At 58.1% G+C, this 57,183-nt stretch carries 54 protein-coding genes and 1 pseudogene; 8 read left to right on the forward strand and 47 right to left on the reverse strand.

The features are described 5' to 3' along the window. Window positions 1-416: 416 nt before the first annotated feature. From BQ9843_RS04960 to BQ9843_RS04970, 3 genes are all read right to left on the reverse strand, one after another. Entirely contained in the window at window positions 417-1,820 is a 1,404-nt protein-coding gene (locus BQ9843_RS04960; RefSeq protein ID WP_075844149.1) for a phosphohexomutase domain-containing protein, read from the reverse strand. 71 nt (window positions 1,821-1,891) lie between these two features. Beyond that, window positions 1,892-2,833, reverse strand: a complete 942-nt coding sequence (locus BQ9843_RS04965; RefSeq protein WP_075844150.1) for a homocysteine S-methyltransferase family protein — start codon at window positions 2,831-2,833, stop codon at window positions 1,892-1,894. Between the two features lie 23 nt (window positions 2,834-2,856). Beyond that, on the reverse strand, window positions 2,857-3,282 hold the full coding sequence (locus tag BQ9843_RS04970; protein ID WP_075844151.1) for a metal-dependent transcriptional regulator: 426 nt from the start codon (window positions 3,280-3,282) through the stop codon (window positions 2,857-2,859). 113 nt (window positions 3,283-3,395) lie between these two features. Here BQ9843_RS04970 and pepT point away from each other — a divergent pair, with 113 nt between their 5' ends. Continuing rightward, complete coding sequence (gene pepT / locus BQ9843_RS04975) at window positions 3,396-4,643, forward strand: peptidase T (RefSeq protein WP_075844152.1); 1,248 nt, start codon at window positions 3,396-3,398, stop codon at window positions 4,641-4,643. A 91-nt stretch (window positions 4,644-4,734) separates the two neighbouring features. Here the strand turns inward: pepT and BQ9843_RS04980 are convergent, their stop codons facing one another. The 27 genes from BQ9843_RS04980 to prfA form a co-directional block, all read right to left on the reverse strand. Continuing rightward, entirely contained in the window at window positions 4,735-5,901 is a 1,167-nt protein-coding gene (locus BQ9843_RS04980; protein ID WP_230205602.1) for an LCP family protein, read from the reverse strand. A gap of 13 nt (window positions 5,902-5,914) precedes the next feature. Beyond that, window positions 5,915-7,198 (reverse strand): UDP-N-acetylglucosamine 1-carboxyvinyltransferase, encoded by a 1,284-nt coding sequence (gene murA, locus BQ9843_RS04985; RefSeq protein WP_075844154.1) that lies wholly within the window; start codon window positions 7,196-7,198, stop codon window positions 5,915-5,917. Window positions 7,199-7,287: 89 nt separating this feature from the next. Then, complete coding sequence (gene atpC / locus BQ9843_RS04990; RefSeq protein WP_075844155.1) at window positions 7,288-7,680, reverse strand: ATP synthase F1 subunit epsilon; 393 nt, start codon at window positions 7,678-7,680, stop codon at window positions 7,288-7,290. Between the two features lie 3 nt (window positions 7,681-7,683). Further along, complete coding sequence (gene atpD, locus BQ9843_RS04995) at window positions 7,684-9,138, reverse strand: F0F1 ATP synthase subunit beta (RefSeq protein ID WP_022386336.1); 1,455 nt, start codon at window positions 9,136-9,138, stop codon at window positions 7,684-7,686. Continuing rightward, the gene (gene atpG / locus BQ9843_RS05000) at window positions 9,138-10,046 is read right to left on the reverse strand and encodes an ATP synthase F1 subunit gamma (RefSeq protein WP_040219464.1); all 909 of its coding nucleotides are present in this window, start codon (window positions 10,044-10,046) and stop codon (window positions 9,138-9,140) included. Before atpG ends, atpD begins: the two co-directional genes overlap by 1 nt. 5 nt (window positions 10,047-10,051) lie before the next feature. Then, window positions 10,052-11,656: a F0F1 ATP synthase subunit alpha gene (atpA, locus tag BQ9843_RS05005; protein ID WP_075844156.1), complete on the reverse strand. Its 1,605-nt coding sequence runs from the start codon at window positions 11,654-11,656 to the stop codon at window positions 10,052-10,054. Between the two features lie 2 nt (window positions 11,657-11,658). Beyond that, entirely contained in the window at window positions 11,659-12,120 is a 462-nt protein-coding gene (locus tag BQ9843_RS05010) for a F0F1 ATP synthase subunit delta (protein WP_230205604.1), read from the reverse strand. A 7-nt stretch (window positions 12,121-12,127) separates the two neighbouring features. Then, complete coding sequence (gene atpF / locus BQ9843_RS05015; protein WP_075844158.1) at window positions 12,128-12,724, reverse strand: F0F1 ATP synthase subunit B; 597 nt, start codon at window positions 12,722-12,724, stop codon at window positions 12,128-12,130. A 35-nt stretch (window positions 12,725-12,759) separates the two neighbouring features. Continuing rightward, window positions 12,760-12,951 carry an ATP synthase F0 subunit C gene (locus BQ9843_RS05020; RefSeq protein ID WP_019127352.1) on the reverse strand — a complete coding sequence of 64 codons (192 nt, stop codon included), beginning with the start codon at window positions 12,949-12,951 and terminating at the stop codon, window positions 12,760-12,762. 99 nt (window positions 12,952-13,050) lie between these two features. Continuing rightward, complete coding sequence (atpB, locus tag BQ9843_RS05025; protein ID WP_040219470.1) at window positions 13,051-13,848, reverse strand: F0F1 ATP synthase subunit A; 798 nt, start codon at window positions 13,846-13,848, stop codon at window positions 13,051-13,053. Between the two features lie 45 nt (window positions 13,849-13,893). Next, window positions 13,894-14,190 carry a hypothetical protein gene (locus BQ9843_RS05030; RefSeq protein ID WP_022386342.1) on the reverse strand — a complete coding sequence of 99 codons (297 nt, stop codon included), beginning with the start codon at window positions 14,188-14,190 and terminating at the stop codon, window positions 13,894-13,896. 456 nt (window positions 14,191-14,646) lie between these two features. Then, window positions 14,647-15,294, reverse strand: coding sequence for a uracil phosphoribosyltransferase (gene upp, locus BQ9843_RS05035; protein WP_075844159.1), 648 nt, complete (start codon window positions 15,292-15,294; stop codon window positions 14,647-14,649). A gap of 85 nt (window positions 15,295-15,379) precedes the next feature. Next, the gene (rpiB, locus tag BQ9843_RS05040) at window positions 15,380-15,823 is read right to left on the reverse strand and encodes a ribose 5-phosphate isomerase B (protein ID WP_022386344.1); all 444 of its coding nucleotides are present in this window, start codon (window positions 15,821-15,823) and stop codon (window positions 15,380-15,382) included. A 129-nt stretch (window positions 15,824-15,952) separates the two neighbouring features. Next, on the reverse strand, window positions 15,953-17,494 hold the full coding sequence (gene glpK / locus BQ9843_RS05045) for a glycerol kinase GlpK (RefSeq protein ID WP_083647935.1): 1,542 nt from the start codon (window positions 17,492-17,494) through the stop codon (window positions 15,953-15,955). A gap of 2 nt (window positions 17,495-17,496) precedes the next feature. Next, entirely contained in the window at window positions 17,497-18,195 is a 699-nt protein-coding gene (locus BQ9843_RS05050; RefSeq protein WP_075844160.1) for an L-threonylcarbamoyladenylate synthase, read from the reverse strand. A 198-nt stretch (window positions 18,196-18,393) separates the two neighbouring features. Then, window positions 18,394-19,584: a N5-glutamine methyltransferase family protein gene (locus BQ9843_RS05055; protein ID WP_075844161.1), complete on the reverse strand. Its 1,191-nt coding sequence runs from the start codon at window positions 19,582-19,584 to the stop codon at window positions 18,394-18,396. A gap of 232 nt (window positions 19,585-19,816) precedes the next feature. Next, the gene (locus tag BQ9843_RS05060; protein ID WP_040219477.1) at window positions 19,817-20,536 is read right to left on the reverse strand and encodes a GntR family transcriptional regulator; all 720 of its coding nucleotides are present in this window, start codon (window positions 20,534-20,536) and stop codon (window positions 19,817-19,819) included. Between the two features lie 189 nt (window positions 20,537-20,725). Continuing rightward, on the reverse strand, window positions 20,726-21,697 hold the full coding sequence (locus BQ9843_RS05065; RefSeq protein ID WP_075844162.1) for an aldo/keto reductase: 972 nt from the start codon (window positions 21,695-21,697) through the stop codon (window positions 20,726-20,728). Window positions 21,698-21,699: 2 nt separating this feature from the next. Next, a complete protein-coding gene (locus tag BQ9843_RS05070; protein ID WP_040219482.1) occupies window positions 21,700-22,743 on the reverse strand; it encodes a zinc-dependent alcohol dehydrogenase in 1,044 nt (347 codons plus the stop codon). A 46-nt stretch (window positions 22,744-22,789) separates the two neighbouring features. After that, on the reverse strand, window positions 22,790-23,965 hold the full coding sequence (locus tag BQ9843_RS05075; RefSeq protein ID WP_075844163.1) for a mannitol dehydrogenase family protein: 1,176 nt from the start codon (window positions 23,963-23,965) through the stop codon (window positions 22,790-22,792). Window positions 23,966-23,989: 24 nt separating this feature from the next. After that, a complete protein-coding gene (locus tag BQ9843_RS05080; RefSeq protein WP_075844164.1) occupies window positions 23,990-24,829 on the reverse strand; it encodes a PTS system mannose/fructose/sorbose family transporter subunit IID in 840 nt (279 codons plus the stop codon). Next, window positions 24,819-25,589, reverse strand: a complete 771-nt coding sequence (locus tag BQ9843_RS05085; protein WP_040219487.1) for a PTS mannose/fructose/sorbose/N-acetylgalactosamine transporter subunit IIC — start codon at window positions 25,587-25,589, stop codon at window positions 24,819-24,821. Before BQ9843_RS05085 ends, BQ9843_RS05080 begins: the two co-directional genes overlap by 11 nt. Further along, window positions 25,589-26,419: a sugar phosphate isomerase/epimerase family protein gene (locus BQ9843_RS05090; RefSeq protein ID WP_075844165.1), complete on the reverse strand. Its 831-nt coding sequence runs from the start codon at window positions 26,417-26,419 to the stop codon at window positions 25,589-25,591. The genes BQ9843_RS05085 and BQ9843_RS05090 overlap by 1 nt, the downstream gene beginning before the upstream one ends. An 11-nt stretch (window positions 26,420-26,430) precedes the next feature. After that, window positions 26,431-27,291, reverse strand: coding sequence for a class II fructose-bisphosphate aldolase (locus BQ9843_RS05095; RefSeq protein ID WP_171022741.1), 861 nt, complete (start codon window positions 27,289-27,291; stop codon window positions 26,431-26,433). A 77-nt stretch (window positions 27,292-27,368) separates the two neighbouring features. Further along, window positions 27,369-27,830 carry a PTS sugar transporter subunit IIB gene (locus BQ9843_RS05100; protein WP_022386356.1) on the reverse strand — a complete coding sequence of 154 codons (462 nt, stop codon included), beginning with the start codon at window positions 27,828-27,830 and terminating at the stop codon, window positions 27,369-27,371. An 11-nt stretch (window positions 27,831-27,841) separates the two neighbouring features. Further along, the gene (locus tag BQ9843_RS05105) at window positions 27,842-28,288 is read right to left on the reverse strand and encodes a PTS sugar transporter subunit IIA (RefSeq protein ID WP_075844166.1); all 447 of its coding nucleotides are present in this window, start codon (window positions 28,286-28,288) and stop codon (window positions 27,842-27,844) included. A 303-nt stretch (window positions 28,289-28,591) separates the two neighbouring features. Then, window positions 28,592-29,659 carry a peptide chain release factor 1 gene (gene prfA / locus BQ9843_RS05110; RefSeq protein ID WP_022386358.1) on the reverse strand — a complete coding sequence of 356 codons (1,068 nt, stop codon included), beginning with the start codon at window positions 29,657-29,659 and terminating at the stop codon, window positions 28,592-28,594. Window positions 29,660-29,923: 264 nt separating this feature from the next. On the opposite strand from prfA, the gene BQ9843_RS05115 reads away from it, so the two are divergent. After that, on the forward strand, window positions 29,924-31,012 hold the full coding sequence (locus BQ9843_RS05115; protein WP_075844167.1) for a DUF1385 domain-containing protein: 1,089 nt from the start codon (window positions 29,924-29,926) through the stop codon (window positions 31,010-31,012). A gap of 429 nt (window positions 31,013-31,441) precedes the next feature. On the opposite strand, the gene BQ9843_RS05120 is transcribed toward BQ9843_RS05115, so the two are convergent. After that, on the reverse strand, window positions 31,442-32,818 hold the full coding sequence (locus BQ9843_RS05120) for a hypothetical protein (RefSeq protein WP_143327634.1): 1,377 nt from the start codon (window positions 32,816-32,818) through the stop codon (window positions 31,442-31,444). A 270-nt stretch (window positions 32,819-33,088) separates the two neighbouring features. Between BQ9843_RS05120 and BQ9843_RS08985 the strand changes: the two are divergent. Continuing rightward, window positions 33,089-33,154 (forward strand): annotated as a pseudogene (locus BQ9843_RS08985) (zinc-ribbon domain-containing protein); the annotation flags it as partial. Window positions 33,155-33,160: 6 nt separating this feature from the next. Next, entirely contained in the window at window positions 33,161-34,258 is a 1,098-nt protein-coding gene (locus BQ9843_RS05125; RefSeq protein ID WP_075844169.1) for a YARHG domain-containing protein, read from the forward strand. A gap of 114 nt (window positions 34,259-34,372) precedes the next feature. Here BQ9843_RS05125 and BQ9843_RS05130 read toward each other — a convergent pair whose 3' ends face one another. Both BQ9843_RS05130 and BQ9843_RS05135 read right to left on the reverse strand, forming a co-directional pair. After that, window positions 34,373-35,260: an aldose 1-epimerase family protein gene (locus BQ9843_RS05130; RefSeq protein WP_075844170.1), complete on the reverse strand. Its 888-nt coding sequence runs from the start codon at window positions 35,258-35,260 to the stop codon at window positions 34,373-34,375. 21 nt (window positions 35,261-35,281) lie between these two features. Continuing rightward, window positions 35,282-36,979, reverse strand: a complete 1,698-nt coding sequence (locus BQ9843_RS05135; protein WP_075844171.1) for a zinc ribbon domain-containing protein — start codon at window positions 36,977-36,979, stop codon at window positions 35,282-35,284. Window positions 36,980-37,300: 321 nt separating this feature from the next. Here BQ9843_RS05135 and pth point away from each other — a divergent pair, with 321 nt between their 5' ends. The 4 genes from pth (at window position 37,301) to gltA (ending at window position 43,023) form a co-directional block, all read left to right on the forward strand. Next, on the forward strand, window positions 37,301-37,930 hold the full coding sequence (gene pth, locus BQ9843_RS05140; RefSeq protein ID WP_195906619.1) for an aminoacyl-tRNA hydrolase: 630 nt from the start codon (window positions 37,301-37,303) through the stop codon (window positions 37,928-37,930). A gap of 146 nt (window positions 37,931-38,076) precedes the next feature. Then, window positions 38,077-40,464, forward strand: a complete 2,388-nt coding sequence (locus tag BQ9843_RS05145; protein WP_075844172.1) for an autotransporter outer membrane beta-barrel domain-containing protein — start codon at window positions 38,077-38,079, stop codon at window positions 40,462-40,464. 319 nt (window positions 40,465-40,783) lie between these two features. Continuing rightward, on the forward strand, window positions 40,784-41,626 hold the full coding sequence (locus BQ9843_RS05150; RefSeq protein WP_075844173.1) for a sulfide/dihydroorotate dehydrogenase-like FAD/NAD-binding protein: 843 nt from the start codon (window positions 40,784-40,786) through the stop codon (window positions 41,624-41,626). After that, the gene (gene gltA / locus BQ9843_RS05155) at window positions 41,614-43,023 is read left to right on the forward strand and encodes an NADPH-dependent glutamate synthase (RefSeq protein WP_022386249.1); all 1,410 of its coding nucleotides are present in this window, start codon (window positions 41,614-41,616) and stop codon (window positions 43,021-43,023) included. The genes BQ9843_RS05150 and gltA overlap by 13 nt, the downstream gene beginning before the upstream one ends. Window positions 43,024-43,267: 244 nt before the next feature. On the opposite strand, the gene pcp is transcribed toward gltA, so the two are convergent. From pcp to BQ9843_RS05225, 14 genes are all read right to left on the reverse strand, one after another. Then, a complete protein-coding gene (pcp, locus tag BQ9843_RS05160) occupies window positions 43,268-43,882 on the reverse strand; it encodes a pyroglutamyl-peptidase I (RefSeq protein WP_075844174.1) in 615 nt (204 codons plus the stop codon). A 90-nt stretch (window positions 43,883-43,972) separates the two neighbouring features. Beyond that, on the reverse strand, window positions 43,973-44,704 hold the full coding sequence (locus tag BQ9843_RS05165; protein ID WP_075844175.1) for a cytidylate kinase-like family protein: 732 nt from the start codon (window positions 44,702-44,704) through the stop codon (window positions 43,973-43,975). A gap of 73 nt (window positions 44,705-44,777) precedes the next feature. Beyond that, a complete protein-coding gene (locus BQ9843_RS05170) occupies window positions 44,778-45,425 on the reverse strand; it encodes an amino acid ABC transporter permease (RefSeq protein ID WP_075844176.1) in 648 nt (215 codons plus the stop codon). A gap of 3 nt (window positions 45,426-45,428) precedes the next feature. After that, window positions 45,429-46,175: an amino acid ABC transporter permease gene (locus BQ9843_RS05175; RefSeq protein ID WP_075844177.1), complete on the reverse strand. Its 747-nt coding sequence runs from the start codon at window positions 46,173-46,175 to the stop codon at window positions 45,429-45,431. A 109-nt stretch (window positions 46,176-46,284) separates the two neighbouring features. Then, window positions 46,285-47,139: a transporter substrate-binding domain-containing protein gene (locus tag BQ9843_RS05180; protein ID WP_075844178.1), complete on the reverse strand. Its 855-nt coding sequence runs from the start codon at window positions 47,137-47,139 to the stop codon at window positions 46,285-46,287. Between the two features lie 112 nt (window positions 47,140-47,251). Then, window positions 47,252-47,983: an amino acid ABC transporter ATP-binding protein gene (locus BQ9843_RS05185; RefSeq protein WP_040219509.1), complete on the reverse strand. Its 732-nt coding sequence runs from the start codon at window positions 47,981-47,983 to the stop codon at window positions 47,252-47,254. A 279-nt stretch (window positions 47,984-48,262) separates the two neighbouring features. Beyond that, window positions 48,263-48,706, reverse strand: a complete 444-nt coding sequence (locus tag BQ9843_RS05190; protein WP_075844179.1) for a GatB/YqeY domain-containing protein — start codon at window positions 48,704-48,706, stop codon at window positions 48,263-48,265. 74 nt (window positions 48,707-48,780) lie between these two features. Then, window positions 48,781-49,998 (reverse strand): peptidylprolyl isomerase, encoded by a 1,218-nt coding sequence (locus BQ9843_RS05195; protein WP_075844180.1) that lies wholly within the window; start codon window positions 49,996-49,998, stop codon window positions 48,781-48,783. Between the two features lie 211 nt (window positions 49,999-50,209). Next, the gene (locus BQ9843_RS05200) at window positions 50,210-50,680 is read right to left on the reverse strand and encodes a PTS sugar transporter subunit IIA (RefSeq protein ID WP_040219512.1); all 471 of its coding nucleotides are present in this window, start codon (window positions 50,678-50,680) and stop codon (window positions 50,210-50,212) included. Window positions 50,681-50,953: 273 nt separating this feature from the next. Then, window positions 50,954-51,640: a phosphoribosylglycinamide formyltransferase gene (gene purN, locus BQ9843_RS05205; RefSeq protein ID WP_075844181.1), complete on the reverse strand. Its 687-nt coding sequence runs from the start codon at window positions 51,638-51,640 to the stop codon at window positions 50,954-50,956. Next, the gene (gene purM / locus BQ9843_RS05210) at window positions 51,630-52,736 is read right to left on the reverse strand and encodes a phosphoribosylformylglycinamidine cyclo-ligase (protein WP_075844182.1); all 1,107 of its coding nucleotides are present in this window, start codon (window positions 52,734-52,736) and stop codon (window positions 51,630-51,632) included. Before purM ends, purN begins: the two co-directional genes overlap by 11 nt. Window positions 52,737-52,823: 87 nt before the next feature. Further along, window positions 52,824-54,497: an amidophosphoribosyltransferase gene (gene purF, locus BQ9843_RS05215; protein ID WP_075844183.1), complete on the reverse strand. Its 1,674-nt coding sequence runs from the start codon at window positions 54,495-54,497 to the stop codon at window positions 52,824-52,826. A gap of 173 nt (window positions 54,498-54,670) precedes the next feature. Next, window positions 54,671-56,203 (reverse strand): InlB B-repeat-containing protein, encoded by a 1,533-nt coding sequence (locus BQ9843_RS05220; RefSeq protein ID WP_075844184.1) that lies wholly within the window; start codon window positions 56,201-56,203, stop codon window positions 54,671-54,673. 310 nt (window positions 56,204-56,513) lie between these two features. Next, on the reverse strand, window positions 56,514-56,831 hold the full coding sequence (locus tag BQ9843_RS05225) for a helix-turn-helix domain-containing protein (protein ID WP_075844185.1): 318 nt from the start codon (window positions 56,829-56,831) through the stop codon (window positions 56,514-56,516). Window positions 56,832-57,183 lie beyond the last annotated feature (352 nt).

Below are 57,183 nucleotides of genomic sequence, written 5' to 3' on the forward strand. Positions count from 1 at the left end.
AGTTATTCTTCCGTACACATTCGCTCATACTTCGAATTGGTATGATTTAGTGCATCTGTCCCGGATGGAGCCGATATGCCATCGCTCCACCCGCGGTATCCGGTTCTCAAGGTACCCGCGCCGGCCCGCCTGTCGGCTGCCGTCGCGCAGGGATTAATAATGCCAGAGGGGAGGCCCTCCGGGGACGGGAATATCGGTCTCCACATCTCGCACACAATTGGGGGGCTTTCGGGCCCGCCCCGTGGCGCAAGGGGACCGGGCCCGCGGGCGCGGTGTCCTCACATATACGAAGGCCCCGGTATCCGAAACGCGGCGCATGCCCCCTCCAATCGGAGCATGCGCCGCGACTTTCGCGAACTCTCCTATATCTATATATGTACCGGCCCTACATCGGTGTGCCAAATGGCCGGCTTTCGCTAGATGCCGCCGTACTCGCCTTTCACGATGGCGGTGCCGGCCTCGAGCATCTCGTCGCGAAGCTCAATCGTTCCGGCCTCGGCATATATACGCACGACGGGCTCGGTTCCGCTAGGACGAAGCAGCAACCAAGACTCATCATCAAACTCCATGCGCAGGCCATCGCGATGGCTCACATGCACCGGCGCCCTGCCCACGATGTTTTGAGGGTTCAGCCCCGGCATAAGCGTCCGAAGCATTTCCACTTCCTCGTTTTGCAGGCGGATATCGCGACGAGCATAGGCAACGGGGCCATAATGCTCATCAAGCTCGTCGATGAGCTGGCCCAGAGTTTTATGCTCCTTCGCCATCATCTCGCACAGCAAAACATGTGCATACAGACCATCGCGCCCGGGAAAGCGCTCGGGAAAACCAATCCCCCCGGTTTCCTCGCCACCGATGATCACGCCGCCTTTTACCATCTCCTCATATATGTATTTAAAACCGATGGGCTTTATCGCGAGGGGCAAACCGAGCTCACGAGCCATGCGACGCGTCTGAATCGACCCCGTGAGGCCCATGGCAACACGCCCATGGGCGCCGTGGTGCTTAACCAGATGCCCCAGGACAAGCGTAAAGACCCGATGGGCGTCGATGTAGCGTCCGCGCTCGTCGACTGCAGAAATACGGCTGCCGTCTCCGTCACAGATAAGGCCGGCATGAGCCTTGGAAGAGAGAACCATCCGCTCGCAATCGTCCACCCACGGCTCAATGGGCTCGGGGCGCAAGGTCTGTGCATCAGGCTCGTCCGTACCGTGGATCTCAATCGTCTGCACGCCAAGAGGGCCCAGCACAGCGGGAAGATACCCTCGAGCCGAGCCATACATGGGGTCATACACCAATTGCAAACCGGCCTCGGTAATCGCCTGAGTATCGATATTTGAAAAAAGGCTTTCGAGATATGGCGAGACGATATCCTTCTCGATAAGGGGGCCGCGCGCCTCGGTAGCCTCAAGAGGAATGGACTCCTCCAACGCGTCAATCACATCGGCGGTGCCCGTGCCGCCATCGGCCATACGAACCTTAATACCCAGGTAATCGCTTGAATGATTGGAACCCGTAATCATCAGGCCGCCGCATGCGCGCGGATCGTTTGCAATCGCCCAAGACAGCGCCGACGTAGGCGTGTAGCGATCGGAAATCATGGCAACAAGGCCAGCACCCGCAACAACCATGCCCGCAAGACGCGCCGCTTGCTCCGCACCCTCGCGGGTGTCATATCCTATGTAGACGATGGCACCCGAATCGGTGCGAGACCACATCTGCGCCGCCGCATCCGCAAGGCGCACGACGTTTTCTTCCGTAAAGTCGCCGTCACGCCGTGCGTACCAGCCGCCTGTTCCAAAATGAATAATCGTGCTCATCTGCACTCTTTCTTACTCAATAAGGGCCGCACAAGCCGTGCGCCCCACACATGCTTCTGTCACCAGAATAGTCACTCTTCGACAAGCCGATGACATGCGTCAAGCTCCTCGGCGATAGCACATGTCGATGCAGGCGTGGCCCCACAGCACGTGCCGATGATGCGAGCGCCATCGGTCGCCCATCGCACGGAAGCGGTGGCGAGGGCCTCGGCATCTTCGCTCCACCTGAGGCAGCCCTCATCATCGCGCACCGGAAGACTCGCGTAGGGACGCACCATGATATATCCGCGCGAAGAGCTTGCCATGCGCGGCACGCACAACGTCGCCGCAGCGATAGAACAGCAATTAACGCCTACCGCTGTAGCACCGTGCTTCTCGGCCCAAATGCAGGCCGCCTCGACATTCAGACCATCACCCAGCAGATTGCCCTCGTCATCGACAGCAAAGCTGATAAACATAGGCATGCCATCTGCAACATCTGCAACACCAGCGACAGCAGGCTCGAGGTCACGAATTGACGTAAAGGTCTCGAGCATACATGCCTGAACACCCGCGGCGAGCAAGGCGTGCGCTTGCTCATGATAGGCGTCTCGTGCAAGACGATATTCTGGCTCATCCTTGTGAAACCACTCGATGCCACACGGGCCAATCGAACCTACAAGATTTTGGCCACCCGCCGCATGAGCTGCCGCCACGGCCTCCGCGCACACCAGATTGACGCTCGACTCGATATGATCGCGCTTGAGCGCCGGCGCTGTTGCCTGGAATGTATTCGTGAGCAAAATCTGAGCGCCCGCATCGGCATATTGCTGATGAATACGCGTAACCTCCTGAGGCTCCGCCACATTCCAATAGGCAGCGGGAACATCTTGGGCGCCCAGCTCCGATGCGAGCATCGTCCCAACAGGCCCCTGCATGAGCACGGCGCCCGTCGAAAGAAGACCGAGCAAGCGATCAGCGCCCGCCCGGTCATAAGAATCGGTTGAATACAGCTGATTTTGGTCTTGATCCATCGGTCTAATCCTTGCCGAGCCGATTATTCCTCGCCGATGCTTATACCCTGCTTCTCGAGATAATGCAGCCACCGTGTCATCGTATCCTCAGATACTGCATGCTCCATCATGCAGGCCTCTGCATCAGCGCGCTCGGCATCGACACCGAGCTCTTGCGTTAGGAAGGCATTCAAAAGTCGATGGCGATACCACACCGCTCGCCCCAGCTCACGGCCTTTCTCGGTAAGCAGAACCTTGCCGTAGTGAGATTGCTCGACCAAACCACGCTCCTTGAGCGCACTGATGGCCTTATTAACCGATGCCTTTGAGACATCGAGGTGCTGGGCGATATCGACAGAGCGGATGCCTTCGCTAGAGCCGCTCTCTTCCTCGATGCGAACAATGCACTCGAGATAATCTTCATTTGCAACTGTGAGATGCAGCTCACGAGAAGCATCAGTGGTATCCATGGGCACGCGTCCTTCCTAAACCGTACACCTAGTGTAGCGCAACGGCGCCACAAGCCAACGACCCGACCGTGCTAGAGTAACAGTCGTCAGCACATTGAGCATAAGGAGTCACTATGTCTGATACCCCGATGAGCGACGTCGTACAGCGCTTCTTCCGCTACGTTCAGGTTGATACACAATCTGCCGACGAGCACTGCGACCAGGTTCCCTCGACCGCCTGTCAGTTTGATCTTGCCAATCTTTTGGCTGACGAGCTGCGCGCGCTCGGCGCTGAGGACGCCTACGTAACCGAGAGCTGCTACGTTGTTGCGCACGTCCCCGCAAGCAAAGGCGCCGAGGATAAGCCCGCACTTGGCCTTCTCGCCCATATCGACACCACCGAGGCCGCCCCTGGCTTTGGCGTAAAGCCCCATATCGTGCACTACGAGGGCGGAAACTTGGTCGCCGGCGTTGTCGATGGCAACGAGGTCGCAATCGGCCCCGACATGCTTTCCGACCTTGATGGCCTGGTGGGCGAAGACATCATCTGCTCGGATGGTTCCACGCTGCTGGGCGGCGACGACAAGGCCGGCGTTGCCGAAATCATGGCGCTCGTGGCGCGCATTCACGAGGATCCCTCCATCAAGCATCCGCGCCTGGGCATCTGCTTTTGCCCTGACGAGGAAATCGGCCACGGCGCCTCGCTTCTGGACATCCCCGCCTTTGGATGCACCTACGGCTACACCGTTGACGGCGGCGCCGTGGGCGAGCTTGAGTGGGAGTGCTTCAACGCCGCCGAGGCAACCGTTCGTTTTGAGGGCTATTCCATCCATCCCGGATCAGCCAAGAACCGCATGGTGAATGCAAACGACCTGTTCGTCCAATTCCAGAGCCTGCTGCCCGCGCATATGCGTCCCGAGCACACCGATGGCTATGACGGCTTTATCCACTGCGAAAGCGTCTCGGCAACCGTCACCCATGCCACCGCTCGCTATATCATCCGCGATCACGATGCCGAGCTGTTCCAGCAAAAGATCGACCTCATGCAGCGTGCCGCCGATTTTATGAATAATGAGCTTGACCGTCCGCGCGTGACCGTCGAAATCAAGCAGCAGTATCGCAACATGGCAGAAATCGTAAAAGACTATCCGCAGCTCGTACAGATCGTCTGCGATTCATACGAGGCCCTGGGTATCAAACCCCTCGTCCTGCCCATCCGCGGTGGCACCGATGGCGCGCAGCTCTCTTTCCGCGGTCTCCCCTGCCCCAACCTGGGCACGGGCGGCTATTGCGGCCACAGCGTGAATGAATTTGTTGTCGTCTCACAGATGGAGCGCGTCGTTGACGTTTTGCAGGAGCTTGCACGTCGCTTTGCCGAGTAACGGCGCTTTAAAGCAAGCGCCCCTCAAGCAAGCACCTCTCGTCTCTTGCTCACAAAAAAGCCGCCGAGCTTGTGCCCGGCGGCTTTCTTTTTTAGTCTTCGGAGCTTGTTTCTTCTTCCGATGACGACGATGTGCCCTTATCGGTTCCGTTACTAAACGAACGAGAATCGTTGTTGGCAAGGTCGGCAATCGTACTCGACTCGCCCGAGGAGGAGCCCATGGACTGCGGGCCTTGTGGATCCTCACCGGCATCGACGCGCTCCATCATCTCCTTAAGCTTGTCTTCGTAGACAAAGACGTAGCTCTGGCCGTCGATGTATGTATCCTCGCCCGCCCAAGACGGCAAGTTGGCCGACCACATAGTATCGGTATCCATGCCGCGCATCGCGTTTGCGAGCGACACGATATCCTGCACGCCCAGATCGGTGACGACCATGTCGGAGAGAGACTCGATGACACCAGGCAGGCGCGTGATGTCCATGTTGTTGAGCACTGCGTTCGCAAGGGCACCGATGACCTGGCGCTGATGACGCATACGCGTATAGTCGCCATCGGCATACTGGTGACGCGCGCGGCAGTACGTAAGCGCCGTCTCGCCATCCATGTGCTGCTGCCCCGGCTCAATCGTAACCGGACCGGCCTCTGGGTCATCCACGCCGTCGGTAGCGTTGATATCGATGCCGCCCACAGCGTCCACAAGGGTCTTCATGCCATCAAAGCTGATCTCGGCATAGTGGGCGATTTCGACATCGCACAGCTCGTTAACGGCATTGACCATGCCTTCGGCGCCGTCGTAGGCGTGTGTTGCATTGATCTTCATGGTCGAACCCTTGTACTCGACCTTCGTATCGCGCGGAATGGAGATGAGCGTGACCTGTTTGGCCTTAGGGTCAACACGCGCAAGGATGATGGAGTCGGCACGATAGGCAGTGTCTCCCGGACGGCCATCGGTTCCCAGCAGCAGCATGTAGAACGGATCGCGCGTGACATCGGAATCGGTAAGAGACGAAAGCAGTCCGCTGGTAATGATCTCGCCGTTATTGAGCTTGGAAACAATCTTTCCAAACCACAGACCGCATGCCGTAACGCCTGCGATAAGCACACCCATGAGCGTAAGCAAAATCGTGCGGCGGATGCGCTTTCCGCGTTGGCGCTGACGAGCGCGCTCTGAATAGCGGGCCACGTTTGTGCGACTGTAAACGCGGCTGCTCGATTCGTCAGCCGCAGCACGCATCTGCTGTACGGATTTTTTTCTCATAAGAAGGACCTGTCTAGTCGTCAATAGGATCGGGGACGGTGACGCGCTCCACATGCGCCCCCAGCTCTACGAGTTTTTTTACGAAGTGCTCGTATCCACGGTCAATGTGATGGATAGCAGAAACCTCAGTCGTGCCGTCGGCAATAAGGCCAGCGACGGCAAGCGCAGCGCCGCCGCGCAAATCGGGAGAGGTGACCTGAGCGCCTGAGAAGCCCTTGACGCCATGAATCATGGCGTGGTGGCTCTCGATGCGAATATTTGCCCCCATGCGCACAAGCTCAGAGGCGAACATGAAGCGATTCTCGAAAATGTTCTCGGTGATGACAGAGCTGCCATCTGCCAGAGCGGAAAGAACCATAACCTGAGCCTGCATGTCGGTGGGAAAACCCGGGAACGGCAAGGTCTGGATGTCCACCGGGCGAATGGTATCAACGCGGTACACGCGCACACCGCCCTCGATGCGCTCAAAATCGATGCCCATGAGCTCGAGCTTTTTAAGAACCATGCCTAAATGGTGCGGAGCGAATCCAACCACCTCAACACCGGCATCGCCAGCCATCAAAGCGCCCGCAACGATAAAGGTGCCAGCTTCGATGCGATCGCCAATCACGCGATGCGTAACAGGATGCAACTCAGAGACGCCCTCGATCGTAACGACAGGGGTTCCGGCGCCGGTGATCTGGGCACCCATCTCGTTGAGCATGTTAGCGAGGTCAACGATCTCGGGCTCGCGCGCGGCGTTATCGATAACCGTGGTGCCCTTAGCGCGAACCGCTGCCATGATGAGATTCTCCGTGGCGCCTACGCTCGCAAACTCAAGCGTAACGGTCTCGCCGTGCATTCCCTCGCCGGCGTCGGCATAGATATAGCCATGCTCGGTATCGAACTTCACGCCCAGGGCCTCAAGACCCAGAATATGCATATCGATCTTGCGAGCACCCAGGTTGCAGCCGCCGGGCATTGCGATTTTCGCCTTGCCCATACGGCCCAACAACGGACCGAGGACCGCCGTAGACGCGCGCATTTTGGCAACGAGTTCGTACGGCGCTTCCCACTGATCGACAGCAGAAGTATCGATAGCCAGACTATGCTCGTCCACGACCTCGATCGTGGCACCCATGCCCTTAAGAACCTTGCCCATCACGTGTACGTCGGAAATATTGGGCACATTGGTAAGGGTGGTTTTGCCCGGAGCAAGCAAGGTTGCAGCCATGAGCTTGAGCGCAGAGTTCTTAGCGCCCGAAACGCACACGCGTCCCTCGATCGGATGACCACCTTCAACGCGGATGATATCCAAACCTGTCCCCTTCAAAAAAAGGCCCGAGAGCACAAGTCTCCCGGGCATGATGTCCATCGCATTGTTGGCAGAGGATAAATCCTCAGTACCTATTTTGCAAGCAGCAGCTTACACCATGCGATTTCATTATATAGGTAGGCGCGACGCGCATCGTCTTCCGACAGATTCCTCAGGTTGTCTTCAAAACCTTGAAGTTCAACCTTAACCTTCTCGGCATCGACATCCGCCAGATCGCAGGCCCGCTCGGCCAGCACGATAACGGTGTCGTCGGCAATTTGAGCATAGCCGCCGCCCACCGCAAACGTGTGGTCGACCGTGCCCATCTCCTTGTCACACACGCGCACGTAACCGTCCGTGATGGTACAGATCTCGTTCGCGTGCTTGGGAAGGATGCCGCACTCGCCGTCCGTAGAGGGCACGACCGCAAAGGCAGCCTCGCCCTCATAGGCACAATGTTCCGGACATACGATACGGATGAGCATGGCTTACTTCTCCCCCATCTTGGCGGCGCGCTCACGCACGTCGTCAATCGTGGACGCATAGCGGAAAGCCTGCTCGGGCAGGTCGTCGCACTCGCCGTCGACGATTGCGGCAAAGGAGCGAACGGTGTCCTCGACGCGAATGTACACGCCGGGGTTACCGGTGAACTGCTCTGCCACGTGGAACGACTGGGACAGGAACTGCTGAAGCTTACGAGCGCGGTTAACCGTAAGGCGCTGCTCCTCGGAAAGCTCGTCCATACCCAAGATAGCGATGATGTCCTGAAGGTCGGAGTACTCCTGCAGGAGCTCCTGAACCTTGACGGCCACGCGGTAGTGCTCCTCGCCTACGACCGCAGGGTCGAGAGCGTCGGAAGAGGACGCCAGCGGGTCGATAGCCGGATACAGGCCGAGCTCAGCGATGGAACGCGAAAGAACGGTCGTTGCATCCAGGTGGGTGAACGTCGTTGCCGGAGCCGGGTCGGTCAGGTCGTCTGCGGGGACGTAAACAGCCTGGACGGAGGTGATGGAACCGGTCTTGGTAGAGGTAATGCGCTCCTGGAGGTCGCCCATCTCGGTTGCCAGCGTGGGCTGGTAACCAACAGCGGACGGCATACGGCCCAGAAGTGCGGAAACCTCGGAACCTGCCTGAGAGAAGCGGAAGATGTTATCGATGAACAGCAGAACGTCCTGGCCACGGTCGCGGAAGTACTCCGCAGTGGTAAGGCCCGCCAAACCGATGCGCAGACGCGCTCCGGGCGGCTCGTTCATCTGACCGTAGACCAAGCAGGTCTTATCGATAACGCCAGACTCGCTCATCTCGAGGAACAGGTCGGTGCCCTCACGGGTGCGCTCGCCGACGCCCGTGAATACGGACGTGCCGCCGTGCTCCTGTGCAAGGTTGTTGATGAGTTCCTGAATCAGAACGGTCTTGCCAACGCCGGCGCCGCCAAACAGACCCGTCTTGCCGCCACGGATGTAGGGCTCGAGCAGGTCGACTGCCTTGATGCCGGTCTCGAAGATCTCGGTCTTGGTGGTGAGCTCGTCAAACGCCGGTGCCGGATGATGGATGGGGTAGTACTCATCAATCTGGGGCATGGGCTTGCCGTCAACGGGCTGGCCGATGACGTTCCAGATGCGGCCGAGGGTCTCGGGACCGACGGGCATCTTCATGGGCTCACCGGTATCGGTTGCGGTGAGGCCGCGCTGCAGGCCGTCGGTAGAAGTCATAGCGACCGTGCGGACCACGCCGCCGGGCAGCTGGGACTCAACCTCGAGAACCGTGCTCAGATGCCCCATAGGGGTATCGGCCTCGACCGTCAGTGCGTTGTAGATCGAGGGGACCTGGCCGTCGAACTTAACGTCGACAACAGGGCCGATAACGCGAACGACGCGTCCTTCGCCTGCGGTCTCCCGCTTCGTGGCCTCCTCGACCGCCGCTTGTACGGTGGTTTCTGCCATTAGTGTTCCTCCAATGCTGCGGCTCCCGCCACGATCTCATTGAGCTCGGTGGTAATGGAAGCCTGACGTACGCGGTTATACGTACGGGTGAGAGTCGCGATAATCGTGGTAGCGTTCTCCGTTGCCGAGTGCATCGCCTTGCGCCTTGCGCCCTGCTCGGCGGCTGCCGAATCGATAAGCGCTTGGTGAATGATGGTCAGAACGTAAGAGGGAACCAGCTCCCCCAGAACATGCTGAGCACTCGGAATAAACTTGAACGACGACGAAACGCGCTTGGGGCCCTCATCCTCGTTCTTGCGAGGACCATGAGCCATAGCGACCATCTCGGGATCGAGCGGAAGCAGATGCTCGACACGCAGCTGCTGATCGACACGGTTGCGAGCGTGATGGTACACAACCTCGACGCGATCAAGCTCACCTGCAACATAGCTGTCGCAGATGTAGTCGGCAATCATGCGCGCGTCTTCCAGACGAGGGTCTGCCGAGAAGCCTTCGAACTTCATGACGACGTTTCCCCTGCTGGAGAAATACTCGCTTGGCTTGCGGCCGCATGTGATGATCTGGCCCTCGATGCCTTCATTGCGCCATTCGCGAATAATGCGTTCGCACTCACGGTCAACGTTCACGTTGAAGCCGCCGGCGAGACCGCGGTCGGACGCGATGGCGATCACAAGACCACGCTTGGGCTCTTCATGCACGGCGAGCATGGGATTGTCAGACGCGATGCTGGCATCGGTTGCCACCGTGAGCATGACATCGGTAAGCGCCGTCTTGTAGGGCTCAGCCTGATGCGCGCGATCGAGCGCGCGACGGATCTTGGCCGTAGAGACCATCTCCATCGTGCGCGTGATCTGCTTGGTGCTCGTGACCGAGGAGATTCGCTTCTTGATGTCGCGAAGGTTAGCCATAGAGCCTAGTTCTCCTCGGCACCGCTATTGCTCGCAGAAGTCTCTGCAAGCTTTGCGGTGTAGTCGTTCTTGAAATCGGAGATCGCCTGCATGAGCTGGTCGTCCAGCTCATCGTCGATCTTCGCGGAGCGCAGCTTGTCGAGAAGCGGCGCATAGGTCTTGGTCATGTAGTCGAGAAGCGCGTTACGGAACGGCAGGACCTGGGAGACCGGGAGGTCGTCCACAAAGCCCTTATTGCCGGCGAAAAGCGCAACGATCTGCTCGGTAACATCAAACGGCTTGAAGCGCGGCTGCTTGAGCAGCTCGGTCATGCGGGCACCGTGGGTGAGCTGCTTTTGAGTGGCAGCGTCCAGGTCGGAACCAAACTGCGTAAAGCCGGCGAGCTCGCGGTAAGCGGCAAGGTCAAGACGCAGCGAACCGGAAACCTGCTTCATTGCCTTGGTCTGAGCGGAGCCACCGACGCGGGACACCGAGATGCCAACGTCGACTGCGGGGCGCTGACCCTGGAAGAAGAGCTCGGACTGCAGGTAGATCTGACCATCGGTAATGGAAATAACGTTGGTCGGAATGTAGGCGGAAACGTCGCCGTCCTGGGTCTCGATGATCGGCAGAGCCGTCAGGGAACCATAGCCGTTCTTCTTGGAGAGCTTGCAGGCACGCTCCAGCAGGCGGGAGTGCAGGTAGAAGATGTCGCCGGGGTAGGCCTCACGTCCGGGCGGACGATGCAGCGTCAAGGACATCTGGCGGTAAGCGACAGCCTGCTTGGACAGGTCGTCATAGATGACCAGCACGTGACCGCCGGGGTTATCCTCGGAAGCAGGCTCGCCATTCTCGCCGTTATACATGAAGAACTCGCCGATTGCGGCACCGGCCATAGGCGCGATGTACTGCATAGGAGCGGAGTCTGCAGCGGTAGCGGAAACAATGACCGTGTAGTCAAGAGCGCCGTGCTGCTTGAGGGTCTCACGGATGTTTGCAACCGTCGATGCCTTCTGACCGATGGCGACGTAGATACAAATCATATCCTTGCCGCGCTGGTTCAAGATAGCGTCGATGGCGATAGCGGTCTTACCCGTCTTACGGTCGCCAATGATAAGCTCACGCTGGCCACGGCCAATGGGGATCATCGAGTCGATGGCGAGAAGACCGGTCTGAACCGGCTCGCACACCGGAGTGCGCTCGATAACACCAGGAGCCTTGAACTCAATGGGGCGCGTGTGGGTGGCGCGAATCTCACCCAAGCCATCGATAGGCTGACCCAGCGGATTCACGACACGGCCGAGCATGGCACGGCTTACAGGAATGTCCATGATGCGGCCGGTGGTGCGGCACTCGTCGCCTTCCTTGATGATGTCGACCGCGCCAAAAAGCACGGCACCGACCTCGTCGCGGTCAAGGTTCTGGGCCAGACCGTAAACGGTCTCACCAGTTTCGCTGCTCTTGAACTCGAGCAGCTCGCCGGCCATGGCGCCACGCAGTCCGGAGACGCGGGCGATACCGTCGCCGACTTCGTCAACATGGGAAACCTCCTGCGTGTCAACGGTCGCAGACAGGCTGTCGAGTTTCTCGGCCAGTGCGGCGGCAATGCTTTGAGCATTGATCTCTGACATGATTAGGCTTCACCTCCGTTTGTAATACTCGTAGAAACGAGGGCCTCGCGCGCAGCACGCAGCTGCGTCTTGACCGAGATGTCGCGGCGCTGACCGCGCGCCTCGAGTACAAGGCCTCCGATGATAGAAGGGTCGACCTTCTCGATGAGGAAGACCTTGCGGCCAAGGTCGCCCTCGCACTTCTCTGTGATAGTGCGGCGCAGCTCGTCGTCGAGCGGAACGGCCGTCGTCACGGTAACGCCCACCACGTCCTCATCCTCTTCGGTCATCTCCTTGAAGGTGGCGACGATCTGAGGAAGAAGATCGAGCTGACCGCGCTCGAACAGGGACATGAGCACGGCGAAAACCTCGGGGGCCGCGTTCGAGATAGTCTCAAGCTCGTTGAGATCGCGGAACACACGGTCCTCGGCCTTCGCAGCCTCCATGAGGGAGCGTGCGTACGTCTCCAGCACCCTGTCCTGCATGCGGCTATTAGGCATTCAGGCTACCCGCTTCCTTGACATAGCGCTCGATGAGGCGACGCTGCTCGCCGTCCTGGTCGAGCGTCTCGCCCACGATCTTGGAGGCGACGGAAACGGAAAGGTCTGCAATAGAGGCGGCAGCAGCTGCGTAGATGGCGTTACGCTCGTCCTCGGCATTGGCATGGGCCTTGGCGATGATGTCCTCGGCCTCCTTGTGCGCTGCCTCGATGATGCGAGCGCGCTCGGCCTCGGCATCCTTGCGGGCCTCAAGAACGATGTCTGCAGACTTACGGCGGGCGTCGGTGACGAGCTCGTCGTACTCCTTGCGAGAGGCGATAGCCTTCTTCTTGGTGGTCTCGGCTTCGTCCAGACTCTCCTGGATACGCTTACCGCGCTCATCCATCATCGAGAGGATCTGCGGCCAAGCGAACTTGGCGAGCACCACCCAGATGATAAGGAAAGCGATCAGCGCAGGGATGAACTCGGCCATCTTGGGGATGAGGATCTCCGCTTTATTGGAAGACTCCTCAGCAAACGCCTGGGCAGGCACCGCGAGCACGAAACTCGAGATGGCAGCCGCGACGGTTGCGCGGTTGATCTGCTTCATGTTGTTCTCCTTCTGGGACACGATATGCGACTTCCCTAGGAGATCAGCGTAACGACGAAGCCGATGAGGCCCAGAGCCTCGGTAAAGGCAGATGCCAGAATGAAGACGGTGAAGGCACGACCCTGGACCTCAGGCTGGCGGGCCATTGCGCTCGTTGCGCCGAACGCCGCGAGACCAATTGCAAGGCCGGCACCGATTACGCCAAGACCATATCCGATAACTCCCACGATTCCTCCTTTGTCGTGCACCTGTGTGCATGATTACCTATGCTGTTAAGGGCGTGCGGGAAGCCGCGCCCTTAGACACCGAAATGAATGGGGCGCGCCCTAGTGGGCATCCGCCTCGGCGATCTGAATGTACACGGCAGACAAAACCGTGAACACGTACGCCTGAACAAACGCGACGATAAGCTCGACCGCGTAGATGATGAGCAGAATGAGAACCCAAGCCACGCTGGGAAGCGCGCCCACCGCGTTCATGGCGGAGAAATGCGCGAGCAGGGGCTGGGCGAAGATGCTCGCCATGATGGCGAACGAACCCATAACGATGTGTCCGGCGAACATGTTGCAGAACAGACGAACGGCAAGCGTCACCAAACGGAGCAGGAGCGAAAAGACCTCGATAACCCACACGAAGATGTTCATGGGGAACGAAACGCCTGCAGGAGCAAGGCTCTTGAGGTAGCCGAAAAGACCGTGCTTTTTCACACCGAAATACAGGAAGTAGATGAAGGAGACCAGGGCGACGGCGGCAGTACAGCCTATTGCGCCCGTGCCGGGCTTCATGCCGGGCACCAGGCCGATGAAGTTGTTGATCAAGATGAAGAAGAACAACGTCGCCAAAAACGGGAAGTGCTGGCGCCAATTGGAGCCGACAACGCCCTTGGCGATATCATCCTCAACATACTCGATGACCCACTCGACGCCATTTACGAAAAAGCCTTTGGGAGCCAAAGACTGCTTTTTCACAAATGCGAAAATAACAGCCAGAAGCACAACACCCGCAATGAGCAGCCAAAGCGAATATTGGGTGAGACCAACATTCAAATTGCCGACAACAGGCGTCGATGAGAACTCGGCAACGAGCTCTGCAATTGCATCTGGGAGCTTGGCGAACGCGTCCAAGATTCCACCTTTCTCATGCCGCCGGGTACACCCGGAGACTCTTTCCTACTCGGCCGCGATGACGAGGCACGCGACCACAACAGAGCCGGCGAGGAAACCGCCGATCTCTCCTGCCACAAACGCGACAAGGACGCCGTGAAACAGCAAGTGAACAACTACGATGCCAAGCAGCAGAGCCACAAACGACGCACCGACGCTCAACATCCCCTTGGTCATATTGGCCTCGCGTCCACGCCGAAGCACCGGCTCCAATGCCAGCCACATCGGCAAAAACGCGAAGACGCCCACCACCACGCCGGCCAGTACGAAAGGACCGTGAGCTGAGAGCTCAAAGGCAAGCATGCCCTCCCCCTTTCGCGTGGCCTCGTGACAGACGCATCACCAGGGCCCACAGACGCTGCAACTATTCTAGGCACCCAAATCCAAAAATCAACCGCTTCTTTTTGTCATGAAATCATGCCAAAAAAGGATACGGCCGAATACGCGCTGGTAGCGAATAATGCCCCGGCAAGCTTTCGGAAGAAAAACGACAACTGATAATTAATCATCACATGTTTGACATTTTTGATGATCGTTTTTCACCGTCGCGTTGTCACCCGAACGCTCCAAACCATATCGTCCCCAATGCACGTGGGTCCTATTTTGCAGCCTAGTTGTCGCGATACAGCAAGCACAATGCGCAATCCAACCGTGAGCGTTCCGTATTCAGTCGCAAACGGCGTTTTTTGACATCAAAACAAACCCTCCCACCGAAAATCGATAGGAGGGTTTGCTCAAAACCGTTTGCGTTTTTTCGTTTTACTTCGTTCCAAAGATACGATCGCCGGCATCACCAAGTCCGGGCACGATATAGGCCCTCTCGTTCAGGCGCTCGTCGATAGAACACGTAAACAAACGAACATTCTCGTCGGCGTCAAGGACAGCCTTGATTCCCTCGGGGGCCGCGATGATCACAAGCAGACGGATATCTTTCACACCCTGCCCGCGCAGGTATTGAATCGCTGCGATGGCAGAGCCGCCGGTGGCCAGCATAGGGTCGACGACCAAACATATACGTTTGTCTATATCGGCCGGCATCTTGCAGTAGTACTCGTGAGGCTCATGGGTCCCCTCATCGCGATACATACCGATATGACCCACGCGTGCCGCGGGAACAAGTTCGAGCAAGCCGTCGACCATACCCAAGCCCGCACGAAGGATGGGAACGACAGCGACCTTACGGCCAGAGATCTTCTTGCACACAGTCTCGCAAACAGGCGTAGTTACGTGCACATCTTCAAGAGGGAAATCGCGCGTTGCCTCGTATCCCTCAAACAGGCCGAGCTCCTTCACGATTTCGCGGAACTGCTTTGAGCCGGTATTCGCATCGCGCAGAATCGACAGTTTATGTTGCACCATCGGATGGTCGACAACGGTCACACGCGCTATATCGAACTCTTCTGCCATATCCCCTCTTCTCTCCCCCGTAAACATCGCGCACTAATATATAGAACCATGCACTATATATACTACTAAGGTTTATGGGCCGCGATTACCTGTTGTCGTTTGCCATGATCTTGTCGACACGCTGCTGGTGCCTACCGCCACCGAACTCGGTGGCAAGGAACGTCTTGATGATCTGCTTGTTCACGTCAAGATCAACAAAGCGACCGGAAAGGCAGACCACGTTACCGTCGTTGTGCTCGCGGAAGAGCGCCGCAAACTCGGGCGTGGTAATAGAAGAGGCGCGGATGCCTGCAACCTTATCCGCCGTGAGAGCCATACCGATACCCGTACCGCATACAAGCACACCGTACTCAGCGTCTCCGTTGGCTACAGCGTGGGCAACTTTGTTGGCAAAGTCGGGGTAATCGACACGGTCGTCGGAATCGGGGCCAAGGTCGAGAACGTCTTGCGCAAGATCCTCTGCAAGATAGGCAGCCAAAAGCTGCTTTTGCTCGAATCCGGCATGATCTGATGCGATTGCAACGCGCATGATTGATGTCCTTTCCGACATGTCGTTTCGATAATGGCGGGCACGCCGAACAATCAACGGAGTTACCCGACGAAAGTGAACCTCAGGAGGATACGGCCACCCCACGCTCACTGTACCACGTATATAGCCCTATTGAGAGGTCCTCGCACGCGCCACGGCATCATGCCAGCCCGTAAGGTTGAACTTCACCTGAGCCGCATCGCCTGCCGGCGCAAAGGTCTTGGCATCGCCCACGTTTTGCAGCAAGTCCTCGTGGTCCTCCCAGTAGCCAACAGCCAAACCCGCAAGATAGGCGGCGCCCAGGGCAGTGGTCTCGAGAGATTCGGCCTGCACAATGGGAATGCCCAGAAGGTCTGCCTGGAACTGCATGATGAACTCGTTGCGAGAGGCTCCGCCGTCGACGCAAAGACTTGGCAGCTTGATACCCGAATCCGCCTCCATAGAGCGCAAGACATCGTAGCTTTGATACGCCATGGATTCGCACGCCGCGCGCACGATGGTCGCTCGGTCGGATGCGGTAGTGAGCCCGCAGATCATCGCGCGAGCGTTCGGATCCCACCAAGGGGCGCCCAAGCCGCTAAATGCAGGGACGAAATAGCATCCCGAATTACCCTCCACCGAGCGACAGATTGCAGCAGTTTCCCCTGCGCTCGCAATGATGCCCATCTTGTCGCGCAGCCACTGGATGGTCGATCCCGCATGGAAGATGGATCCCTCGAGGGCATAGCTGATCTTTCCGCCCTCGGCGATGCCGATAGTAGAAACCAGACCATGCGCAGACTCCACGATCGTCTCGCCCGTATTCATGAGCATGAAGCAACCGGTACCGTACGTATTCTTAGCAGCGCCCGGCTCAAAGCACCCGTGGCCAAACAGCGATGCCTGCTGATCGCCGGCAACGCCCATGATGGAGGGCATGTGCGTCATGATCTCGCTCGATACGCGGCCAAAATCACCCGAACTCCAGCGAACCTCGGGCATCATGGAGCGAGGAATATCGAGGTACCCCAGCAAATCTTCGTCCCACTCGAGCGTATTGATGTTGAAGAGCATCGTACGGCTCGCGTTGGTGTAGTCGGTTGCATAAGTAACCCCGCCGGTGAGGTTGTAGATAAGCCAGGTGTCGATGGTTCCGAACATCAACTCGCCGGCCTCGGCAGCCTCGTGCGCGCCGCTCACATTGTCGAGAATCCATCGGATCTTGGTGCCCGAAAAATACGGATCAGGGGTGAGACCGGTCTTAGCGCGAATTTCCTCCTCGTAGCCGTCGACGATAAGCTGCTCGGCGAGAGGCGCCGTACGGCGGCACTGCCACACGATGGCGTTGTATATGGGTTGGCCGCTGTCACGGTCCCACACCACGGTGGTTTCACGCTGGTTGCTGATGCCGATGGCGGCGATGCTATCGGAATGGATGCCGCTTTTGAACTGGACTTCCATCATCACGGCAATCTGCGAGGCAAGAATCTCCATAGGGTCTTGCTCCACCCAGCCCGGATGAGGACAGATGGTCTTGAGCGGTTTGGACGCTTGGGCAACGATGCAACCGTACTCGTCCACAATCACGGCGCGCACCGAAGTAGTACCTGAGTCTAGGGCCATGATGTAGTTGTTGCCGGTTGATACGGAAATCGTGTCGACCAAGCCCAAGTCTTTCAGCGAAAACGGCATGGTTAGCATCCCCTCCGAATTGGAGTGTTGATATCTGCGGCGCGCAGGGCGGCCTCAAGATCGGATTGGGCAAGAGCGCCCACGCGAAGAAGGGTAATTTGACCCCCTTCGCAAGAAACGATAGTCGAGGCTTCTTGGCAAACCGTTTTGCCACCATCTATCGCAAGGTCCACGCCCGCAAGGATACGTTGCTCAACCTGCTCAAACGAGGCAGGGGCCGGCATGCCGTGCGTATTAGCACTCGTCACCGCCAATGGAGAATCGCATGCGCGAACGAGACGCTGAACGCACCCGCATGCGCTCGCGCGCAACGCAACGGTGCCGTCCGCCGCCTGCATATAGAGGGGAACCTCATCGGAAGCCTTCACCACGATAGTGAGGGCACCCGGCCAAAACGCATGAGCAAGAACATGGGCAGCGCAAGGCACATCCACGCCGTAGCGATCGAGAGCGGATTCATCTGCCACGAGCCATGGAACGGTCTGGGTGAGCTCTCGTCGCTTGAGCGAGAAAATGCGTCGATACCCACTCCCCTCGACGGGAAGCTCTGCGCACTGCCCGTAGGCAGCAACGGCAACACCCACGCCATAGACAGTCTCGGTAGGAAGTAGGGCCAATGCGCCCGCAGCCAAACAAGAGGCAGCGTCCCTCACGGCAAAATCGCCGCATACGCCTGTACTCATGTTGTAGATACGCCGCATGCATCCATCCCTTTCCGGCACAAATCGTCTTCTCCCCACCACACAGGGCAAGAGGTCAAGTGCTCATTGTTGCACGAAGCGCACATTCGTGCCCATGCGGGCAGCATATGCGCGACAAACGGAAACATGCGCTCGGCAAAGGGGCACATCTGTGATGGTTATATGATGCAAAATCGCACTATAGGGCGCATGCCTGCATTAATCGCGCGTACGAGCTTCCAGCACGCGGGCGGCAACGATGCGAGGACGACCGGTCAGGTCCTCCACAACGCGCACATCTCCCAATCCCGCCTCGCGACACAGCTGAGCCGCCGGATCGCACGCCTTCTCAAAGAGCTCGCAGATAAAAAGACCGCCCTCGCGAAGCATATAGGGAGCAGCATTAAGAAGGCGGCGGAAAATATCCAGGCCGTCGCATCCGCCGTCAAGTGCCAGGTGCGGCTCAAAATCGGCCACCTCGTGAGGAAGCTCGTCCATCACCTTCGTGGGAATGTAGGGAGGGTTCGAAACCAATACATCAAACGTCCCCCATTCGCTCTCGCGATCAAGAGGGGAAACCAGATTTCCTAGACGAATGTCTACCCTCTCGGGGGCGATGCCCAGGCTCTCGCGATTCTTGGTTGCAAGCGCCACGGCACGCGGCTCGATATCGGTCGCTATGCACACCACGCGTCCAGCGCGTTCCGCCGCAATGGAAAGAGAGATGCAGCCCGTGCCGCAACCCACTTCCAAAACCCTCGCGCAACGAGGCTCGGCATCGGGAATCGAACCGTCATCCGCGGCAGGAGACTCGGCCATACCTTTGTCCAAGACGCCATCCGACACAGGATCGAGGGATTCTTCCGGCTCATCATTGAGCTCGTCTGGCTCAATATGACCAAACGTCCCTTCATCGGGACCATCTTGCTGCAAATTATCGGCATCATCCGCAGCTTGTTTTGCCGCCGCCTCGGCCTCGGCACGGCGCGCGGCCTCGACCTCGTCGTTCCAGGGCAGTTCAACGCGAACTCTCTGCTCCCGCCCATCGTTGCCCAACACCTCTTGGTCAAGATAGGCAAGCACCTCCTCGACCAGCACTTCCGTCTCGGGGCGCGGAATGAGCACGCCGGGTTCACAGGCAACATCGATAGTCCTGAAGGAAGTTTCGCCCGAAATGTACTGCAACGGCTCGCCCTTCGCACGACGCGCCACGGCCTGATGCATAAAGGAGAGCTCATCTGCCGTCAGCGGCGTATCGAAGCTGGTGTAGATCCCGACGCGCGTTAACCCCGTCGCCGCCGAGAGCAACCATTCGGCCGAGAGACGAGGACGCTCGATGCCGTGGGAACCGAGATAATCGGCCGTCCAATCAAGGCATTCTTTCACTGTCCAGTCTTTCTTAGCTGCCATGGCACACTCCATAAAGCGGGTCCGGGTATCGCCTAGCGATTCTAAAGCAGCGATGGCATCTGTCTCTCAACAATGCGAAAAAGCAGGCAACTTGAGGTGCCATCACCATCTCAACACGCCGTCTCTCCCCAAATTCCGCGACATCTCTCTCCAAATCAAACAACACATGCAAAAAGCCCGGCTGCCAAGGGACAACCGGGCTCTAGAGCAACGGTATCGCGCCAGCTAGCTGCTAGAGATCGAGCATGTAGCGCGAGCCAATAAAGTATTGACGGCCAATATAGACAGGCTTGTCATCTTGGTCGAGAGCATATGTCGTAATGTACAGCAGCGGCTCGGAAACAGGCACCTGTAAACGGCCCGCACGCTCGCTCGACGCGCCCATGGCTTCGACCAGAACCTTCTGGTTCTGTACCGGCTTCCTTCCATAAAATTCGTCCAGCAGCTCATAGAGCGAATTTCCCTGAAGGTCGCACCTTGCGAGCTCCTTGTTCTCAACGTAGGGAAGACACATGTTCTCTTCGAATATGGGCTGCTCATCGGCCGTACGCAGGCGCTGAACATGCAAGACAAGGTCGCCCTCATCGAGCCCAAAGAACTCGCGCTCGTCCTGGCGAGCAACAACGATTTCACGATTAATGAGCTTTGCACCAGGAACGCGGCCGCTCTTGCGACAAATCTCACTGAAGCTCTGGGGCAGGCCACCTTGCAGCAGCTTCCTGCGCATGCGCGGTTCGCAAACAAACGTGCCCAAACCACGTCGCTTTACCAAAAAACCTGCCGCGCTCAGATCCTCGATCGCGCGCCGCACCGTAATGCGACTCACGGCGTACTTGGTCGATAGCTCCGTCTCGGTTGGGATCTTATCCCCCGGAACATATATGCCGTTGTCAATAGCATGCTTAATCTCGTCGTATATCTGTTGATACAGCGGCATCTCAAGCTGGCTCATGATGTTCAAACTCCTCACTCGGCAGCAGCTCGCTTGCCGCTTGCATGCCCCATAATACAAGGTCATAAGGTCATATTATCCTCGAAAGGTATATGACCAATCGAACGGTACGAAAAAAGAGCCCAAGGTCATGGGCTCAATGCCCGAGGCGCGCAAGACGACGCGCGCCTCGGGCAATAGCAAGATGAGCTATGCGACTGCCTCGGTGATCTCGAGGCGCGTGAGCTCGGCATCGAGCAGAGCGATATCCTCGTCGCTCAGGCTCCACTCAAAGGCGGCACAGTTCTCCTGAGCCTCGGACACCTTGCGAACGCCGGTGAGCGCGGTGGAGACAAAGCTCTTCTGCGTGCTCCAGTTAATGGCGATCTGGGCCAGCGGCTTGCCATACTTTTCGCTCAAGACGTCCATGGTCTTGAGGAACTCCTGAATCTTGGAGAACATAGGCTCCTGATAGAACGGATAGAAGGTAGCGCGGAAGTCCTTCTCATCGAAGTTCGGCTTCTCGCGCACGGCGCCGGTAAGGATGCCTGCACCCAAAGAACCCCACGTCATGACATCGATGTCGTTCTCCTCGCACCACTTGAGGTCGGAGAGGGCAGACTGGTTGACCATGGAGAACGGAAGCTGCACGATGTCGATATCGGCAACGGCGCTTGCACGCTCGATGAGGGCCCTATCGGAGTTGCACAGGCCGAGCATGCGAACCGCGCCCTGCTCCTTGAGCTTGTTGACGCAAGCCATCGTATCCTCGATGGGAGTGCCCAGGTCGTCGGGCCAGTGCATGAGGTACATGTCGACGTAATCGGTGTTCAGGCGCTTGAGCGATGCGTCGAACTCACGCAGGACCGAATCGGGACGGCTGCAGTGAACGCCCTTACCGTTCTCGATGTAGGAGCCGTACTTCGTGGCAATCAAAACCTTGTCGCGGATACCCTCGATAGCCTTGCCAACGACCTCCTCGGAGTGGCCCTCGCCGTAGATGGGAGCGGTATCGATCAGGTTGACGCCGCCATCGATCATGGCCTTGATTGCCTCGATGGAATCCTGGTCGTCAATCTCGCCGTAGCCGCCGCCCATGCTGTTCTTGCCGCCGATGGCCCACGTACCGACGGTGATAGCAGAGATCTTCTCGCCGGATTTTTTCATTGTCTTGTAACGCATTGTTAGTCCTCCTGGCACTGAACGCTGATTCGATACATTCCGGGCTTGCATGCCTCTTCAAAGGCCTCTTGGATCTTATCCAGAGGAATCTTCTCCTCGACAAGCTGGGAGAAGTCAGCTGCGCCCATGTTGATCATCGAGGCGGCCTCGCGGAAGTCGACAGCGTCGGCACCGTAGGAGCCCACGATGACCATGCGGCGATAGTGCACGGTGTTGGGATCGAGCTCCCACTTGGGTGCCGGGTATCCTGCTGCGAAGATAAGCAGGTGGGCGCGCTTCTCCTTGGCCATCTCGAGAGCCTGGGCATAAGCGCCCGAAGCACCAACGGCGATGATGACGCCGTCTGCGCCCTTGCCGCCGGTAAGCTCGCGAACCTTCTCCACCGGATCGCACTTGGAAACGTCGATGGTCTCCAGGCCGAGCTTCGCTGCGGTCTCGAGCTTCTTGGGCATCATCTCGGTGATGATGACGCGGCAACCATGCGCCTTGGCAACCAGAGCGTTGAGAACGCCCATGGTGCCTGCACCGATAACGACAACGGTCTGGCCGTACTCGATGCCAAAGCGGCGGAAGCCGGCGCAGCAGGTGCCCAAGGGCTCAAGAAGGGCGGCCACGGAAGGATCGATGCCCTTATCGATCTTGTAGCAGGCAACTTCCTTGGCAACGGCGTAGTTGGCGCAGCCGGCGTTGCCAAAATAGCCATCCGGGTTGGGGTGATCGGCGCTTTGCAGCTTGGTGCACTCGCTGGTGCGGCCCTCGCGGCTGGGCTCCGAATAGGGGTCGTACTGGTAACCGCTCGCGATGTAGTCGCCTACGGCAACGCTGTCGACCGCAGAGCCGACCTCGACCACGGTACCTGCCCACTCGTGTCCAAACACCAGGGGAAGCGGACGCTTGCGTGCGCCGTTAAAGGCACCGTATTCGGACGTGCAGATGTTATTCGCATCGATCTTGACCAAAACGTCGTGCTCGCCCAGCTCGGGAAGCTCGCGATCGATCACCTCTGCCGTCTCAACCGCAGTGAGTACAGCTGTTTTTGCTTTCATGGTTTCCTCGTTTTCAGTCGTTGGTATTGGTTATTACAGCCGTCGGTTATTCGGCGGCTCGAAAAGCGATATCGGCGTGCTGCTTGGCGACAAGATCGAGCAGCATCCATTCGTCTTCGCCAAGCGAACAGATCTCGCGAGCGTAGGCGCGCACCGCCGCGTCGTCTTTAAGCTCCACACCCTGCTCGGCTGCAAGACAATCAAGTCCGTAGGCGATACCGCGTGCGAGATAGAACGGGACGATTCCGTGCCGCAAGCACATCAGAGCCGGGCCAACGAAGCGGTTATCGTGTGACAGCTTCTCGTCGGTCTTTGCGATAACGCGATCGACCGGGTCTTTGACGTCGGCATCGAGCTTGGAGTAGATGAATTCCACCCACTCGGCGTCCTCTGCCGGATCAAAGGAGTACTCCTGCACGATGGCTGCGTGAGCCTCCTCGAACGCCGCCACGATGTTGGCGCGGATCCACGGATCCTTGTGGCAATCGCAAATGAACTCGTGACCAGCGGCCTTGCCCATAAAGCCGGCCATAGCATGGCGCATATTGCCGCAATAGACCTTGCGGTAGATATGGCCTTGGGCACCACGGATGAAAGAGACGCTCTCGATCTGAAGCTGCGGGCCCTTCCAGGCATCCGCGTCAATCTCCAGTCCGGGATTCGCAGAGACAACTACCTGCCAGGGGTTGGCGTCTGGGTCGCTCGGAATGCCGGCGGCGAGAACCATGACCTGGCAAACGCCCACATGCTCACGGAAATACGCGAGGTATTCCTCGGCAAGCTCGCCCTCGATATACGAGACGACCTTTGCGGGAGCGCCCAAAGCATTCACGCACAGCAGGATATTGAGATCGCGCTCGTTCCCGGATGCATGGCGCTGGGAGACAGCCTCGGCAATCACGCGGGCGAGGCTCTTGAATGCCCCCTCGTACACACAGCACGCAGCGATGTCTACGCTCTGAAGAAGAGCAATGGCCTCGGTGTCGGTGGTGCTATCGACGATATCGAAGTCGTCGATGCGCGTGGACTCGTCAACATCATGGCCGTCGGTCACGCGGACGTCGTAGTAGCCCTGCGCCTCAAGCTTGCGCATACCTTCCATGTACATGTCGTACAGGTGCAGGCGGTATCCTGCGCGGGAGAAGAGCAGGCCGACGACTCCCCTGCCGATCTTTCCCGCACCGAGAATCGCAATCTCACGCGGGGATTCTTCAGTCGACATAAGATTCAATCCTCCTTATGTCGCCTAAGCGATGATGCCCAGGAGACGGAGGATGACGCCGACGACGAGCAGGCCAAGCAGAAGAGGGATCACATTGACCTTCTTCTTAGCAAGCAGCCAGTAGCACAGCAGCACGAGGCCAAGCGGCAAGATCTTGGGGCACACAGCGTCAAAGAGGCTCTGAACCAGGGTGGGGTCGCCACCTGCCGCGTTCGGGATGGTGAGGGCGCAGGAAAGGTTGACGTTGAACGCCGTCATGGCGCCGATGGCAGCAAGGCCGATAACGCTCGCAGCGTAGGAGATCTTCTCCATGATGCCCGAGGACTCAGCCTGCTCGAGCAGCTTAGTACCCATGCTGTAACCGCTCTTGAGCGACCACCAACGGCAGATAAACTGGGGAATGTTGAAGATCAACAGGAAGAGGATCGGGCCCAGGATGTTGCCGGCAGAAGCCATGCTGATCACGACGGCCGTCGCGATAACGCGAAGCGTCGCGTGGAAAAGCGTGTCGCCAATGGCGGAAAGGGGACCCATAAGAGCGGTCTTGATACCGGTGATCGTCGCGGTATCGAAGTCATCGTCCGCGGCGTTTTGCTCTTCCATAGCAAGAACGACGCCCAGAGGCAAACCGCCGAGATACGGGGTCACGTTGAAGTACTCGTTCATATGACGCTGGTAAGCATCGATGCGCTTCTCTTTGTTGTCCGCGTAGATCTTCTTGAGCGCCGGGATGATGGAGTAGGTAAATCCAGCATGCATCTGGCCCGGATAGTCGTTCATGCCGTTAAGGTGGATGTAGCGACCGTAAATCTGCGTCAAGTCTTTGTTCGTGAGCTTGCCGTTCGTGGTCTGATTAGAACTCATTGTCATCACCTTCATCAGCAGTAGAAGTAGCGGGGTTCTCGTTGCGGCTCACCAGGATGAGCACGACGCCTGCAGTGGCCAGAGCGGTTACTGCGATTACGGGGAGCTGCAGGTAGGCAGCGAGGATGAATCCGATAAAGAACCAGGGAGCAAGCTTCTTGTCCATAATCATGGACAGCAGCAGGGCAAAGCCCACGGCGGGAAGCAAGTTGCCGCCGGATGCCAGGCCGTTAATCACATCGGTGGGGATAGCGGAGACTGCAGACTCGAGCGCGGTGCTTCCAAAGAAGACGGAAAGGAAGCCGATCAAGAAGTAGAGGCCAAAGGTGCCAACCCAGCTACCTGCCCAGAACAGGGCGCGGGCAGCCTTATCGTTATCCTTGGCAAGCTGCGCCTTCATCGCCTCGGCAAAAGCGTTGTTGATGAACTTGCAGAGCACGAAGGCAAAGCCACCGAGAAGTGCCAGGGGCACAGCGAAGGCGGTGCCCACCGCGGTGCCAGCGCCGGTAAGAATGGCAAACGCCGTCGAGACGCCAGCAGCGGTACCACCGTCGGGGGAAACCGCGGCACCAACCGGGAACGAACCGAGGAAGACGATCTCGAGCGTGGCGCCGATGATCGTACCGGTCACGGGGTCGCCCAAAACGAGACCCATGATAGCGCCCTCAACGATGGGGCGATTGAACATGCTGTAGCCAAAGAAGTATTCCATCTTGGAAAGACCGACTACCAAGCCAGCAAGCAGAGCTTGTACGAGCATTACCGTTCACATCCTTTCAGGACAGAGAGTGCGCGAGCAAGGACTTCGCGCGGGTTATTAAAATAGGAGGGACAGGTCATTTCGAGAGCGCAATCGCCGTCAAAACCGTGTTGGATCAAGGAGTTCACGATGCGTGCGGCGTCAAGGATGCCGTGCTCGTCTCCCCAGGCCAAGTGTGCGAAAACGCTCGGGTCGAGATTTGTCAGATGCACGTAGCCGATCTTTGTTTCGAACTGCTCGAGATAATCCTCGAGGTCTTCTCCGCCGCGGGCAATCGTTCCGGTATCCAGCGTCACCTGCAAATTGGGACGGTCGATATCGGAAAGTGCCTGTGCCATCGAGCCACGATCGGTAAGTAGGCGATATCGCTTGGGCGTAAGGGTTTCCAGGCAAACGTCGATTCCCTGCTCCCCCGCGATATCGCAAATCAGTCCGATGCTTGAAACCATGTTGTCCCAAGCCTTTGAAGGATCTTCATCGAGCGAAAACCAGCCGCCGTTTATCGATATGCGAGAACAGTCCAACATTCCCGCCAGGCGAACAATTTGCCGATAGTAACCTTCTGTTAACCGCTTGATATGGCAATCCGAAGACATGATGTTGTAAGCTTTTGGATTACCCTGTTCGGGGGTTAACGTGCGTACGCGCACCCTGTGCTTCCGGAGCCCATCAACGACTGCTTTGGCGTTGTAGATATCGTGAGCGTCGATATCTACGTGGTTATTGCACAACCACAAATCGATATCGCGTGTTCCCGTGGCTTCGATATCTCGCAAACAGGTATCGAAGCTCCAATAACGCCAAATCTGGTTGGTGGGCAGGAAGCGCATGGAATTACTCCTTAAGCCTTGCCGACGCAGCCGAAGACATGCATGTAGTGCTCGAGCGCGGCCTTGTAGCCATCGGCACCGATCATGTCGTACTGCCAGGAGCTGATCTTCTTCTTATCGGGATCGACATCGGGAGCGTAGTCTGCCTCGATAGCCTCCTTGACCGCCATGTTGGAAGCCTGGGAGAGGTCGGTCCAGAGGTTGACCTTCTGAATGCCGCACTTAATGGCCTTGGCAATCAGATCGTCACCGGTGCCGGAACCGCCATGCAAAACCAGCGGCACGTCGACGCTCTTAGCGATCGTCTCGAGCAGCTCGAACTCGAGGTGCGGGGTGCCCTTGTAAGCGCCATGGGAGGTGCCGACGGCAACTGCCAGGCAGTCGACGCCCGTCTCCTCGACAAAGGAAACTGCCTCTTCAGGATGGGTCAAGCCAGCGTCACGAGTCTGCTCGTACTCGACGCCCTGACCAACATGACCCAGCTCGGCCTCGACGGAAACGCCGACGGCGTGAGCGATCTTCACGATCTCTTTGCTCTCTGCGACATTTTGCTCGTAGGGAAGCGTGGAGCGGTCGACCATAACGGAGGAGAAACCAGCGCGGATAGCGCGGATGAGGTGCTCGAACGGGCCGCCGTGGTCAAGGTTCACGGCAAACGGAACGCGCGGATACTTGCGCTCGTAGTAACGAGCGAGCTCGCCGACTTCCTCGATGCCAAAGACACCGGGGCAGCCAAGAATCACCGGGGCATTGAGCTCATCTGCAGCCTGCAGTGCAGCCTCGATAGTAAAGCGATTGTAGACATTGGGAGCGGGGATTCCGTAGCCGCCCTTTTTCGCTTCCTGCAGAAGCTCGTGCATCGGTTCCATCATGATAGGTTCTCCCTTTCTTTCTTAATGCGCATCGCGCATGTGAACCGCATTGAATACGTGCGTGTATCGTTACTTGATTACTTGTAGAGCTCTTTTTTCTCTGTTGGCACCTGGCGAATCTCGAGCTCGACGCCGTTTGCAGCCAGCTCGTGCAGCTCGTCCTCTTCCTCCGGAAGAAGGAAGATCGCCTGGCTTACCTGGCGAGCGCCCTCGCGATTCTTGATGCCGCCAAGGTTGATGCTCTTGATCTCGGGCACGGCGTCGCAGATGCGCTTGGCGTCGGCCACGCTGCCCGTGACGATGAACAGCTTGTACTTATCGGTAACGCCGCTCTGGAGCGCCTTGATGCTGTCGTCGATGGACTTGACGACAAGCTTCACGCCCTGGGGCTTTGCCAGACGTAGCGTAGTCATCTTGAGGCTGTTCGTCGTGGCCTCGTCGTCTGCCACAAGAATGCAGTCGGCACCGATGGACTTGGTCCACGAGAATGCAACCTGACCGTGAAGAAGCCTGTGGTCGATTCGGAACAACTTGATCATGGTTTTGCCTCCTAAAACTCGTTAAGTTCAGCCAGCTGGTCGTCTGCCGCGGCTGCTGCCTTGGCTTCAACAAGCTCGTTGCACAAAACGATGTGCTCACGAGCGTGTTCTACGATCGACGGCAGGTTCGCGGTCAGATCCTCTGCGGGACACGTGACAACCTCGAACAAAAGCGCTAGGTTAATGCCGGTAATAAGATGGAAGTTGTACTTGTCGAGCAGGCCCATGAACTCGTTGTTCACCGAGCCGCCCAGGATATCGGTCAGCACGACGAGCTCCGCATGCTCGTAATCGTGCTCGGAGACGATCTTCTCCAGCTTGTCTTGGTAATCGACGCTCAAATCGACATATGCCGTGATGCACTCAACAGGAACAGCGTCGCCAAAGATCATCTTGAGCGACGAGGCGATGCCCTCCGAGAACATTGCATGCGTGGCGATTACGATTCGCTTCTCCACCGTTTTGTCCCTCCCAAATGAACCGAACTCGTAGTTACGGCCCCCATAGCTCGTAACCTCGTGTTCATCTGGTATGTACTATACGTCTATAACGTTTCAGATATTACGGGTACCGGTCAGCGGTCGAATAAAGATGATGAACGGCATGCGAACATCTGGGCACTTAAGGATCCTGTTTAACGAATCCCCTGCTAGATAGTTTATTTTTGGCATAAAAAGGCCCGGCTGCCGTGGGGCAACCGGGCGGGTGGCGGACATTTCGCCAAATACAGTTGTTATATCGCGCATTTCTCCGCGCGAACCTTAGACAGCCTGCGCGAGCTTTTCGGCACGGTCGGCGGCGGCGAGGGCGTCAATCACCGTGACGAGCTGATCGCCCAGCAAGACGCCGTTATAGGTGGAGTTGAAGCCAATACGGTGATCGGTCACGCGGTCCTGCGGCTGGTTGTAGGTGCGAATCTTCTCCGAACGGTTGCCGTGGCCAATCTGACTCGAACGCTCGGCACCAAGCTCGGCCTGCTGCTTTTCCAGCTCCATCTCGTACAAACGGGCACGAAGCATCTGCATGCAGACCTCGCGGTTCTGGATCTGCGAGCGCTGCTCCTGCGACTGCACCACGGTGTTGGTGGGCAGGTGCGTGATGCGCACGGCGGAATACGTGGTGTTAACGCACTGGCCGCCAGGACCGGAGGCGCAATAGGTGTCGATGCGAAGATCGGACTGGTTGATCTTGATGTCGATCTCGTCGGCCTCGGGCAGCACGGCGACGGTCGCCGTCGAAGTCTGGATGCGACCCTGGCTCTCGGTCTTGGGGACGCGCTGGACGCGATGCACGCCGGACTCATACTTCATAACGGAGTACACGCGATCGCCCGTCACCTTGAACTCGATGGACTTGAAGCCGCCGGCCTCGGACGGGCTGGAATCGAGCACTTCCATCTTCCAGCCGCGCGACTCGATAAAGCGCTGGTACATCTTAAAGAGGTCGCCCGCAAAGATGGCGGCTTCGTCGCCGCCGGCAGCGGAGCGAATCTCGATGATGGTGTCTTTGTCGTCGTTGGGGTCGCCGGGGATGAGCATGAACTTGATGTCTTCCTCAAGCTGCGGAAGCTTTGCCTCGTTCTCGGAGATGTCCATCTGGAGCATCTCTTTCTCATCGGCATCGGTCGCCTCGTGCAGCATCTCCTTGGCGGCCTCGATGTCGTCGAGTGCAGCCAGGTACTCGCGGGCGGCGCGCACAAGATCGGTTTGATGCGCGTACTCCTTGTTGAGACGCGTAAATTCTTTGATGTTGGAGGCAACAGAGGGGTCTGCCAGCTTCTTTTCGAGCTCTTCGTAGGCAGCGATGAGCTTCTCGAGTTTGTCGCGCATGTGCGGCTCCTTTATTCCGTTATGGGGAAGTAAAAATCGACAGAGAGTAGCGGCCGCGGCAGTATGCCGCAGGCAATGGCAAAAGCAGCTAGAACATGTCGATCTTTTGGTACATAGACTCTCCTCGTGTAAACCACCTCATAATACCGCGAAAAAACGGGCATCTCTGCAACATACATAAAACCGCTTTTACGCAGAAGGATAGGCGCGACGCACCTAGTATCATGGGCTATCGGTACGCACGCATCGACTGGGAGCGCAAACATGCCAAACAATGATCGACCCATCGCCGAGGAAGGCGAGCTTTTTGCCACGCATATCGGCGGAGCCGCCACACTCGAGGGCGTGATGATGCGCGGTCGCGACCACTGGGCCGTAGCCGTTCGCTGCGAAGACGGATCCATCTATACCGAGGAGCACGACCTGCCTGCCCCCGAGAGCCGCCCGGCATGGACGAAGCTCCCGCTCGTACGCGGATGTGTCTCCCTTGTAAGCTCCCTGTCGCTTTCCTATAAAGCAATGGAAATCGCCGCCGAGCACGCCTTTGAAGAGGACGATGCCCCCGGCAAATCATCGCCTGTCGGGAAATCACATACCGCCGAGTCGCCCGACAAGCCCGCGACGGCCTCCTCCACCGCCGACGCCTGCGCCCCAAGCCAAAACTCCCAGCATGACGAACAGACCTCCTCGGATGGATCCGGCTGGCAGTTTGTCCTCTCCACCGTGCTTGGACTCGCCCTTGGCATGGGATTGTTCGTGGCGCTGCCCGTTGGTCTGTCGAATCTTCTTATGGGGCCACTTACCAGCGATAATACGGTTGCCTGGAACCTTTGTGAGGCGTTATTGCGCATCATAGTGCTCATCGCTTACGTTGGAGGCATCGGCCTTGTTCCCGACATGGCGCGTCTTTACGGATACCACGGCGCCGAGCATCAATCGATCCATTGCTTTGAGCACGGCCTGTCCCTCACGCCCGAAAACGCTGCCAAGTTCTCGCGCATCCACGTGCGCTGCGGCACCGCTTTTTTGGTCATGACCGTAATGGTCGCCATCGTGGTGCACACGCTCGTACCCGTTGGTGCCTGGGCGGACGGGCTTGGGCTTGTTGGCATCCCACGCTCGCTTTTTGTCTTTGCCTCGCGCATCGCCATGCTTCCGCTCGTCGCTGGACTTTCTTATGAGGTCACGGTCAAGTGGGCGGGTTCGCACCCCGATAATCCCTTGGTGAAAATCGCCCTGTGGCCAGGCCTTATGATGCAAAAGCTCACAACGCGCACGGCAGATGAGGGAATGCTCGAATGCGCCATCGCGGCCCTCAAGCTCGTAGACGAGCACGAACGGAAGGCTCGATAGGGCATCGACAGACCTGTTGCCGAGATGTCATCTGACAGGTATCCCACGCGGGTTTCTTGCTGGAGAGGATGGCGATGCTGTCCCGGACGACAGGTTTCTTACCGGAAGGAATGACGATGGCGTCCCGAGCGATAACCTCTTGTCGAGATAATCGACGACGGTGCCCGGAGACGAGCTTCCTACCGGGGCAATTGGCATCCCGCATTCCCTGGCGGGCAGTTTTCCCGGGGCAATCGACAGCATGCCCCATGTTAAGTATTGTTCCAGCAAATCAGTGGCGGAAAATCGCGCATTTTGAAATGAGTGGCGGAAAATCCAACGTTTTGGAGGCGTTTTTTGCCGAAAAACGTATATGGAACCGCCAGTCGTTGAGCAACGTACGGCCTCCGGTGCACAACGGCCGGCACCCGCAGCCCACCGCCACACGGTCTACCGGCCGCCGCGCTCCTTGAGCTGCTTGTGCCTTTTTGCATTCAAGAGCTTAAGAACGTCGATCCCCTCGGCATGGCAGCGCACAAACAGGGGTGCGTGCCAACCATGCTCCTCGATATCGTCCTCAACGGCGCGCTTGAGCTTCGGCCATCCTTGCAAAAGCGCAATCGTGCGCCTGGTTGCCTCATGAGAAGTCTCGCTCGGATAGAACTCCCGTGCAAGCTCCTCCACCGTCTTGCCCTCGTCGAGAAAACCGTGCCGCAGCCCATCGCGCCGCGTAGCCATCCGCTCGTTGTGGGCCGCGTCGCGACAAACGGCGCTACAGTAATTCTTCTCGGGACCGCGATGCCCCACCACCGAAAACGGCCGGCCGCAGCGAGCGCAATACTTGATGCGCACGGCCCCCAAATCGCAGGAGAAGTCGTACCACAGCCAGGATAGATAGCTGCGAAACGAAAAATGCCCCGTGGCCCCACTGACGGAAAACACATCGACATAGGCATCACCCAGGTGTGCCGTCACCAGCGCGCGCACCATAGACGCCATCCGCGGCAAATCCGCCTTCTCCAATTTCCCCGCGCACCCCCGCAGCTTTTCGTCATCAAGCCGATACCCGTCGCTCTCGACCCCCGAATAGACCTCCGCCGCCTCGAGCGAGAGGACCTCGCGTACCTCGCGGTCAACCGAAGGGGCCAAGTCGAGCGCCTGGCTCAAAAGACGATAGTCCGACGCAGTAATCTCATGCTCAAAAGAGGCCAAAGCGACCTCCACAACGCCATCTAAATCGGCATCCCCCAGAATAAACGCGTAATTGATGCGCCCCTCGACCTCTTCGCGCCGAATGAATCGCGGCACGCCAAGCCACGATGCGTACGCTCCATCGAGGGTCCTGGAAATCACAAAGAGGTCGAAGCTCGACCCTGTTCGAGGATTGTCGACACGCCAAAGAACAAGGTTTCCCAAGGCGGCCTGCGCCGCCGCTAGGGGCAAGGAGCCGTTTGCGCAGCGCTGCGCAGTAACGGCAAGGTCCGCCATGATGGCAGCGGACGCCCAAAACCCCATGCTTTCCTTGAACTCCTCGTCTTCTACCAGCTCGCCGCCGTCTAAAGAGCGGGCATACGGAAAACGCGCGCAAAGCGGTCCATGCTCCAAGGCAAACTCGACGAGCCTCTCGACAGAAACCCTCAGCTGATACCCAGCGTCCGCAGGGGCCTCCTCACCCCACTGAGAAGGAAGTCTTCCGCGCACCGTAGTGCACGCGGAAAGGTCCACGAGCGTCATGGCCGCACGCCCGCGAGCCGTTGCCTCCACAAAGGGCGATCCATCGCGCCCTGCCCCCGTAGGCGCCGCGGGGCTAAACCTCAGCCCCCTCATATGAAAAGAGTCGCTCGGCCCGCCCTCGGCATAAATAGGCTGCACCGCTGCCGCAGGCACACTTCCATCCGTCTTGCGAATCTGAGCAAATGCATCGCGCCCCACGTACGTCCTCCGATTTTTATACTGGTTCAAAAACACTATTATTGCGTTCACGTTTATTTTAAATTGTTATCAGCCAAAACCACTCGGCCGCTTTCGAAAAAGAACTCGTGAAAGCGCGCTCAACGCACAAGCACGATGCAGATCGAAAAAAGAAAGGACAGCCTCATGCGGTGCCCTCAGTGCAATTGTGAAAATCCCGACGGGGCCAAATTCTGCACCACCTGCGGAGCCCCCTTTATGAATGAGAGGGTAGCGCCCAGCGGCAGTGACACCAATCCCGCCAGCTCGCCCGCCCCGACGGAAGTACGCCCCGCCGTATCAGACGGCGCTTCTCAACAGTCTGCCGGAGACATCCAAAACCAAACCCAGCAAGCGCGCAAGAAGAGCCGCCGCAAAATTCCCATGGTATTGTTCATCGTCCTTGTGATCCTCGCCCTTGCCGCCACCGCTTTTGGCGCCTACTACGTCTACACCCAGATCCTGCACCCACAGCAGGAACAGGTCGAACAACCCAAGCAAAAGGGTAAGGACAAGCCCAACGACAAGAAGTCCAAGCAGGAGGGCAAAATCGAGAGCAACGACGCCGAAAAGCAAAACGCACGCCAGAAGGCCATCGACAACGCAAAAGCCGCGGGCAAGACAGTCCTTCCAGGCACGATTCGCATCTTTGAGACCGACGCCCAAATGACAGACTTCCAGGGAATCCAGAACCCCAATGCAGGGGGCTATGAGTGCGGCCCCTATGCAGTCTTCGCGTTTGATTCGACGGCTTATGTGACCGCAGGCCACGGGGACGGAAGCCCGGGATCGTCCAGCGAATCCGCAAGCATGGTTTTGCTTGCCCAAGGTTCCGATGTCGACGCATGGACCTCATACGACGGCAAGCACGTCACCTGTGCATTGGGGGCCATGTGGTGGCCCTCCGATACGGGCCTTCCCCTGGGCGAGCCGCGCGCCCTGAGAGACGTCCAGGTTCTTCTCGACGACGGCGAGGAATTCTCCAACGTAAGCAACTCGCAAAGTAGCGAAACCAGCACGTCGGCCAGCTCTAGCAGCGCAGGCGACTACATCCTGCCCGATTCATCCACGCGCCTCTACAGCGCCAGCGAGCTGCAGCCGTACTCCCAGTACGAGCTGATGCTCGCCCGCAACGAGATCTATGCACGCCATGGCCGTGGCTTTAACGACCAGGAGATTCGCCAGTACTTCCAGAGCAAGAGCTGGTACCAGCAAAGATACACTGCCGAGGAATTCGACTCGCTGCCGAACAGCCCCCTAACCTCCATCGAGCAACAAAACATCAAGACCATCTACGACGTGGAGCATAGCAAGTAGCACCCCGCCGCAAAGCACGCGAGCGCCCTGGCAGGATCAGGCATCCTACCAGGGCGCTTTTCTTTTCATTCTACAAAATGTGACAAAATAAACCCGTGGACTTTTGTCATGAAATTAGAATGCCGTAATGGTAAACGTTCGCTTGTCGGTGGCGCCGGGGGCGAGCAACGTGATGCCCTCCTTGTGCTCCAGCACGTCATCCTCGGTAGTCAACGTGGCGTGGCCCGTCCAGGGCTCGATAGCCACAAACGGTGCGTCGGGAGCCATCGACCATACGCCCAGATAATCGAATCCCGGGAAGTCGACGCGCACGCCATGGCCGCTGCGACGACCGGTAAGCGACACGGTGTTGCCCGGCACATGGTTAAACACCATGGTGTCGTAATCAAAGCAACTGCGCGTGAGCGGCAAGGTGTCGCCGCCATCGAGCACGACGAAGGTATCGGTTGGATCGGCCAGGCCGCCTTCCACAATCTTGGGGCATTCGGCGTGCCAGGGCTCGGCAAACGTAAAGTCATACTCGTCGAAGGCCTCGTCCGTTCCCTCGACGGGGATATTAAACGCTGGGTGACCGCCAACAGAAAACGGTAGCGTCACCGACCCCGTATTGGTAACCGAGAACGTCTGCGCGAGCGTCGCCTCGCCCACAAGGGCATAGGTCATGTTAAGACGGAAAGCATACGGATACTGCTCGCGCGTCTCGGAAGAATCGCACAGCTCAAACGTCACCGACGTTCCATCGGCTGCAACGTCCACCACGCGGTGCTCGTAATTGCGCGCCACGCCGTGTTGCTTCATGTGGCACGGCCCCTGCTCGGACATCGCCTCGCCATTACGGATATTGCCCACGATGGGAAACAGGATGGGAGAGGTGCGCCCCCACCAGCGTTCATCGCGCTGCCATAGATATTCGCGATCATCAAAACGCATGCTCAAAAGCTGTGCGCCCATAGTGTCGACCTGAGCCGTACAGGTATCGTTTGTAATCGTAACGATTGCCATAGCCATCCTTTCGCCCGGTCGCTACTTGGCTTTAATCTGACTGACGATGTTGTCTTGGAAGAACGTGTCCTGGGCAAAGATCAAGTCGTTCGCGTCGGCGTCATCGTCCTTCATGGCAGCAAGGACGTCGTCATAGTGGACCGCGCCGCCCGTCTGCAGGTCCACGAGCTCGCGCGCCTCGTCGTACGTGTAGTAGTCGTCCGGATTGGTCGAATTCGTAATGTTGGCATATGCGATGATAAACGAGTAGCGATCGCACCAAACGTGCGCATAGCGGCCATTGGAAAGGCTTGCGTAACCCATCTGGGAAGTGCCGATGTCTCCCATGGGGCCGTCACCTTGGGTGTCAACGAATATCGAGCATATCTCGCGCTTGGGATAATTCTTGGAGTACACAACCACGGAATCTCCCTCGTACTTAACGGTCACGCGACCATCCCAATAAGAAGGCAGCTCGAGGGTATAGTCTGCGGTAGTAATGGTACGTGCAGCCTTGGCGTCGGCCTCCTTCTTGGCGGCAACGGCATCGTCGCGGCGCTTGGTCGCGGCTGTCTTGAGCGCATCGGCATCGGGGGCGCCGTCGGTTGTATCCTTCGAGGCATACTCGTATGCCTTGTTGATCTGCTCGTCCGTCACCTCGAGGGCGTCGATGGGAGTGAGCTCAAAGCCACCCCTACCTGTAGCATCGATCTCGGAGCCCTCCTCATCCTTCGCGGTAAACGAGACCTCTACCTGCGTGTTCGAGACGCTGAAAACGGTGCCGTCGGCGGCGATGGGCGAAGCGGGCACCGAGAGCACGTAGTTGCCCTGGCGCAGATTGATGCCGCGGCCATCGGAGGTGGCGTACTGGACCTCGTCGACCTTCTCGCCTTTAGAGTCGGTTCCTTCGACGTGCACCGGCAGGCGCGAGGCCCCGGCCGAGGTATCCCAGCCGTCCCCACTCACCTTGATAACGACCACGTGCTCCGCCTTGGCGATAGCCTCGTCCTTTTCCCGTTGCGCCTGCTCGGCAGCCACCTGCTGCTGATGCTGATAGTTGATAAACGCCCAGGTACCGCCACCAACCACGGCGATTGCGACAATAACGCCCGCCACGATAGCGGCAATCTTGCAAGGGTCCTTCTTCTTGGGCGCATTCGCACCGGCACGCGCCTTATCGGCAAGGGACTCAGGCGAAACCGGGCCGCCGCCCTCGCCCGAAGCGGGAACGGGCTTGGGCATCAATGCGGTTTTATCAACCGGAACAGGACCTGCCATGCCAAGGTCCGGCGTCACGACGTTGAGCGATTCATGGGCAGCAGCCGCATCGGCGCGGTATTGCTCGGCATCTGCATCGGGCTGCTCAAAGGTCAAGGAGCGCGTCTCGATTTCGCCCTCTGTCTGAGAGACGTCTGAGGCATCGACCTTCGATCCGCACTGCGTGCAGAACTCGGCACCATCCATCAGCGCTGCGCCGCAATGCGGACAAGCCGGATCGGGCGCAGACTCCGGCTCGGGCCCAGTCGCAGTCGTGAGCGCGGCGTCATCGCCCGCCTCGAGGCGTGCCCCGCACATGGTGCAGAACTCAGCGTCTGCCGGAATGTCGTTGCCGCAATGCGGGCAAACGCGGGCGGAAGGATGCAACATCGACGATGCGGCAGAGGCCTCGACCCTTGCTCCGCATTCGGTGCAAAACATAGAGTCGTCAGCAATTTCGCTATGGCAATGAGCACAAATCATGAGCGCATCCTAACCTGGACGTTTTCCATATGGGCAAAGTATAAGCCCACGAATGGGGTACGCTCGTCACCATTTACAGAGCAACGGGGATCTGAATGCAGCAAAAATCTTCCTGATGTTCCTCGTTATATGAGGTGGCATCCATATAACTAAACCCGTGGACTTTTGTCATGTTTATCGTCTGCGGCATCGATTGAATGTCTACGCCAAGCGGGACAAGACCGAGCATGGTCTTGTCCCGCTTTTTGCTGCGGATGGTTTGACATAGACCACGCGTCCCATCACCATACCCATGGACAACACGTGTGAGAGGAACCACCCATGGCAGCAGCTCAGCCGCAAAAAATCAGAATGATCGCCGGTCTTGGCAACCCGGGCGAGGAGTATGCGCAAACGCGCCACAATGCCGGATTCAAAGCGATCGACGAGCTCGCTCGTCAGGCAAACGTGACGTACTGGAAAAACCAGGCCGGAGCCGAAGTCGCCTCCATCAAGGTTAACGATGCCGAGGCTGAGGGCGGCAAGCGCGAAGTGATCCTGGTAAAGCCCCAGTCGTACATGAATACGAGCGGCGGCCCCATCTCCAAGCTCTGTGCACAGTACAAGGTGAGTGTCGAAGAGCTGCTGGTAATCCATGACGAGCTGGACATCCCCGCAGGTGACGTGCGTATCAAAGTAGGTGGCGGGCATGCCGGTCACAACGGCCTGCGCTCGATTATCGACAAGATGGGCAGCCGCGACTTCAGCCGCGTGCGTGTGGGCATTGGCAACCCTCCGGGACGCATGCCGGTGGCAGATTTCGTGCTCAAGCAGCTGCGCTCCCGCGAGGCGGAGGATTTTGACGAGACCACGGTTCGCGCCGCCGAAGCCGCGGCAACCGCACTCACCCGCGGCGTGATCTTTGCGCGCGACCACGTGAACGGCGCCGCCGCCAGCAACGGAAAGCACTAGGCAACCTCCACACTCGGTCTTCTGCACAGTCGTCATCATCTTCTTTTGTTATCCTTGTATAACTTTCTCGGTTGAAAGGTCTCCTTCTCCTGTTTCGATATTAGTTAGTCTCTACTAACTAATATCGAAACAGGAGAAGGAGTTCTATGAAAGCACCATCGAAGCGCTTGTCGGGAGTACTTGCGGCAGGAGCCGTCGCCCTTGCCGTTGTGAGCGGAACCGCAGGCGCAGCGCTCGTCCTCCCTACACCCGCCTTTGCGGCAACGACCTCAGCAAGCGAGCTTGTTGTCGATGACAATTACCCCGCCCTTTACGGCTGGATCAACAACAAGCTCAACGACGCAACGAGCATCAAGATCTCGACGAGCGCTTGCGGCGTCTCGGACAATGGCAACGGCACGACCGTCATCCCGGCCCAGGTTAAAAGCATGACCGGCTGGCAGCAGTATTTTTGGGAGAGCGAGGGCAAGGCGTATGATCGCCAGCTTGGCTATGCAAGCAACTACGAGACTCTCACCTTTGCCTCCGGCTCCACCACGACGCTCGACCATCTGACGCTCAAGCTTCTCGATGATCACCTGGTTATCCCCGCAGGCGCAAACATCACATTCAAAAACTGCACGTTCAAAACGGCGACCATCCTGAATAATGGCCAGGCAAGCTATACCGGAACGACAAAGGAACCCGTCAACAAAGGCAAAGCCCAGAGCAGCTTTGAGGACCTCGGCATCGTTGCGAGCAAAACCACCCTCAACGACGCCGTGCACGGCCACGCGTTCCAGGACAAGGTTAAGCTCACGCTGAGCGGGACCAATGCGAAGAAGGCCACGATCAGCGCCAGCATCGACCAGGCCGATTCGGGGCTCACCGCCTCTGTAGACGGCAGCACGGTCACGATTTCCGGTACACCCGCGACATTCGGAACCTACACCGCCACCATCACCGCTGTCGCCCCGGATGAATCCGGGAACGGTACACAGAGCAAATCTGTAACCGCAAGCATCACGGTGCACCAGGATTACACCTTTACGGTGGAAGGAACCCTCGACGCCGTTCGCACGGGACAGGGCGACTACCAGGACAGCTCGAACCACGAACTCACCGTCTATGTCACCGACGAGGCCGGCAACAAACAGAGTTACTTCGATTTCTCGTCCACAACAGAGGGCAAGGCGTATTCCCTCAGGCCCCAAATCTCGCCCGAAGGCGCAGGTCTTTCTGCCACGCTTTTCAACGCCGGCGGCAAGGCGACCGTCACGCTTTCCGGCACGGCGGGAGCCACGGGCACCTACCAGGTTGGCGCCACGGCAACGCTCGGAGACTACACCTTTGACACAAACACGGTAGAGCTGCGTATCTATAGCGGAAACGAAACACTCGCAAGCCAGATTGCCGCACTCTCCGGAAACCCCGACAGCTGGGATATGGAGCCCTACGAGATCGACCGGAGCGATAACGCGACGATTCCCACATGGCTGCACCACATCTACGGCTCCCACACAAGCGGCCTATACGGACAGATCGGCAACGCAACCGATGCCGCAGCGAGCGATACACTCGTCATCCCCGCCGGAGCCGACGTCACGCTCGAGAACATCAAGATCAACAGCTCCGTCAAGATTGTCGTGGAGAAGGGCGGCAAGTTGACGCTCACCGACTCCTGTGCCTTTGGTCCCATTGAAGTCAACGGCGGCACGCTCACGCTAAACCGAAGCTCTTCCGTCACGAATACCATAACGCTCAACAACGGCTCCACGCTCAAGGATTCCGAGGTCGTCTCGCACGCTCAATTCCTCACAGACGGCCGCAAGCCGACGCCTGCCGCACCTGCGCAGGTAGTGACCGCCAACGGTATCGTCACCTTTGAGGGCACCAACGTCATCAAGGCCGACCAAAGCCAGATCGGCCTCAAGGTCACGGGCACCGCGCAGATTCCTGCAGGGTCCAATCTCACGGTGACCGGCGGCAACGGCGGCACTGCGCCCGGCAATGCCGCAAGCGCCATCGAGCTCGATCACGGCGCCATCACCGGAGCGGGAGCGCTTACGGCAACCGGCGGTTCCTACGAGGTCGGAGGCAACGGCGTTCCCGCCACAGCGATTACGGGAACGGGCAAACTTTCGACAGGCACGCTCACCCTCACCGGAGGCGACGCCGATACCATCTACAACAGCGCAATCGACGGAGCCGATGCAGGCGTAAAGACCGTCACCGTTACCACCAAGGCGAACAAACGCCAGATTGCAGGCGGCAAGGGCGTAAACGGTGGAGCCGACGGCAAGGGCGAGGAATCCCTCACCATTGATGACTCCGACCATAGCTCGGACTCGGCTCCGACCGATAAGCCCAACAACAACGCAAATGCTGATGCGGGTAAGAACGGCACCACTGTAAAAACGGAAAAGCGGACAAAGGGCAAGAATGCACTTCCTGCCACGGGAGACAGCGCAGCTTTAGCGGCAACGAGTGCATGCATCGCAGGAATTACCGCCGCAGCGGCAGGATTAACGCTCGCGCGCAAGCGCAACAAGTAGCGCATCGTTCGCACGCAGATACAAGTTCACGAAGCGGCCCCGTCATGGGGCCGCTTCCTTTTGCGGGCATGCCACCCCCAACACACGAATCGAGCCCTGTCTCCAACACCTCGTCAACCCTTACCGTTCACGGCAGCGTTGCACGATAAAGCACCCGGCAAAGCTATAATTGAGCGCGGTATGCGCAAAGGCTCAAGATGCCGGTGGGTCTATCGTCTGGCCCCGATTTGCACGCGCATATCACCGCAACCTGGTTGCAATTGAAAACGGCAGTTACCTGCGTATTTCTGCCGCTTTCACAACAATAGAGAGGGGTTCTATGTACAAGATCCTTGAGAAGACGCAGTTCTCGGAGAAGGTGTTCAAGTTCCGCGTCGAGGCGCCCGCCATGGCCAAGCATGCACATGCTGGTCAGTTTTTGATGGTCCGCGCCAACGAGTGCGGTGAGCGCGTGCCGTTCACCCTTGCGGGCTGGAATGCCGACGAAGGCTGGGTCGAGTTCATCTTCATGGTGATCGGCAAGACTACCGAGATGCTATCTGCCTACGAGGCCGGCGATGCCCTGCGCGACGTCACCGGTCCCCTGGGTGTTCCCACCGAGATGCCCGACGGCCCCTGCGCCGTTATCGGCGGCGGCGTTGGCCTGGCCATCGCCTTCCCCGTGGCCAAGCATCTGATCGAGACCGGCCACGAGGTGCACGCCATCATGGGCGCTCGCACCAAGGACCTCCTGCTGCTCGAAGATCAGTTCCGCGAGCTGCTCGACGACGAGCACATCCACATCACCACCGACGACGGCTCCTACGGCGAGCAGGGCGTAGTCACCGCTCCGCTCGAGCGCCTGCTTGAGTCCAAGGCCGTTACGCAGGTCTTCTGCGTAGGACCCGTGCCGATGATGAAGTTCTCGGCACTCACCGCCGAGAAGTACGGCACCCCCATCACCGCCTCCCTCAACCCCATCATGGTTGACGGCACCGGCATGTGCGGCTGCTGCCGCGTCGAGGTCGACGGCAAGACGAAGTTCGCCTGCGTCGACGGCCCCGATTTTGACGCCACGAAGGTCGACTGGGATGATCTTCGCGCACGTCAGGCTGCATACCGTACCGAGGAGGGCCAGTCCCTCAAGGCCTATGAGGAGGGGAGCTGCGCATGCCACAAGTAAATGGCCGTTTTGTTCCTGATATGAAGTCGCCGCGCACCCCGGACAACGAGGAGCCGGCAGCCGAGCGCGCATGCGATTTCCGCCCCGTCGACAAGGGTTTCACCGAGGAAATGGCACTCGCCGAGGCCGAGCGTTGCATGGATTGCAAAAAGCCGTTCTGCGTCGAGGGCTGCCCCGTTAACATCAACATCCCCAAGTTCATCGAGCAGATTCGCGAGAAGAACTACGGTGGCGCTCTGGACACCATCCGCGAGGAGTCCATGCTCCCCGCCATCTGCGGCCGCGTGTGCCCGCAGGAGAACCAGTGCGAGGGCAAGTGCATCCGCGGAAAGAAGAGCGAGCCGGTGGCTATCGGCCAACTCGAGCGCTTCGTGGGCGATCAGCCCGAGCTTGCCTCCAAGCCGGCTATGAAGCCCAAGAACGGCAAGAAGGTCGCCGTCGTGGGCTCCGGCCCCTCTGGCATCACCTGCGCGGGCGAACTTGCCCGCAACGGCTTTGACGTCACGGTGTTCGAGGCGTTCTTCACCGGTGGCGGCGTGCTGGTCTACGGCATCCCCGAGTTCCGTCTGCCCAAGGCGGTTGTCAAGCGCGAGATCGACGGTCTCGAAGAAATGGGCGTCAAGTTTGAGTACAACTCCGTCGTGGGCAACATCGCCACGGCCGAGGAGCTGTTTGACGAGGGCTTTGACGCGCTCTACATCGCTACGGGCGCTGGCCTGCCCAAGTTCCTCAACGTCCCCGGCGAGAACCTGCCCAACGTCTTCTTCGCAAACGAGTACCTCACCCGCGTGAACCTTATGAAGGCAAACAAGTTCCCCGAGTACGACACCCCCACCAAGCACGGCAAGAACGTCGTGGTCTTTGGCGGCGGCAACGTGGCCATGGACGCCGTCCGTACCGCCAAGCGCCTGGGCGCCGAGCGCGCGATCATCGCTTATCGCCGCACCGAGGACGAGATGCCCGCCCGTCGCGCCGAGCTGCACCACGCCAAGGCAGAAGGCGTCGAAGTTATGCCACTCGTCTCCCCGCTCGAGTTTATCGCTGGCGAGGATGGCACCGTGTGCGCCGTCAAGGTCCAGAAGATGGAGCTTGGCGAGCCCGATGAGTCCGGCCGTCGTCGTCCCGTGCCTATCGAGGGCGCTATCGAGGAGATTCCCTGCGACGTTGCCATCTCGGCGATCGGTACCAACGCCAACCCGTTTGCCTCCAAGATCGGCGGCAAGATGGAGCTCAACAAGTGGGGCTACATCATCGCCGACGAGGAGACCGGTCAGACGACCGATCCGCGCATCTGGGCCGGCGGCGATATCGTGACCGGTGCCGCCACGGTCATCCTGGCCATGGGCGCTGGCAAGAAGGCCGCAGCCTCCATCACCAAGAGCCTGCTGGGCGAGTAATCACCTACAGCGCTAGTCATTAAACGGCAAAGTCCCCGTCGAGCACACGCCCGGCGGGGACTTTTGCTAACGGATCGAATTCGCTTAAGCAAAATTGAGCGTTCCACTGCTTGCGGCGCTTGGAGACCGCAGTACCGGCGGCAAACAGGGTAGCGCCGGTAACGCGCCCATGGCGGCGATTGTCATACCTGCGTCGTCCCCCGTAGCGGGAAGGTCTTCTGTAGGCGCCTTGGGCGCGCTGTCCCTAGTTGACGTCTTTAAAGAGAGTCTCGACCATAATCTCCAGGGCCCGAGCTGCCATAGCGGGCTCCATGGAGGGCTTGGCCTCACCCGTTATCGCCACCTGCTCAGAACATTGCGGGACATGAATGAAGTCGACCAGCATGCCGGGATAGTACTGCTGCGCAAAATGACGCACGCTGTAGAACAGATCGTTGCAGCAATACGTGCCCGCAGAATAAGAAACCGCCGCAGGTATACCCTGCTCGCGGCACGCCTTCACCATGGCATAGACCGGCGCGGCGGCAAAATAGGCGTCGGGACCTCCCACAACCACAGGTTCATCGTACGGCTGGAACCCCTCGTTATCTGCAATGCGTGCATGGCGATGGTTGATAGCCACGTACTCGGGCGTCACCTGAGCACGACCCGCGGCAACGCCTATGCACAAAACAGCATCGGGCCGCTCCCGCTCAATGAGTTCTTCGACAATCCGTGCGGCATCGCCAAACACAACGGGCACGCACTCCGCCACAACATCAATGTCTGCCATGCGTTCCGGCAAGCGACGCACAGCCTCCCATGATGCATTGATGCTGTCTGCTCCAAATGGCTCAAACCCCGTAACGAGAACTTTCATCCAATCCCTTTCGACAAAAAAGAGACGCCCTTCGCGCAAGAGCAAAGAGCGTCCCCATTCCAGGTGATATGCCGATATGCAACGCGAGGTCTATTCGGCAGTCTCCGGAGCAGCAGGTGCGCCCTCCGCCTCGGCGGCAGCACGTGCCGCAGCCTCCTCGCATACGCCAAGTTCGCGCAGCTTATAGCGGTATGCAGAAGCGATAACCTCGACGCAGCCTTCGCGACCAAGCTTGGCACGATTGACCACAATGTCTTTGCCGCTCGTCATCTTCCATTTACCGCCCGAATAGCGCTTGTAGAACGCCTCGCGCATCTTTTGCATCTGTTTGACGAGCTTGGCGCCCTTCTTCTTGTTAAGACCGCGCTTCTTGCGCACAATCTCAACACGGTCCTCAAAGGGAGCCGTCACCAGCACAGCGATGTGATTGGGATTGTTACGCAGCAGGTAATCGGAAAGACGACCCTCGATAATACAACTGCGCGTAGCGCCCAAATCGACAATCACCTGCGACATGGATTTGAACAGTTTGTCCGAAAGCGAGCGCGAATCCACGCGGTCGGGCAAAAAGGCCACGTTGTCCATAGCAAGCTGCTCGTCGTAGGCTGCCATCTTGTCGAGCGACTCGCCCTCACGCATGGCAGAACGGACCAACAGCTCGTTGTCATACAGAGGAATGCCCAGTTCGCAGGAGAGCATCTTGCCAATCTCGTGGCCCTCGGCACCAAAATCGCGAGCGATGGTGATAACCACCGGCTGTCCCGCTCGCGTAGCCTCACGAAGAGCGCGACGCTGATCGATCTTGTCCTTGATAACCGCCATCGGTCTTCCCTTTCACATACGAGAGGAGCCTAAATCAGGCCCTTCGGGCAAATCATCCAGTCAAAACGCTCGGCTACGCAGCAACAACGCGACGCTGATATGCGCGAACGATGAGCGAAATGCCAAAGTTCAGCACGAAGTATAGCGCGAAGGTAAAGCCGTAGAGGGCAAGTACCTGCGAGAGGTCGGAAGTCTGAGCCATAACAACTTTGGTCGAATACATGAACTCTGCCACGTTGATGCCAGCAAGATACGACGAGTCCTTGATCACCGTGGTGCACTGGCTAAAGAGCGCCGGGATAATGATCTTGAACGTCTGCGGCAAGATGATCAGGCGCATGGTCGAGAAGAATCCAAAGCCCTGCGACTGCGCAGCCTCAAACTGGCTTTTAGGAATCGCGTTAAATCCGCCACGGATAATCTCGGCCATAACAGCAGAAGTGAAGACGGTAAACGCCAGCACAGAGATCATGACGTCGTTGCCCTTGACCGTGAAGTAGATAAAGAGAATCCACAGCAGGTTAGGTGTGCAACGGAACAGCTCGATATAGGCGCTCACCAGCAACGAGAGCGGGCGCAGCTTGCCGGTGCAATACTGTTTGACCATGGCGAGCACGGTGCCAAAGACAATCGAGAAGATGATGGCAAAGAAGGAAATCTCGATGGTCTTGGCAAAGCCGAGCATGATGAAGCTCAGGTTGTCTGCATTGAAGATCTGCATCCCTTAGGCCTCCTTTGCAGCAACATCGGTGATACCGGGGATCACCTTGGCGCGGGGACGACGCTTGGAGCGACGCTCGAGCCACTGAACAAGCATGGCCAGCGGGAAGCAGATGATAAAGTACATCACGCACGCGAGGATATAACCCTGCAGGTAGCCATAGGTAGAAACAAAGCCGTCGGCGTTGTACATCAAATCGCCGCCAGCGATAAGGGCGAGCACCGAAGTGTTCTTGACCAAATTAAGCGCCTGATTGCACAACGGGGGCAGGATAACCTTAAAGGTCTGCGGCAAGATGACGTAGCGATACGCCTGCACACGGCTAAAGCCCTGTGAAAGCGCCGCCTCCATCTGACCGCGCGGCACCGATTCGATACCGGTACGGATAACCTCGGAGACATAGGCGGCGTGGTAGAGGCCTACGCCCAAAAAGCCCAGGGCAAACGAGGAGATACGCACAGGCGATGCCGCTCCGGTGACGGACTGGAGCAGCTGGGGGCCCGCCATGTACATGAAGAACACCTGGACCGGCAGCGGTGTATTTTGATAAAACTCCACGTAGATGCGGCTAATAGCACGCAACACACGCGAACGCGTGGTGGAAAACACACCGAGCAGGGTGCCCAGGATCAGCGAGAGTGCCAAACCGGCAACTACAACCTGCAGCGTGACGAAGAAGCCATCCCAAAAGCTTCCCATCTCGCTAAAGGTCATCTCCCATCGCATGGAATCGAGGAGTCCTTCAAGCATGGCGAGAGTTCCTTCCTAACTTACGAACATATATCGCCCGGACGCGCTGGCGCCCGGGCGATCAAAAGCCGTGCAACGCAGATGCGTTCAGCACAGCAACGGCATCACCTTAGAGCAGGCCCCACTTGGAGATCTCTTCGTCAATCCAGCCGTCCTTCTGGAGTTTCTTGACGGTATCGTCGACGGTCTTGGACAGGTCGCAGCCCTTCTTGGTGGCCACGCCGTACTCCTGGGCGCCGAACTCAATCTCGGGCTGCAGCAGCTGGCAGTCGTCGGTGGTGTAGGTCTTGAGCGTAGAGCGATCCATAGCAAAGGCGTCGACATTGCCGGCGTCAAGAGCGCTCTTGATGGACGGGTAGTCCGGGAACTCCTTGAACTCGGGAGTAGCGTCGATCTTCTGGTCCTCGAGCATCTGCAGAACCAGGTCCTTGGTGGTAGAACCCTGGGAGACGCCGATGATCTTGCCGTCAAGGTCGGCCATCTTGCTCATACCGGAGTTCTTCTTGATGAGGATGCCCACGTGGTCGGTACGATACGGAGTCGAGAAGTCCCAGCTCTTCTTGCGCTCCTTGGTGATGGTGTAGGTAGCAGCGATGATGTCGAGCTGGTCGTTATCGATCAGCGGGCCGCGGGTCTTAGGCGTGACGTCGGTGAACTCGCACAGCTCCTTCTCGACGGCCTCCTCGTAGGAAACACCCAGGACAGCAGCGGCGATCTGGTAGCAAAGGTCGATCTCGAGACCCTCGTACTTCTTGGTCTTGGCATCCAGGTAGCCATAGCCCAAAACGTCCTTCTTGACGCCGCATTTAAGCTTACCGCGCTCCTTGATGGTGGCGATCTTAGAATCGCTGCTGGAGCCAGAGCCCTTGCTACCGGAACCGCAGCCAGCAAGCGCACCCATGCTGGCAACGCTCAAAACGCCCAAACCGGCTACCTTCAAAAACTGACGACGAGACATATCCATTGTTGGTACCCCTTCCCTGCGATACGCAATTCATGGCAACGCATGCAGCCATGGCGCCGAACCCATACTCGGCATATCTCGATGCGGCGGCTATACCGCATGCGAAAACAAACTAGTGGAGAATCTTGTCCAAGAACTCACGGCAACGCGGATTCTCGGGATTCTCAAAGAAATGATCGGGCGTGCCCTCTTCCAAAATCTGGCCATCGTCCATAAACACCACGCGGTCGGCCACCTGACGGGCAAAGCCCATCTCATGGGTGACGCAAATCATGGTGATGTTCTCGTGAGCGAGCTCGACCATGACGTCGAGCACCTCCTGGACCATCTCGGGATCGAGCGCAGAAGTAGGCTCGTCAAAGAGAATGATGGGCTGCTTGGTGCACAGGGCGCGGGCGATTGCAACGCGCTGCTGCTGGCCACCGGAGAGATTCTGAGGATACTCCCCCGCTTTTGCCGCCAAGCCAACGCGCTCAAGCGCGGCCATGGCGATCTTGTTGGCCTCTTCCTTGCTCTTCTTCTGGAGCTTGATAGGGGCCAGCGTCAAGTTGCCCAGCACCGTCATGTTGGGATACAGGTTGAACTGCTGGAACACCATCGAGGAATACTTGCGGGCCATCTCCAAGTGATTCTTCTTGGTAAGCGGCGTGCCGTCGATGATGACCTCGCCAGACGTGGGCTCCTCAAGAAAATCGACGCAGCGGATGAGCGTGGATTTACCGGAACCGGACGGACCGATGACAACGAGCTTCTCGCCAGCCTTGACGTTCAGGTTGACATCCTTCAGGACATGCAGGTCCCCGAAGTATTTGTTGAGCCCTTTGATCTGGATCATATCGGACATGGACGAGTTCCTTCCTTATCTGCCATCGAATCGGGACGCGGCGCATCCACAAGCAATACTGCTTCGCGGCTCCATCCATTCTACGGTTGGAAAAAACCAAGCGCTCCGTATAAGGGGGCGCTTGTTCGATTCGAAATCGAGTTGTTACAAACGGGCAACGGTAGAAAAGGCGGTTTTATACGAATTGGTGGGTTTTATGCCCGCTCTTTACGTACTTGATACATAGCACCTGGTATACCGCTCGAATTCTCCATCAAGCTAAAGAGCCCGAGGATATGCCTATGCCAGACGAGAGCCAACCTCTTTTGCTGCCGCCGGTTTATCAAAATTGCCACCGGTACGGCGGCCGAGCTCGCCCATCACACGGCCCATATCCTTCTTGGCGGTAGCACCCGTCTCGGCAATGACCTCTTCGATCAGCGCTACGAGCTCTTCGCCCGAAATCTGGCGAGGCAGCAAGCTCTGCAAAATCTCAACCTGCTCGGTAAGGGTCTCGGTGCGCTCGGCGTTGTTGGCCGCCTTGATAGACATATCAAGCGTCTCGCTCGTCTGCTTGATCAGACGCTTGATCATGCCATTCACATCTTCCTCGGTCACGTCGCGGCGCTCGTTGACCTCGATGTTTTTCACCTCGGCCTTGACCTGGCGAATGATAGACAGACGCGTCTTGTCCTTCGCCTTCATAGCGGCGATCATTTCTTTTTGCAACTCTTCGTTGGTCATCGAAAACCCCTTTCCGATAAACGAACCCGCCGTTTGGGCGGGCTCGCAGGTAAACGTACAGTTGTTGCGCGCAACTACTCGCCCGAAGTCGAGGAGGAGCCGGTGCTTGGCGTCACGCCCTTAAGGCTCACATTATACGGAACCTCTTTGGGCATGTCGTTGACTTGGATGTCGGCCTTCTTGATATAGGCGTCCATCCACTCAGAGTACGCCGTGCTCTCCTTCTGGGTCTTGAGGATGTTCTTGACGTAGCTCACGATCTTCTTGGGAACCTGATCGATCGAGGTGACCGACTCGTCCACGTGGAAATAGTCGGTGCACTTGATGATGTGATAGCCGTAGGAAGACTCGACAAGCTGGCTCACATCGCCCTTGTTGAGACCGGAAAGGGCCGACTGATACTCATCGACAAAGCTCGTGAGCTTATCCCAACCCACATCGCCCTTGTTGTCCTTGGACCCGGTGTCCTCGGAATACTTGCTCACAGCATCGTCAAAGGAAATCTCGCCGGCGTTAATCTTGTCGAGCACCTCCTGGGCCTTCTCCTTGACTTTTGCCTTCTCTTCATCGGTGGCACCCGAATTCACCTTGAACAGGATGTTTTGGGAGCGGCGAGCGTCGTTGTAGGTAGAGAGGTTGCTGTTGAGATAATCGATAACCTCCTGGTCGGTGGGGTCGGCGGCCTTGGCGACCTTTTCCTTGAGCTTGGTCTGCTTAAGGGTGCTCTCGAGCTGCTGCTTGTAGCTGTCCTTGGTGAAGCCAAACATCTTGATCTGGTTCTCGAACGCCTCCTCGCTCTCATAGTTTGCGGCGGCATCTTTCCAAGCCTGCTCGACATCTTCATCGGTCACTTGGACGTCGTATTCTTTTTCGGCCTTCTGCACCAGGTACTGGCGAGCCAGGGAGTCGATCACACTCGCGCGATAGCTCTCGGGCGTCATGCTGTTATCAACCAGGTATTGAGCCCACTTCTTGTCGGTGTCATAGCCGCCGGAAGTGCGCACGTTCATGATTTGCTTGGTCACGGTGTCCTCGGTAATATTCACGCCGTCGACCTTGGCAGCAACACCGCCGGTAAGCGTATACGATTCCTTGTTCTGGCTCTGGTTGATGATGCCAGAGCACGCCATGGTGGAAACGGAGAGAATCATCGCTGCGCAGCCGATGGCAACAAGCAAAATCTTGACACCCTTGGACATGCGCGTCTTTCGAGCGCGGGCGTGCACGTCCTTCTTGCGCGGTGCCTGAGTCTTATCGGCGGGCGTAGGCGATTTCTTTTTCTGCTGAGCCATAGATACATCCTTATCGCGCCTGCGCTCGCGGGCGCGCACAATGGTTACTACCTGAGTTTTCCTATTGTCTCATAGATACGCCCAGCTCAGAAAAACGTGACAATACCGAATGCCTTAATGCCCCTTACACACAAAACCCCTGCGAGCGCCTGCTCACAGGGGTCATAAAAGGGGGCAGCTAAAACCTGTTGGTCAAAACAGGAAACGGATGCTACTCGAAGTACTTGGTGATGGCGTCGATCATGCCCTGCTGCGTGGTCTGCGCGAGGATGTCGGCCGTCTTCTCCTTGTCCATGAAGATGTTCATAAGGTTCTGCAGCACGGCAACCTGGCCGCCGTCACGCAGAACGCCCAGGTTGATGATGAGCTCGGCAGGAACCTCGTCGCCCATGCCCGCCATAGGCTGGAAGACGATCGGGGTCTTAGGCTTGATCACCGCGATATAGGGCTTCTCGATGAACTGAGGATCGGTGTGAGGAATGGCAATAGCAGCAGCCTCGGTGTGAAGGCCGGTGGGGTAGTTCTTCTCACGCGTGGAGATGCCATCGTACCAGCCGTCATTGATGTTGCCACGCTTCTTGAGCTCGGCACCAAGCTTGGTGAAGAACTCGTCGGTGCTCTCGGCCTCCATATCGAAGAAAACCAGATCGGGGCTAAACAGCTCAGTATCCTTGCTTGCCATGTTCTCTCTCCTGTCTTGTTGACATGTGCGCTGTCTCAAAATGGGCAGCGAGACAGCTTAGCAAAATAGATGATAGCACAGTCAACATCATGCAAAAGTTGTACAGCAATTTACATACAAGTGTAACAAATGAACATGCCCGGCAAACACGTTATGCGAGTTTCTTGCATGCCCTCTCGCCAACACAAAAGCTCCCCAACCAGTCCCTCGTATTTAAGAACAGGTTGAGAAGCTTGTATGGGTCAAGTCGATTGAGGCGACAAGCAAGAAACGCTATGCGGCGGACACCGGATCGATAGCCACCTTGCCGTCGGCCAGCACATGAACGCGACCATCGGCGAGCATCTGCACGGCCTCAGGATAGAGCACGTGCTCGATATCGTGGATGTGAGACTCGAGCGTGTCGACGTCCCACTCCTCCTTGATGGGCAACGCGCGCTGAGCGATGATGGGGCCGCAGTCGTACACCTCGTTTGCAAAGTGAACGGTCACGCCCGTCACCTTGACGCCACGGTCGAACGCGTCTTGAATGGCATGCGCACCTACAAAGCTCGGCAGCAATGCCGGATGCAGGTTGACCACACGATTCTCAAACGCCCGAAGCATCGGGGTGCGGACCATGCGCATGTAGCCTGCCATCACCACATACTCCACGCCGCGCTCGAGCAGAGCGTCCACGATCTTTTGATCGGCAGTGACGGGGTCGGCATAATCCTCGCGGCTCATCACGAGCGTCTCGATGGAGGCTTCCTCCGCGCGCTTGATGCCATAGGCGTCCGCGCGACTCGAAACCACCAGCTCGATGCTGGCGTTAAGGCTGCCCTCGGCAATGCGGTCAATCAAGGCCTGAAGATTGGTGCCAGAGCCAGAGATAAGCACGCCGATTTTGAGCGGCTCGGCCACGGGAGTACCCGTCGGGCGCGTATAGGGAGCGGGACGGGAAACGTTCTTATCGCTCATCGGAGTATGTCACCTTGCCCGAACCCTCTACGCAGGTACCCACGCGGAAGGGCTTCTCGCCCATGGCCTCAAGAGCGCGGACCGTTGCATCCTCGTCCTTGGCAGATACGATAAAGCACAGGCCAACGCCCATGTTGAAGGTCTTGCACGCCTCGTTGGGGGCAAGCTCGGCATGCTCGGAAATGTAGGTGATGACGGAGGGCACGTCCCAGCCCATCTTGGATCCGTCGCGCTCGACCACGGCGTCGACATCTGCCGCCAGCGCGCGATTGAGGTTCTCGGTGATACCGCCGCCCGTAATGTGGGCGATGGCGTGCACGTTGGCGCCTCCGCGCAGCAGCTCGAGCACCGGCTTCACATAGATGCGAGTGGGTGCCAGCAGGGCATCTGCCAGCGAAAGGCCGCCCAGCTCCTCAAGCGGCTGCTCAAGCTCGGCGCGCTTGGCGGCCGCCTCGGGCGTGCCCGGCACGATGCCGTCGACGCCAATAACCTTGCGCACCAGCGAGTAGCCGTTGGAGTGAACGCCCGTGGAAGGCAGACCGATGATAACGTCGCCCGGACGGACGTTTGCCGGGTCGATCATCTTGGGGCGATCGACAACGCCCACGGTAAAGCCAGCCAGATCATAATCGTCCGGACGCATGACGCCGGGATGCTCGGCCATCTCGCCGCCCACAAGCGCACAGCCCGCAAGCTTGCAGCCGTCGGCCACGCCCTTCACGATCTTTGCCATGTGCTCGGCCTCGATATGACCGATGGCCACGTAATCAAGGAAGAACAGCGGCTCGGCGCCAGAAGCGAGAATGTCGTTTACGCACATGGCAACAAGGTCTTGGCCCACCGTCTCGTGGCGGTCGAGCAGCTGCGCCAGCACGAGCTTGGTGCCCACGCCGTCGGTGCCCGAAATAAGAATCGGGTCTTCCATGTCCTTAAGGGCGGCGGCGGAGAACAAACCGCCAAAGCCGCCAATACCGCCAATGACCTCAGGGCGATTGGTTTCCTTAACCATCTGCTTGATGGCGTCGACCGCGCGACCGCCCTCGGCCGTATCGACGCCGGCGTCCTCGTACGTCACGTGCTTGGTATTCTCGCTCATCGGATTTCCTTTCGCGTGGAGCGGTTTGGTAACAAAAAGACACAGGCGCCAAGTCACGGGTTGCCGCTCCTGACGCCAAAAGGTGCATTATGCCTCGGGATGATTCTCTTCCCAGCTCTTATCCTTATCCTTCTCGACAATCGCATCGTCTGCAAAGCGCATGGGCTTGGTGAGGTTGCGCGGCTTGTAGCCTTCCATGAACTTGTCGCGACCAAAGCTATCGGGAATAGCCACCGGATAGACACCCGTAAAGCAGGCGTCGCAGTAGCCGCCCTCCGGCATGCACTTGAGCAGACCCTCGACCGAGAGGAACGCCAGGGAGTCGGCACCGATGAACTCACAGATCTCGTCGACCGTCTTATTGGCGCTGATCAGCTGCTGCTGGACATCGGTGTCGATGCCATAGAAGCACGGCCAAATGACCTCGGGCGAGTTGATGCGCACGTGAATCTCTTTGGCACCGGCGCCGCGCAGCATCTTGACGAGCTGCACCATGGTGGTGCCGCGCACGATGGAGTCGTCGATCACAACGATGCGCTTGCCCTCGATGTTGTCTTTGAGCGGGTTGAGCTTCATGCGCACACCCATGGCGCGCAGCTCCTGCGTGGGCTCAATAAAGGTACGAGCCACGTAGCGGTTCTTGATAAGGCCCTCGCCATAGCGAATGCCGCTCTCGTGAGCGAAACCCTCCGCCGGAGGCATGCCGGAGTCGGGAACGCCAATGACCATATCGGCGTTGACGGGTGACTCGATGGCAAGCATGCGGCCCATGTCGTAGCGGCAAGCATAAACGCTCTTGCCGTTCATGATGGAATCGGGACGAGCAAAATAGACCTGCTCAAAGATGCAGTTTGCCGACTTTTCCGCCGCGGGCATGCCCTGCTCGGAAACAAGGCCCTCGTCGTTGATGCGTAAAATCTCGCCCGGGCGAATGTCGCGAACGTACTCGGCGCCCACGATGTCGAGAGCACAGGTCTCGGAAGCGACAACCCAGCCGCCAGCCGTAGTGACTTCGGGCACAGGCTCGTTCGCCTCGGTGCTCTCCTCGAGCGAGGGAAGCTTGGCAGCCGCTTTGAGGTCGGCCTGATCAAGGCCGCCGTCTACGAGCTTGCCCAGCACGAGCGGACGGATGCCATGCGGGTCGCGGAAGGCGTAGAGGGAGCTCTCGTTGATGAGGGTCATGGCGTAACCGCCGCGCACGAGCTCCATGGTCTTGCGGATGCCCTCGCGCAAATGGCCGGTGCGTTGGGTAAAGTAGCCAATGAGCTTGGTTGCAACCTCGGAGTCGGAATTTGAGAGGAACGGCACTCCCAGCTCGATAAGCTGACGGCGCAGCTCATCGGTGTTCACAAGGGTGCCGTTATGCGCAAGCGCGATGATAACCTCGTTGATGGTAGAGAGGTGCGGCTGCGCAGCCTCCCAGCTCTTAGCACCTGCGGTTCCGTAGCGCACGTGTCCCACTGCAAGCTGGCCGGTAAGCGTGGAGAGGTCGGCGTTGGAGAAGACCTGACCGCAAAGGCCCAGATCCTTGCGCACCATAACAGTACCGCCGTCACCCACCGCGATACCCGCCGACTCCTGGCCGCGATGCTGCAGCGCACGCAAGCCAAAATACGTCAGGCGAGCAACGTCGCGCTTTGGCGCCCAAACACCAAAGACACCGCACTCCTCGTGCAGCTGATCCCTATCTTCGTCCAGCTGCTCCGGCTCGGACACACGTCCTGCGGCGGCCTGGGCCGCATGGATGGTTTCTTGAGACATGCTATCCCCTCATGACTCTATGCGTTGGCGTTTACCAACTCATTATACGCACAGGTACGACGGCAAACGGACGGCAACGGAGCCTCTCGAGAAGCTTAGAAAAAAGTCCGCACCCTCAAACGAGGATGCGGACCAATGTTTCGATGCGAATGCTTGCTCGAAATCGTGGCTTGTTAGTTCTTACGGCCCTTAAGCACAGCGACACCAGCAGCGATGCAAATAACGGCCACAACCGCAACTCCACCGATGATGATCATGGAGTTGTCGCCCGTCTTGGGTAGGGATCGACCAGTAGGCTTCTTGCCCGTCTGGGTCTTGTCGGCAGGCTTGTTGTCGGCAGGCTTGTCGGAAGGCTTGGGCGCGGGCTCGTCCTTCTTCCACTGGGCGTAGAGCGTTACCGGGGCGGAAAGCTCGACCTTCGCGCCAGCCTCGTAGCTCGTGCCGGAACCGTCTGCAGCCGTGTTCCAGCCTACGAAGGAATAGCCCTTGCGCACCGGCTTATCGGCCGTGACCTCAGTCTCGGTAACGTGCTCGACGGTAGCGAAATCGACAGTTTGCTTATCCTCGGAGCCGTTCAGGTCGTAGGCGAGGTCGTAGGCCTTCTCCTCGACCGGGTCCTTGGTATAGCCGCAGTACTTGCACTTAGGGGTTCCCGTACGAGTCCAAGTACCGGCATTGTCAGAGGCCCACTCGGTGTAGGTGACATCGTAGGCCTTGTCGTGCTCGCCGTCGGTGTAGGAGTGGGTCTTCATCTCGCCTTTGGACGTCTCGCCTTTTTTGGACCACACGAGAGTGCCGTCAATGTAGACATCGGTGCGGCCGGTGTCGTTGCCCGACTTGCCACCAAAGCCAAAGAGCTGCGAGCAGGTAGTGATGTCGCGCGCATCCTTAGCATAGTTACCGGTAAAGTTAACCGTATTGGTACCGGTAATGTTGAGGATGTACTTGAAGTCCCCCATATTAGAGTCGTTGATGTTCAAAGCTTGCTTGTGGAATAACCAGCTGGTTTCCGAGTTGAACGTACAGTCGTTAACATTGACGATGATGTTGTTCTTGCCGGCACCGTAATCGGTGTAGACGTTGATGACCTTACCGGTTGCGTTAAAGGTGCACGTGTCAAACGTCATGGTAGGGGAGCTGTAGGTCCACAAGGAATAGTCTCCACCAGGGGCGTTGAACGTAGTGTTGTTGAACACCGCGGTCTTATAGCCCCAGTAGAACGTCTTGCCTTCAACGATGCAGTTATCGACAACGGTGTTGTCGATGCGGATGAAACCAAGGTAGTTCGCATGGGCAGAAAGCATCTTCATGTTCTTGAACGTAACGGTGCCGGCGCCGTCAAACGAATAGTCGCCGTTGTACTCGGTAGTTTCGTGCTTTGGATCGGGAACCTCGGGACCAATGCGCCACGATGTCTTATCGGTACCGGAACCCTCAAACGTAAGATCCTTGCCCTTGGTGTGGCCCTCGGAGCTCACCTTGTAGAGCGTATAGTTACCCTCGGGGAGCAGGATGGTCTCACCGCTTTTGGCATCAGCGGTAGCGGTGGCAAGATTCTCGTAGGTCGCGCCCGTCTCCTTATTGGTAATCTTGGTGACAGTCGCTCCGTCGGCATATGCTGGTGCAACAAAGGCGCCCAACGAAAACGCCAACGCACATGCCACTATGGCGATGGAGCGGACCCCCGCCCGCATCAGTTGTTTCATATCCAATCACTCCAACCACTCTTTTGCATGCTAAACATGGCATATTACGCCGCGCATATTCGCATGACATTTATATATCAAGGTCATTTTGCCACAGAATATGCCGCAAGGTGTCGCGACAATCAAGTGTGACCGCTCATTTTGCGGCCATTTCCCTATCGCTTGTAGTTTTGCCACGTTTGTTGTGCAAAAAGGTGCAAAAAACGCCTCCCCCGGCGCATCTCAAAGACCCGCGTGCGAAACTCTGATTCGAAGCCCAAAACCTCCCAAACCCAGCAGCCGCCTTGAGAGCCATAGCAAATGGAGGAACCTAGGAGATGAGCCCCGCCCTTCGCGCGGCTTCGATGACCCCATCGCCGCTCTTGGTAACGCAATAGGTGTTTTCAAGCTGACCACCGTTCTTCATGCGGTTGGCTCTCACCGTCAGATAGCCCGCCTCCTCGCACGAAGCAAGGGCACGACGCGCGGTGTCGAGGCTCACGTCCAGCTCGTCTGCAAACGAACGAATCGACGCGCTCACGCCATGGCTCGATGCCCCACTGCACTTTTTTACCAGTGCCAGCACATGAACGTCCCGATCACGAACTACGATATCGACGGGTACCGTGAGCGTTACTTTCCTAGACATGCGTCACTCCTCAGCTGCGTTTTGGCCGCCATCCAACATGCTGCAAAACCCCGAGGAGCGAGAGGACGATTCAAGGTGGCGTCTGCCAATCGACCCATAAAAAGCAATTGGTCTAGAGAAATCGTTGAGCTACAGGTCGATTTTGAAGACCCCTCCCCCCCGTTATTTAATTCGACGGTTATCATGCGGCCGACCACCGACCCTTCTCGCCCAACGTACTTGTATGCACGTTCTATGTAACATTCCTGTGTCGCCTTTTGTGATTTTAGTACACTGATGTATGATTTTTAATTTTTAGTCGGCGAGTCGCGACGCCGCCTCGGTAAACGCCTCGGTAAAAATGCAAAGGGGC

It is taken from the genome of Collinsella bouchesdurhonensis (assembly GCF_900155365.1).
In the GTDB taxonomy this organism is placed as follows: Bacteria; Actinomycetota; Coriobacteriia; order Coriobacteriales; family Coriobacteriaceae; genus Collinsella; species Collinsella bouchesdurhonensis.

Excerpts from the sequence above, each read along its gene's own strand:
- purF (WP_075844183.1), bottom strand. The coding sequence starts at position 54,497 with ATGTCTCAAGAAACCATCCATGCGGCCCAGGCCGCCGCAGGACGTGTG.
- glpK (WP_083647935.1), bottom strand. The coding sequence starts at position 17,494 with ATGCCGTTTTCGCTGAAAGACTTGGGCTTGGTCGACACGATTTCCGTA.
- BQ9843_RS05070 (WP_040219482.1), bottom strand. The coding sequence starts at position 22,743 with ATGAAAGCAAAAACAGCTGTACTCACTGCGGTTGAGACGGCAGAGGTG.
- BQ9843_RS05050 (WP_075844160.1), bottom strand. The coding sequence starts at position 18,195 with ATGCGGCGTATCTACAACATGAGTACAGGCGTATGCGGCGATTTTGCC.
- atpF (WP_075844158.1), bottom strand. The coding sequence starts at position 12,724 with ATGAAGCAGATCAACCGCGCAACCGTCGCGGCTGCCATCTCGAGTTTC.
- BQ9843_RS04980 (WP_230205602.1), bottom strand. The coding sequence starts at position 5,901 with ATGAGAAAAAAATCCGTACAGCAGATGCGTGCTGCGGCTGACGAATCG.
- BQ9843_RS05135 (WP_075844171.1), bottom strand. The coding sequence starts at position 36,979 with ATGATTTGTGCTCATTGCCATAGCGAAATTGCTGACGACTCTATGTTT.
- gltA (WP_022386249.1), top strand. The coding sequence starts at position 41,614 with ATGCCACAAGTAAATGGCCGTTTTGTTCCTGATATGAAGTCGCCGCGC.
- atpD (WP_022386336.1), bottom strand. The coding sequence starts at position 9,138 with ATGGCAGAAACCACCGTACAAGCGGCGGTCGAGGAGGCCACGAAGCGG.
- BQ9843_RS05085 (WP_040219487.1), bottom strand. The coding sequence starts at position 25,589 with ATGCTCGTACAAGCTCTGCTTGCTGGCTTGGTAGTCGGTCTTTCCAAG.
- BQ9843_RS05115 (WP_075844167.1), top strand. The coding sequence starts at position 29,924 with ATGCCAAACAATGATCGACCCATCGCCGAGGAAGGCGAGCTTTTTGCC.
- purM (WP_075844182.1), bottom strand. The coding sequence starts at position 52,736 with ATGAGCGAGAATACCAAGCACGTGACGTACGAGGACGCCGGCGTCGAT.
- BQ9843_RS05060 (WP_040219477.1), bottom strand. The coding sequence starts at position 20,536 with ATGAGCCAGCTTGAGATGCCGCTGTATCAACAGATATACGACGAGATT.
- BQ9843_RS05175 (WP_075844177.1), bottom strand. The coding sequence starts at position 46,175 with ATGCTTGAAGGACTCCTCGATTCCATGCGATGGGAGATGACCTTTAGC.
- BQ9843_RS04965 (WP_075844150.1), bottom strand. The coding sequence starts at position 2,833 with ATGGATCAAGACCAAAATCAGCTGTATTCAACCGATTCTTATGACCGG.
- BQ9843_RS05150 (WP_075844173.1), top strand. The coding sequence starts at position 40,784 with ATGTACAAGATCCTTGAGAAGACGCAGTTCTCGGAGAAGGTGTTCAAG.
- atpA (WP_075844156.1), bottom strand. The coding sequence starts at position 11,656 with ATGTCAGAGATCAATGCTCAAAGCATTGCCGCCGCACTGGCCGAGAAA.
- BQ9843_RS05125 (WP_075844169.1), top strand. The coding sequence starts at position 33,161 with ATGAATGAGAGGGTAGCGCCCAGCGGCAGTGACACCAATCCCGCCAGC.
- pepT (WP_075844152.1), top strand. The coding sequence starts at position 3,396 with ATGTCTGATACCCCGATGAGCGACGTCGTACAGCGCTTCTTCCGCTAC.
- BQ9843_RS05055 (WP_075844161.1), bottom strand. The coding sequence starts at position 19,584 with ATGGCAGCTAAGAAAGACTGGACAGTGAAAGAATGCCTTGATTGGACG.
- purN (WP_075844181.1), bottom strand. The coding sequence starts at position 51,640 with ATGAGCGATAAGAACGTTTCCCGTCCCGCTCCCTATACGCGCCCGACG.
- BQ9843_RS05190 (WP_075844179.1), bottom strand. The coding sequence starts at position 48,706 with ATGACCAACGAAGAGTTGCAAAAAGAAATGATCGCCGCTATGAAGGCG.
- BQ9843_RS05170 (WP_075844176.1), bottom strand. The coding sequence starts at position 45,425 with ATGCAGATCTTCAATGCAGACAACCTGAGCTTCATCATGCTCGGCTTT.
- BQ9843_RS05195 (WP_075844180.1), bottom strand. The coding sequence starts at position 49,998 with ATGGCTCAGCAGAAAAAGAAATCGCCTACGCCCGCCGATAAGACTCAG.
- upp (WP_075844159.1), bottom strand. The coding sequence starts at position 15,294 with ATGGCAGAAGAGTTCGATATAGCGCGTGTGACCGTTGTCGACCATCCG.
- BQ9843_RS05120 (WP_143327634.1), bottom strand. The coding sequence starts at position 32,818 with ATGAGGGGGCTGAGGTTTAGCCCCGCGGCGCCTACGGGGGCAGGGCGC.
- BQ9843_RS05185 (WP_040219509.1), bottom strand. The coding sequence starts at position 47,983 with ATGTCCGATATGATCCAGATCAAAGGGCTCAACAAATACTTCGGGGAC.
- BQ9843_RS04960 (WP_075844149.1), bottom strand. The coding sequence starts at position 1,820 with ATGAGCACGATTATTCATTTTGGAACAGGCGGCTGGTACGCACGGCGT.
- BQ9843_RS05075 (WP_075844163.1), bottom strand. The coding sequence starts at position 23,965 with ATGTCGACTGAAGAATCCCCGCGTGAGATTGCGATTCTCGGTGCGGGA.
- BQ9843_RS05030 (WP_022386342.1), bottom strand. The coding sequence starts at position 14,190 with ATGCTTGCCTTTGAGCTCTCAGCTCACGGTCCTTTCGTACTGGCCGGC.
- BQ9843_RS04970 (WP_075844151.1), bottom strand. The coding sequence starts at position 3,282 with ATGGATACCACTGATGCTTCTCGTGAGCTGCATCTCACAGTTGCAAAT.
- BQ9843_RS05200 (WP_040219512.1), bottom strand. The coding sequence starts at position 50,680 with ATGGCAAGCAAGGATACTGAGCTGTTTAGCCCCGATCTGGTTTTCTTC.
- atpG (WP_040219464.1), bottom strand. The coding sequence starts at position 10,046 with ATGGCTAACCTTCGCGACATCAAGAAGCGAATCTCCTCGGTCACGAGC.
- BQ9843_RS05080 (WP_075844164.1), bottom strand. The coding sequence starts at position 24,829 with ATGAGTTCTAATCAGACCACGAACGGCAAGCTCACGAACAAAGACTTG.
- BQ9843_RS05145 (WP_075844172.1), top strand. The coding sequence starts at position 38,077 with ATGAAAGCACCATCGAAGCGCTTGTCGGGAGTACTTGCGGCAGGAGCC.
- BQ9843_RS05065 (WP_075844162.1), bottom strand. The coding sequence starts at position 21,697 with ATGCGTTACAAGACAATGAAAAAATCCGGCGAGAAGATCTCTGCTATC.
- pth (WP_195906619.1), top strand. The coding sequence starts at position 37,301 with ATGGCAGCAGCTCAGCCGCAAAAAATCAGAATGATCGCCGGTCTTGGC.
- BQ9843_RS05225 (WP_075844185.1), bottom strand. The coding sequence starts at position 56,831 with ATGTCTAGGAAAGTAACGCTCACGGTACCCGTCGATATCGTAGTTCGT.
- BQ9843_RS05220 (WP_075844184.1), bottom strand. The coding sequence starts at position 56,203 with ATGAAACAACTGATGCGGGCGGGGGTCCGCTCCATCGCCATAGTGGCA.
- BQ9843_RS05100 (WP_022386356.1), bottom strand. The coding sequence starts at position 27,830 with ATGATCAAGTTGTTCCGAATCGACCACAGGCTTCTTCACGGTCAGGTT.
- BQ9843_RS05095 (WP_171022741.1), bottom strand. The coding sequence starts at position 27,291 with ATGATGGAACCGATGCACGAGCTTCTGCAGGAAGCGAAAAAGGGCGGC.
- pcp (WP_075844174.1), bottom strand. The coding sequence starts at position 43,882 with ATGAAAGTTCTCGTTACGGGGTTTGAGCCATTTGGAGCAGACAGCATC.
- rpiB (WP_022386344.1), bottom strand. The coding sequence starts at position 15,823 with ATGCGCGTTGCAATCGCATCAGATCATGCCGGATTCGAGCAAAAGCAG.
- BQ9843_RS05130 (WP_075844170.1), bottom strand. The coding sequence starts at position 35,260 with ATGGCAATCGTTACGATTACAAACGATACCTGTACGGCTCAGGTCGAC.
- BQ9843_RS05165 (WP_075844175.1), bottom strand. The coding sequence starts at position 44,704 with ATGGCGGTTATCAAGGACAAGATCGATCAGCGTCGCGCTCTTCGTGAG.
- BQ9843_RS05180 (WP_075844178.1), bottom strand. The coding sequence starts at position 47,139 with ATGGATATGTCTCGTCGTCAGTTTTTGAAGGTAGCCGGTTTGGGCGTT.
- BQ9843_RS05090 (WP_075844165.1), bottom strand. The coding sequence starts at position 26,419 with ATGCGCTTCCTGCCCACCAACCAGATTTGGCGTTATTGGAGCTTCGAT.
- atpC (WP_075844155.1), bottom strand. The coding sequence starts at position 7,680 with ATGCTCATCCGTATCGTATGTCCGGAACATTGTGCCTATGAGGGCGAG.
- prfA (WP_022386358.1), bottom strand. The coding sequence starts at position 29,659 with ATGCGCGACAAACTCGAGAAGCTCATCGCTGCCTACGAAGAGCTCGAA.
- BQ9843_RS05010 (WP_230205604.1), bottom strand. The coding sequence starts at position 12,120 with ATGCAGGACAGGGTGCTGGAGACGTACGCACGCTCCCTCATGGAGGCT.